At 72.3% G+C, this 56,004-nt stretch carries 52 protein-coding genes and 2 pseudogenes (1 of these 54 only partly in view); 21 read left to right on the top strand and 33 right to left on the bottom strand.

What is annotated here, in order from left to right:
- The 8 genes and pseudogenes from ABZ464_RS42835 to ABZ464_RS42800 form a co-directional block, all read right to left on the bottom strand.
- Positions 1 to 91 carry the start of an ABC transporter permease gene (locus ABZ464_RS42835; protein WP_359287330.1) on the bottom strand. 857 nt of this gene lie to the left of the window's left edge, so only the first 91 of its 948 coding nucleotides appear in the window; the start codon lies at positions 89 to 91; its stop codon lies off the left edge, out of view.
- Positions 88 to 1,041, bottom strand: a complete 954-nt coding sequence (locus ABZ464_RS42830; protein ID WP_359287329.1) for an ABC transporter permease — start codon at positions 1,039 to 1,041, stop codon at positions 88 to 90. The genes ABZ464_RS42835 and ABZ464_RS42830 overlap by 4 nt, the downstream gene beginning before the upstream one ends.
- A complete protein-coding gene (locus ABZ464_RS42825) occupies positions 1,034 to 2,557 on the bottom strand; it encodes a sugar ABC transporter ATP-binding protein (protein WP_359287328.1) in 1,524 nt (507 codons plus the stop codon). Before ABZ464_RS42825 ends, ABZ464_RS42830 begins: the two co-directional genes overlap by 8 nt.
- 4 nt (positions 2,558 to 2,561) lie before the next feature.
- Positions 2,562 to 3,641 (bottom strand): ABC transporter substrate-binding protein, encoded by a 1,080-nt coding sequence (locus ABZ464_RS42820; RefSeq protein ID WP_359287327.1) that lies wholly within the window; start codon positions 3,639 to 3,641, stop codon positions 2,562 to 2,564.
- 520 nt (positions 3,642 to 4,161) lie between these two features.
- The gene (locus tag ABZ464_RS42815) at positions 4,162 to 5,001 is read right to left on the bottom strand and encodes an HD domain-containing protein (protein ID WP_359287326.1); all 840 of its coding nucleotides are present in this window, start codon (positions 4,999 to 5,001) and stop codon (positions 4,162 to 4,164) included.
- A complete protein-coding gene (locus ABZ464_RS42810; RefSeq protein ID WP_359287325.1) occupies positions 4,982 to 5,326 on the bottom strand; it encodes a PadR family transcriptional regulator in 345 nt (114 codons plus the stop codon). Before ABZ464_RS42810 ends, ABZ464_RS42815 begins: the two co-directional genes overlap by 20 nt.
- Before the next feature lie 295 nt (positions 5,327 to 5,621).
- Positions 5,622 to 5,840 (bottom strand): annotated as a pseudogene (locus tag ABZ464_RS42805) (TraR/DksA C4-type zinc finger protein); the annotation flags it as partial.
- A 5-nt stretch (positions 5,841 to 5,845) separates the two neighbouring features.
- A complete protein-coding gene (locus tag ABZ464_RS42800; protein ID WP_359287324.1) occupies positions 5,846 to 6,175 on the bottom strand; it encodes a TraR/DksA C4-type zinc finger protein in 330 nt (109 codons plus the stop codon).
- Between the two features lie 378 nt (positions 6,176 to 6,553).
- Between ABZ464_RS42800 and ABZ464_RS42795 the strand changes: the two genes are divergently transcribed.
- The 3 genes from ABZ464_RS42795 to secD all read left to right on the top strand — a co-directional run bounded on the left by ABZ464_RS42795 (position 6,554) and on the right by secD (position 10,963).
- Positions 6,554 to 7,561: a histidine kinase gene (locus tag ABZ464_RS42795; protein ID WP_359287323.1), complete on the top strand. Its 1,008-nt coding sequence runs from the start codon at positions 6,554 to 6,556 to the stop codon at positions 7,559 to 7,561.
- Between the two features lie 2 nt (positions 7,562 to 7,563).
- Complete coding sequence (locus tag ABZ464_RS42790) at positions 7,564 to 8,259, top strand: response regulator transcription factor (protein WP_359287322.1); 696 nt, start codon at positions 7,564 to 7,566, stop codon at positions 8,257 to 8,259.
- Between the two features lie 445 nt (positions 8,260 to 8,704).
- Complete coding sequence (secD, locus tag ABZ464_RS42785) at positions 8,705 to 10,963, top strand: protein translocase subunit SecD (protein ID WP_359287321.1); 2,259 nt, start codon at positions 8,705 to 8,707, stop codon at positions 10,961 to 10,963.
- 122 nt (positions 10,964 to 11,085) lie between these two features.
- Here the strand turns inward: secD and ABZ464_RS42780 are convergent, their stop codons facing one another.
- The 3 genes from ABZ464_RS42780 to ABZ464_RS42770 all read right to left on the bottom strand — a co-directional run bounded on the left by ABZ464_RS42780 (position 11,086) and on the right by ABZ464_RS42770 (position 13,303).
- Positions 11,086 to 11,499 (bottom strand): PPOX class F420-dependent oxidoreductase, encoded by a 414-nt coding sequence (locus tag ABZ464_RS42780; RefSeq protein ID WP_359287320.1) that lies wholly within the window; start codon positions 11,497 to 11,499, stop codon positions 11,086 to 11,088.
- A 72-nt stretch (positions 11,500 to 11,571) separates the two neighbouring features.
- Positions 11,572 to 12,606, bottom strand: a complete 1,035-nt coding sequence (locus ABZ464_RS42775) for a helix-turn-helix domain-containing protein (RefSeq protein ID WP_359287319.1) — start codon at positions 12,604 to 12,606, stop codon at positions 11,572 to 11,574.
- Positions 12,607 to 12,844: 238 nt separating this feature from the next.
- Positions 12,845 to 13,303, bottom strand: coding sequence for an amidase family protein (locus ABZ464_RS42770; protein WP_359287318.1), 459 nt, complete (start codon positions 13,301 to 13,303; stop codon positions 12,845 to 12,847).
- On the opposite strand from ABZ464_RS42770, the gene ABZ464_RS42765 reads away from it, so the two are divergent.
- Positions 13,263 to 14,375 (top strand): substrate-binding protein, encoded by a 1,113-nt coding sequence (locus ABZ464_RS42765; protein WP_359287317.1) that lies wholly within the window; start codon positions 13,263 to 13,265, stop codon positions 14,373 to 14,375. The two genes, ABZ464_RS42770 and ABZ464_RS42765, sit on opposite strands and share 41 nt — an antisense overlap.
- 44 nt (positions 14,376 to 14,419) lie before the next feature.
- On the opposite strand, the gene ABZ464_RS42760 is transcribed toward ABZ464_RS42765, so the two are convergent.
- Entirely contained in the window at positions 14,420 to 15,298 is an 879-nt protein-coding gene (locus ABZ464_RS42760) for an alpha/beta hydrolase (protein WP_359287316.1), read from the bottom strand.
- A gap of 113 nt (positions 15,299 to 15,411) precedes the next feature.
- Between ABZ464_RS42760 and ABZ464_RS42755 the strand changes: the two genes are divergently transcribed.
- Positions 15,412 to 17,349 (top strand): BTAD domain-containing putative transcriptional regulator, encoded by a 1,938-nt coding sequence (locus ABZ464_RS42755; protein ID WP_359287315.1) that lies wholly within the window; start codon positions 15,412 to 15,414, stop codon positions 17,347 to 17,349.
- 239 nt (positions 17,350 to 17,588) lie between these two features.
- On the opposite strand, the gene ABZ464_RS42750 is transcribed toward ABZ464_RS42755, so the two are convergent.
- Positions 17,589 to 18,227 carry a TetR/AcrR family transcriptional regulator gene (locus tag ABZ464_RS42750; RefSeq protein ID WP_359287314.1) on the bottom strand — a complete coding sequence of 213 codons (639 nt, stop codon included), beginning with the start codon at positions 18,225 to 18,227 and terminating at the stop codon, positions 17,589 to 17,591.
- 25 nt (positions 18,228 to 18,252) lie between these two features.
- The gene (paaK, locus tag ABZ464_RS42745; RefSeq protein WP_359287313.1) at positions 18,253 to 19,599 is read right to left on the bottom strand and encodes a phenylacetate--CoA ligase PaaK; all 1,347 of its coding nucleotides are present in this window, start codon (positions 19,597 to 19,599) and stop codon (positions 18,253 to 18,255) included.
- A gap of 266 nt (positions 19,600 to 19,865) precedes the next feature.
- On the opposite strand from paaK, the gene paaN reads away from it, so the two are divergent.
- The 13 genes and pseudogenes from paaN to ABZ464_RS42680 all read left to right on the top strand — a co-directional run bounded on the left by paaN (position 19,866) and on the right by ABZ464_RS42680 (position 32,697).
- Complete coding sequence (gene paaN / locus ABZ464_RS42740) at positions 19,866 to 21,578, top strand: phenylacetic acid degradation protein PaaN (protein ID WP_359287312.1); 1,713 nt, start codon at positions 19,866 to 19,868, stop codon at positions 21,576 to 21,578.
- The gene (locus ABZ464_RS42735) at positions 21,571 to 22,794 is read left to right on the top strand and encodes a thiolase family protein (protein ID WP_359287311.1); all 1,224 of its coding nucleotides are present in this window, start codon (positions 21,571 to 21,573) and stop codon (positions 22,792 to 22,794) included. The genes paaN and ABZ464_RS42735 overlap by 8 nt, the downstream gene beginning before the upstream one ends.
- Positions 22,791 to 23,543: an enoyl-CoA hydratase/isomerase family protein gene (locus ABZ464_RS42730; RefSeq protein WP_359287310.1), complete on the top strand. Its 753-nt coding sequence runs from the start codon at positions 22,791 to 22,793 to the stop codon at positions 23,541 to 23,543. Before ABZ464_RS42735 ends, ABZ464_RS42730 begins: the two co-directional genes overlap by 4 nt.
- The gene (locus tag ABZ464_RS42725; RefSeq protein ID WP_359287309.1) at positions 23,540 to 24,394 is read left to right on the top strand and encodes a 3-hydroxyacyl-CoA dehydrogenase family protein; all 855 of its coding nucleotides are present in this window, start codon (positions 23,540 to 23,542) and stop codon (positions 24,392 to 24,394) included. The genes ABZ464_RS42730 and ABZ464_RS42725 overlap by 4 nt, the downstream gene beginning before the upstream one ends.
- Entirely contained in the window at positions 24,385 to 25,281 is an 897-nt protein-coding gene (locus tag ABZ464_RS42720; protein WP_359287308.1) for an enoyl-CoA hydratase-related protein, read from the top strand. The genes ABZ464_RS42725 and ABZ464_RS42720 overlap by 10 nt, the downstream gene beginning before the upstream one ends.
- A 109-nt stretch (positions 25,282 to 25,390) precedes the next feature.
- Positions 25,391 to 26,377, top strand: coding sequence for a 1,2-phenylacetyl-CoA epoxidase subunit PaaA (gene paaA, locus ABZ464_RS42715; RefSeq protein WP_359287307.1), 987 nt, complete (start codon positions 25,391 to 25,393; stop codon positions 26,375 to 26,377).
- Positions 26,374 to 26,667, top strand: coding sequence for a 1,2-phenylacetyl-CoA epoxidase subunit PaaB (gene paaB / locus ABZ464_RS42710; RefSeq protein WP_359287306.1), 294 nt, complete (start codon positions 26,374 to 26,376; stop codon positions 26,665 to 26,667). Before paaA ends, paaB begins: the two co-directional genes overlap by 4 nt.
- 25 nt (positions 26,668 to 26,692) lie before the next feature.
- The gene (paaC, locus tag ABZ464_RS42705) at positions 26,693 to 27,520 is read left to right on the top strand and encodes a 1,2-phenylacetyl-CoA epoxidase subunit PaaC (protein WP_359287305.1); all 828 of its coding nucleotides are present in this window, start codon (positions 26,693 to 26,695) and stop codon (positions 27,518 to 27,520) included.
- A pseudogene (locus ABZ464_RS42700) lies at positions 27,514 to 27,612 on the top strand (phenylacetate-CoA oxygenase subunit PaaJ); the annotation flags it as partial. The gene paaC and the pseudogene ABZ464_RS42700, both read left to right, overlap by 7 nt.
- 56 nt (positions 27,613 to 27,668) lie before the next feature.
- Positions 27,669 to 28,781, top strand: a complete 1,113-nt coding sequence (gene paaE / locus ABZ464_RS42695; RefSeq protein ID WP_359287304.1) for a 1,2-phenylacetyl-CoA epoxidase subunit PaaE — start codon at positions 27,669 to 27,671, stop codon at positions 28,779 to 28,781.
- 82 nt (positions 28,782 to 28,863) lie between these two features.
- Positions 28,864 to 30,216 carry an FAD-binding protein gene (locus ABZ464_RS42690; protein ID WP_359287303.1) on the top strand — a complete coding sequence of 451 codons (1,353 nt, stop codon included), beginning with the start codon at positions 28,864 to 28,866 and terminating at the stop codon, positions 30,214 to 30,216.
- A gap of 342 nt (positions 30,217 to 30,558) precedes the next feature.
- Positions 30,559 to 32,253: an acyl-CoA dehydrogenase family protein gene (locus ABZ464_RS42685; RefSeq protein WP_359287302.1), complete on the top strand. Its 1,695-nt coding sequence runs from the start codon at positions 30,559 to 30,561 to the stop codon at positions 32,251 to 32,253.
- Positions 32,254 to 32,274: 21 nt separating this feature from the next.
- Entirely contained in the window at positions 32,275 to 32,697 is a 423-nt protein-coding gene (locus ABZ464_RS42680; RefSeq protein WP_359287301.1) for a cytidine deaminase, read from the top strand.
- Between the two features lie 40 nt (positions 32,698 to 32,737).
- On the opposite strand, the gene ABZ464_RS42675 is transcribed toward ABZ464_RS42680, so the two are convergent.
- From ABZ464_RS42675 to ABZ464_RS42630, 10 genes are all read right to left on the bottom strand, one after another.
- Positions 32,738 to 33,523, bottom strand: a complete 786-nt coding sequence (locus tag ABZ464_RS42675) for a DUF5995 family protein (protein WP_359287300.1) — start codon at positions 33,521 to 33,523, stop codon at positions 32,738 to 32,740.
- A 74-nt stretch (positions 33,524 to 33,597) separates the two neighbouring features.
- Positions 33,598 to 34,869, bottom strand: coding sequence for a cytochrome P450 (locus ABZ464_RS42670; RefSeq protein WP_359287299.1), 1,272 nt, complete (start codon positions 34,867 to 34,869; stop codon positions 33,598 to 33,600).
- A 33-nt stretch (positions 34,870 to 34,902) separates the two neighbouring features.
- A complete protein-coding gene (locus ABZ464_RS42665; protein ID WP_359287298.1) occupies positions 34,903 to 36,003 on the bottom strand; it encodes a fatty acid desaturase in 1,101 nt (366 codons plus the stop codon).
- A 13-nt stretch (positions 36,004 to 36,016) separates the two neighbouring features.
- The gene (locus tag ABZ464_RS42660) at positions 36,017 to 36,313 is read right to left on the bottom strand and encodes an acyl carrier protein (protein ID WP_359287297.1); all 297 of its coding nucleotides are present in this window, start codon (positions 36,311 to 36,313) and stop codon (positions 36,017 to 36,019) included.
- Positions 36,300 to 37,244, bottom strand: a complete 945-nt coding sequence (locus tag ABZ464_RS42655; protein ID WP_359287296.1) for an acyl-CoA desaturase — start codon at positions 37,242 to 37,244, stop codon at positions 36,300 to 36,302. The genes ABZ464_RS42660 and ABZ464_RS42655 overlap by 14 nt, the downstream gene beginning before the upstream one ends.
- 26 nt (positions 37,245 to 37,270) lie before the next feature.
- Positions 37,271 to 38,212, bottom strand: a complete 942-nt coding sequence (locus tag ABZ464_RS42650; RefSeq protein ID WP_359287295.1) for an acyl-CoA desaturase — start codon at positions 38,210 to 38,212, stop codon at positions 37,271 to 37,273.
- Entirely contained in the window at positions 38,202 to 40,019 is a 1,818-nt protein-coding gene (locus ABZ464_RS42645; RefSeq protein ID WP_359287294.1) for a fatty acyl-AMP ligase, read from the bottom strand. The genes ABZ464_RS42650 and ABZ464_RS42645 overlap by 11 nt, the downstream gene beginning before the upstream one ends.
- 421 nt (positions 40,020 to 40,440) lie before the next feature.
- Entirely contained in the window at positions 40,441 to 41,571 is a 1,131-nt protein-coding gene (locus tag ABZ464_RS42640; protein WP_359287293.1) for a hypothetical protein, read from the bottom strand.
- 92 nt (positions 41,572 to 41,663) lie between these two features.
- The gene (locus ABZ464_RS42635) at positions 41,664 to 42,161 is read right to left on the bottom strand and encodes a hypothetical protein (protein WP_359287292.1); all 498 of its coding nucleotides are present in this window, start codon (positions 42,159 to 42,161) and stop codon (positions 41,664 to 41,666) included.
- Positions 42,162 to 42,187: 26 nt separating this feature from the next.
- A complete protein-coding gene (locus ABZ464_RS42630; RefSeq protein WP_359287291.1) occupies positions 42,188 to 42,838 on the bottom strand; it encodes a hypothetical protein in 651 nt (216 codons plus the stop codon).
- A gap of 365 nt (positions 42,839 to 43,203) precedes the next feature.
- Here ABZ464_RS42630 and ABZ464_RS42625 point away from each other — a divergent pair, with 365 nt between their 5' ends.
- On the top strand, positions 43,204 to 44,400 hold the full coding sequence (locus ABZ464_RS42625) for an AAA family ATPase (protein WP_359287290.1): 1,197 nt from the start codon (positions 43,204 to 43,206) through the stop codon (positions 44,398 to 44,400).
- A 19-nt stretch (positions 44,401 to 44,419) separates the two neighbouring features.
- On the top strand, positions 44,420 to 45,919 hold the full coding sequence (locus ABZ464_RS42620) for a VWA domain-containing protein (protein ID WP_359287289.1): 1,500 nt from the start codon (positions 44,420 to 44,422) through the stop codon (positions 45,917 to 45,919).
- A gap of 30 nt (positions 45,920 to 45,949) precedes the next feature.
- Here the strand turns inward: ABZ464_RS42620 and ABZ464_RS42615 are convergent, their stop codons facing one another.
- From ABZ464_RS42615 to ABZ464_RS42605, 3 genes are read right to left on the bottom strand one after another with little or no spacing between them, the layout of a single operon-like run.
- On the bottom strand, positions 45,950 to 46,966 hold the full coding sequence (locus ABZ464_RS42615) for an NADPH:quinone reductase (protein WP_359287288.1): 1,017 nt from the start codon (positions 46,964 to 46,966) through the stop codon (positions 45,950 to 45,952).
- A gap of 58 nt (positions 46,967 to 47,024) precedes the next feature.
- A complete protein-coding gene (locus ABZ464_RS42610; RefSeq protein ID WP_359287287.1) occupies positions 47,025 to 47,918 on the bottom strand; it encodes an aldo/keto reductase in 894 nt (297 codons plus the stop codon).
- Positions 47,915 to 48,472 carry a TetR/AcrR family transcriptional regulator gene (locus tag ABZ464_RS42605; RefSeq protein ID WP_359287286.1) on the bottom strand — a complete coding sequence of 186 codons (558 nt, stop codon included), beginning with the start codon at positions 48,470 to 48,472 and terminating at the stop codon, positions 47,915 to 47,917. The genes ABZ464_RS42610 and ABZ464_RS42605 overlap by 4 nt, the downstream gene beginning before the upstream one ends.
- Positions 48,473 to 48,679: 207 nt before the next feature.
- Between ABZ464_RS42605 and ABZ464_RS42600 the strand changes: the two genes are divergently transcribed.
- Positions 48,680 to 49,783, top strand: a complete 1,104-nt coding sequence (locus ABZ464_RS42600) for a hypothetical protein (protein ID WP_359287285.1) — start codon at positions 48,680 to 48,682, stop codon at positions 49,781 to 49,783.
- Positions 49,784 to 49,791: 8 nt separating this feature from the next.
- Here the strand turns inward: ABZ464_RS42600 and ABZ464_RS42595 are convergent, their stop codons facing one another.
- From ABZ464_RS42595 to glnT, 6 genes are read right to left on the bottom strand one after another with little or no spacing between them, the layout of a single operon-like run.
- Positions 49,792 to 50,415, bottom strand: a complete 624-nt coding sequence (locus ABZ464_RS42595; protein ID WP_359287284.1) for an XRE family transcriptional regulator — start codon at positions 50,413 to 50,415, stop codon at positions 49,792 to 49,794.
- 9 nt (positions 50,416 to 50,424) lie between these two features.
- Complete coding sequence (locus ABZ464_RS42590; protein ID WP_359287283.1) at positions 50,425 to 51,516, bottom strand: FAD-dependent oxidoreductase; 1,092 nt, start codon at positions 51,514 to 51,516, stop codon at positions 50,425 to 50,427.
- Positions 51,513 to 52,832 carry an FMN-binding glutamate synthase family protein gene (locus ABZ464_RS42585; RefSeq protein WP_359287282.1) on the bottom strand — a complete coding sequence of 440 codons (1,320 nt, stop codon included), beginning with the start codon at positions 52,830 to 52,832 and terminating at the stop codon, positions 51,513 to 51,515. Before ABZ464_RS42585 ends, ABZ464_RS42590 begins: the two co-directional genes overlap by 4 nt.
- Before the next feature lie 15 nt (positions 52,833 to 52,847).
- Positions 52,848 to 53,522 carry a glutamate synthase gene (locus ABZ464_RS42580; protein ID WP_359287281.1) on the bottom strand — a complete coding sequence of 225 codons (675 nt, stop codon included), beginning with the start codon at positions 53,520 to 53,522 and terminating at the stop codon, positions 52,848 to 52,850.
- Entirely contained in the window at positions 53,510 to 54,367 is an 858-nt protein-coding gene (locus tag ABZ464_RS42575) for a glutamine amidotransferase (RefSeq protein ID WP_359287280.1), read from the bottom strand. The genes ABZ464_RS42580 and ABZ464_RS42575 overlap by 13 nt, the downstream gene beginning before the upstream one ends.
- 11 nt (positions 54,368 to 54,378) lie before the next feature.
- Positions 54,379 to 55,695 carry a type III glutamate--ammonia ligase gene (gene glnT, locus ABZ464_RS42570; protein ID WP_359287279.1) on the bottom strand — a complete coding sequence of 439 codons (1,317 nt, stop codon included), beginning with the start codon at positions 55,693 to 55,695 and terminating at the stop codon, positions 54,379 to 54,381.
- Positions 55,696 to 56,004 lie beyond the last annotated feature (309 nt).

The raw sequence follows: 56,004 nt of genomic DNA, 5'->3' as shown, positions 1-56,004 counted from the left end.
GGATCGCCGCGAGCCAGGTGACCGCGAGCACGCCGAACGCCCAGGCGGCGCGGCTGCCGCGCAGCGCGGCGACGGTGACGAGGCTGCTCATGCGTCGGCCTCCCTCGTGAGGTACGTCTTCAGGGTGAGGGCGACGACGAGGATCACGCCCTGGAGGATCAGCTGGTAGAACGGCGAGATCCCGGTGAACAGCAGCAGGTTGGTGAGCAGTCCGATGACCAGCGCGCCCAGTACCGTGCCGCGCATCCGGCCGACTCCGCCGAAGAAGCTGATGCCGCCGAGCACGGAGGCGGCGATGGAGTTGAGGGTGTAGGGGGCGCCGATGGTCGGGTCCGCCGAGCCGGTCTGGACCGCCAGACCGATCCCGGCGAGTCCCGTGAACACCCCGGCCAGGGCGTAGCCCGAGATCTTCACGCGGCGGGTGTGCAGCCCGCCGGCGTAGGCGCCGTGCTCGTTGCCGCCGACGGCGTAGTGCGCGAGCCCGTGCCGGGTGGTGCGCAGCAGCTTCCACCCGGCGAGGACGACGCCGAGGGCGACGGCGGGCAGGGCGATCCCGTACCAGCCGTTGTTGTAGGCGTTCACCAGGCCGCCCGGTACCTCGCCGCCCGGCTGGGGCAGCACCACCAGGGTCACCCCGCCCCACAGGAAGGAGGCGGCGAGGGTCACCACGATCGGGGGCAGTCCGGCGTACGCGACGAGGGTGCCGTTGACGGCTCCGGCGGCGACGGCCGCGGCCAGCGCGAGCACCGCCGCCGTGACGACACCAGCGGCGCCCTGCGCGTCGTAGGTCGCGAACACGGCCATGGCGAGCCCGAGCACGGCGCCCAGCGACAGATCGATCCCGCCGAGGAGCATCACGGTCGTCTGCCCGGCGGCCGCCAGGATCAGCGGCAGGAACTGCGCGGAGAGGATGGTGATCGAGGCGGGGGTGAACAGGGCGGAGTCGTAGTGCTGGTAGGCGGCCAGCAGCACCAGCAGGAGGACGGCGAGGGCGAGGAGGTCGGTGTTGCCGCGCGCGGCGGCCAGGGCGCGGTCACGCACGGACCACGCTCCCGGTGCCCATGACCGACGATCTGACCAGGCGTTCCTCGGTCAGCTCGGGGCCGCTCAGCCGGTCCACGACCGTCCCCTCGTACAGGACGGCCACCTCGTCGCACAGGCCGACCAGTTCCATGGTGTCTCCGGAGGTGACGAGCACCGCGAGACCGTCGTCGGCCAGGCGGCGCAGCAGATGGTAGATCTCGCGCTTCGTCCCGATGTCGATGCCCCGGGTCGGCTCGGCCAGCAGCAGGACCCGCGGCCCGGTGCGCAGCCACTTGGCGAGCGCGACCTTCTGCTGGTTGCCGCCGGAGAGCCGGCGGGCCTCCTGGGCGGGGGAGGCGGCCTTGATGCGCAGCCGCCCGATCAGCTCCTCGACGAGCGCGGTCTCGGCGCCGCGCGAGACGGTGGTGAGCCGGTGCGCCGGGGCGAGCGCGCGCATGCTGGGCAGCGCGAGGTTGTCGCGGACACTGCGCACGGTGTGCACGCCCTCGATCTTGCGGTCCTCGGGCACGTACGCGATCCGGTGCCGGATCGCGTCGCGCGGTGAGGACAGCCGGACCGGACGGCCGTCCAGGGTGAGTTCACCGGAGTGCCGGGCGAGCCCGAACAGGGCGCGCAGGACCTCCCGTTGGCCCTGCCCCTGGAGTCCGCCGAGGCCGGTGATGCGACCGGGCGCCAGATCGAGGTCGATGCCGGAGCAGGCCCGCGGCACGGTGAGCCCGCGCACCCGGAGCAGGGGGTCCGTGTCGTGCGCCGCCGGGGCCTTCCCGGGGAACAGGTCGGACAGCTCCCGGCCCACCATCAGCCGTACGATGTCGTCGTGATCGGTGTCGGTCCGCTCCCGGGTCGCCGTCACGGCCCCGTCCTTCAGGACGGTCAACCGGTCGGCGACGGCGAAGAGTTCCGCCATGCGATGGCTCACGAAGATCACCGACCCGTCCCGCTCGCGCAGTTCGCGGATCACCCGGAAGACGGCGGCCACCTGGTCCTCGTCCAGCGCGGAGGTGGCCTCGTCCAGGATGAGCAACCGGGGTTCGCCGGCCAACGCCTTGGCCAGTTCGACGAGTTGCTGCCGGCCGAGCGGAAGCCGCCCGACCGGGGTGCGCGGGTCGACGTCGAGGCCGACCCGAGCGAGCAGCGGCTCGGCCCGCGCCGCGAGGTCCCGGCGCCGGACCAGTCCCCACCGGGAGGGCCAGGCCCCGAGGAAGACGTTCTCCGCGACGCTCTGATGCGGGTTCAGGCTCAGCTCCTGGTGCACGGAGCCGATCCCGGCGGCCCGGGCGCGGTGGGGAGACCACGCCCGGGCGACGGGTGCGCCGTCGAAGGCGACACGGCCTGTGTCGGGTGCCAGCAGCCCGGTGATCAGGGAGAGCACCGTGGACTTGCCGGCCCCGTTCTCCCCGACGAGGGCCAGCACCTCCCCGGGCCGCACCTCGAGACTGACGTCCGTGAGCACCCGGTTGCCCGCGAACGACTTCGACACCTTCTCCACGCTCAGCAGCGCCACGGTCGTCACCCGCTCACTTGCCGATGAGCTTGTCGATCTCGGCCTGGGAGATGTCGTTGATCGGGTAGGAGTCGTCCGGCTGGTCGGGCTTGGCGTACTGGGCGAGGTTGGTGTCGGTGATCTCGGGCAGCGGGACGGTGATGTCCTGGGGCACGGCCACCCCCTCGCGCTGGGCGACGGCGGCCTCCAGGGCGATCACGGAGAGGTAGTTGGGCTGGGCGGTGGCGACGGAGGAGAAACCTTCCTTCTGCTTGCTCTGCCACAGCTTCAGGAAGCCGTTGTAGTTCTCGCCGGTGATCGGGACGAGCTTCTTGTCCTGCTTGACCAGGGTCTGGAGCGCCGCCGCGGACAGCGCGCCGCCCTGCGAGAAGACGCCGTCGATGTCCGGGTGCGCGGAGTAGGCGGAGGCGAAGGCCTGCGCGGCGGGGGCGAGGTTGTACTCGCTGTGCACATTGGTGACGATCTTGATGTCCGGGTACTTCTTGAACACCGCCTCGGCCCCGGACCAGCGGTCCTCGCTGACGGCCACCCCGGCCGGCCCGTTCATGGCGATGACACTGCCCTTGCCGCCCAGTTTCTCGGCCAGCCAGGTGGCCATCATCGAGCCCCAGGCCTTCTGGTCGGTCCCGACCCGGATCACCTTCGTGCTGGTGGGCAGCGAGTCGAACGCGACGACGGTGATCCCGGCGGCGACGGCCTGCTCGAGGGCCGGGTTGAGCGCGGTGGACGATCCGGCGTCGACCAGGATCACGTCGTACTTCTGCTGGATCATGGCGCGGATCTGCGCGATCTGCTGCGAGGTGTCGCCGTTGGCGTTGAAGGTCTTGAACGCCGACACCTTGCCGCTCGCCTTCAGCTTGTCGACGTCCGTCTGGAGCATCTTCAGCGTCTGCTGCATCCAGGACGGGGTGAGATAGATCGTCGACCAGCCGACCTTGAGGTTCTTGGCCTGCGCGGAGGCGGCCGAGGCGGAGTCGCTGCCGCCGGGGCTGCCGCTGCCGCCGGCTGACTGGACGTTGCACGCGGTGACCCCGGTCAGCGCACAGAGCGAGGCGGCGACCGCCACCGCACCACGGACGGAACGTGCGTTCATCGAAGTTCCTCGAATCCCTCGGAGATGGGTTTGGGGAGGGGAGCTGGGGAGGAGCGGGCACCGGGTCGCGCGCACGGAACATCGCTGTTCCGGCCGTGGGAGGGCGGTTGGCCCGGTGAGGACCGGTCTGTTGAGAGGGGAACGTAGGAGCTTCGCGCGGCTGCACACCACGTCTGCAACACAAAATTTCGCATTGCACAACATGCGTGTTCGGGGGTCTGCCGAGACGCACCCCGGGGTATCGCCTCCCCGTTGCCGGGACGAGCGCCGCCCCGGGCCGACGGAGGGTCGACGGCACGGGGCGGCGGCAGTGTCGGGCAGGTCGGCGTGCGGTGAAGCTGAAGAGGTACGGGCACGCACGGGCCCGGTGGCACGTGACGGCTTCGCCGAGCTCGGTTACGCCACGGCCTCCCGGCGCGACTTCGCGGAACGCGCCGGCGTCACCGAGGCCGGGCAGCCGGCGATGACGCCGGCACACCTCCGATGCGGGCCGCCCGTCATCGTCATCGCATCACCATCGTCATCGCTGTTCCCGGCGGGAGGAGTGGCGTAGCGCCAGGGACAGCCTGAGGGTGCCGAGCAGGATGCGGAGGGTGAAGCGGGTGCGGGTACGGCGGGTGGGGAGGGTGGCCAGTTCGGCGTGCCATTCCTCACGCCAGCGTGCTCGTGCCGGGGCGGGCAGCGTCAGGGTGAGCGCGGTCAGCAGGCGTGCGGTGACGGCGTACGTGGAGGAGGGTGGCTGAAGGACGGCCGCGGAGAGGTCGTGCAGTTCACGGCTCACGTCGGTCAGGCCTGCCGCGCGGGCCGACGGGGCGAGCACGTCGAGGGTTTCCCGGGCGGCACGGTATCGCCTGGCCGGAGCGACGAACGCGATGGTGCGCAGGTTGTGCAGCCGGTCGGCGCAGCGAATGGCCGGCACGGCCTCCTCGCGCGTCGGCGGACCGGCCTGCCGTGGGATGCCGGAGGTGGGGCCGCTCGGCAGGACGGCGTGGACCTCGGCGACGCGGACGGCCGCGACGAGCTCGGCGATCTCCGGCCCGAAGTGCTCGGCCATGTGGCCCGGCGGGCAGGGTGTGTCGTCGATGTCGTGCAGCAGGGCTGCGCAGATCACCGCGGGTGGCATACCGATGTCGGCGACGATGGCGGCGACGGCGAGACAGTGGGTGAGGTACGGGTCTCCGCTGCGGCGGGTCTGGCCCGCGTGCCAGACGGCGGCTTCGTCGTGGGCGTGCCGGATGAGTGAGGTGTCGGCGCACGGACGGTGGCCACGATGCCGCCCAGGGACGGGGTGGTGGCGGAGCGGCGCTTGACCGGTCGGGGCACCGACCGGCGCCGGGCATTCATGACACTCCCCCGTCACCGATCGGGCGAGCGGCCCACCCGGGCACCGGCTGCTTGCGGGCGCGGTAGACGCGAGCGAGGGTGTCCCTGGCCTGCTCGGCGCCGTCCTCGGTGATCCGGTAGAAGCGGCGGCGCGGACGGCCGGCCTTCTCGTGAACGGCGGGGTCCTCCCAGGTGCTGTCCACCCAGCCGACTTGTTCCAGGCGGGCGAGGATCGGATAGATCGTGCCCGACGGCAGTCCTGCCAGCTCGCACAGCTCGAGGCCGTAGCGCTCTCTGGCGGGGTCTTCCAGCAAGGCCCGCAGCACCAGTTGGGTCTGCAGGGTCATACGCGGCGTACCCATACTCGTACTCTACATAGGCTATATACATACCGTCCAGAAGGGTGTCGGTGAGACGGCCGGCGACGTCGGGGCGCGGGGCGACGGGGAAGGTGACGGTGGGTACGTCGAGGAACGTGGTGCGGCCGGCGGTCCAGGCGCAGGTCCGGTCGCTTCCTAGGTCGAGGGCGAGGCCGCAGCACTGCCGGCACCGGGGCCAGGGCCGGTGCCCGGCCCGGCCCGGCCCGGGAGCCGGTGCGGGGGCTACGAGCTACGGGCTACGGGCTACGGGCTACGGGCTACGGGCTACGGGCTACGGTCATCCTGCGGCCTCCCGCACATGCTGGCAGCGTGCGCAGTAGCGGGCCTGCGGAACGATCATCAGGCGTTCACGGTCGACGGGCTGTCGGCAGAGGTGGCAGGTGCCGTAGCGGCCCTCGTCCATGCGCCGCAGCGCCGCCTCGGCGTCGTTGAGGACCATGCGCGCGGAGGCGGCGAGTCTGAGCTGCACTTCGGCCTGTGCGGCGGAGCGGTGCCGGGCCCTCAGACAGTGGCGCGGCGCTGGCAGGCGACGCAGTACCGGGTGTAGGGGAGGATCTCCAGGCGTTCGGCGGGGACGGGCTTGGAGCATCCTCGGCAGGTGCCATAGGAGTTGTCGTCGATACGGGCGAAGGCGTCGTCGATCTCCTTGAGGACCTGTTGGATCGCCTCCGCTTGGGCGGACATCACATGGTCCTTCGCGATCCGGCCGGCCTCGTCGAGGGCCCGCAGTTGGGCCATCCGGCTGCTGCGGGCGTGTTCGAGGCGCCGGCGGGCGTCTTGCGCGGCCGACCGTCCGGGACGGGGATCGGTCTGGGAGGTGTCGAGCGGCACGGCGGGTCCTTTCTCCGGGCGCGGCAGGCGCAGCGATGGCCGACCGGTTCGCCCGGGCCCGCGGTTCCGTAGGACGTGGGGCACCGGCCGTGCCGGGCGGCTCGGTCACGGTCGACTCTGCTCGGTGCCGCGTGGGAAACCCATCGGGCGCGGGCCCCATTCGTGCGGTGCGCGGTAACCACACGGTGATCGCCCGGGGCAGCGGATGGGTGGTGCGCGACTCGGGAAATGGGTGCTGGGCCCCATCGACCGCAGCCCCCGGGGCGAAGGAGGCTGGGGGCAGGATCGGACACGCCCGTGTCCCGTGGCCTGCACCCGTGTGACGGCGGGGGTGAGAAGGGCCGATCCAGGCCGGGTCCCTGAAGGAGGAGCCTTCCCGTGTCGTTGTTCTGGCGGATCTTCGGGCTGAACGCCCTGGTCCTTGGCACCGCCACGGCGCTGCTGCTGTGGGCGCCGGTGACCGTCTCGGTGCCGGTGTTGCTGACCGAGGCGGTCATCCTGGTCGGCGGTCTGGCCGTGATGCTGGTCGCCAACGGCGCCCTGCTGCGCTGGGGCCTGGCCCCGCTGGGCCGGCTGACCCGGCTGATGACCACCGTCGACCTGCTGCGGCCCGGGCAGCGGCTGCCCGTTCCCGGCGCCGACGGTGGCGGTGGCGGTGGCAGCGAGGTGTCCGAGCTGATCCGGACCTTCAACGCCATGCTCGACCGGCTGGAGCACGAACGCGCCACCTCCAGCGCGCGGGCGCTCCTGGCCCAGGAGGCGGAACGGCGTCGTATCGCCCAGGAGTTGCACGACGAGGTCGGGCAGAGCATGACCGCGATCCTGCTGGTGCTCAAGCGCGCTGCGGACGACGCTCCGGGGCCGCTGCGCGAGGACCTTCGGCAGGCTCAGGAGATCACCCGGGAGAGTCTGGACGAGGTACGGCGCCTGGTACGCCGCCTACGGCCCGGCGTCCTGGACGACCTGGGCCTGGTCAGCGCCCTGACCTCGCTCACGCAGGACTTCGCCACCCACACCGGGCTGCGTGTCGTACGCCGCTTCGACGCCGATCTGCCCGCCCTGGGCGAGGAGAGCGAGCTCGTCCTGTACCGGGTGGCTCAGGAGAGCCTGACCAACGCGGCGCGCCACGCGGACGCGCGTCGGGTGGAGGTGAGCCTGCGGCGCGCCGGAGAGGCGGTGGTGCTGGAGATCGCCGACGACGGCCGCGGCATCGAGGCCGCCTGCGAGGGCGCCGGGATCCGGGGCATGCGGGAACGGGCCCTGCTCGCCGGGGCCACCCTGGACATCGCCGCCTCGACGCCCGCCACCACCCTTGGCACCGGCATCGGCACCGGCGTCGGCACCCGGATCCGCCTGATCACCCCCGTCCCCAGGAAGCAGCTCTGACCATGTCCGACGACATCCCTCCCGAACGCACCACGGCTTCGGCCGCGTCGAAGCCGATCAGGATCCTGCTCGCCGACGACCACGCCCTCGTGCGCCGCGGCGTACGCCTGATCCTCGACCGTGAGCCCGACCTGCGGGTCGTCGCCGAGGCCGGGGACGGTGCCGAGGCCGTCGAACAGGCCCGGAGGACGGAGGTCGACCTGGCCGTCCTCGACATCGCCATGCCGCGGCTGACAGGCCTGCAGGCCACCCGTGAACTGGCGGCGCTCACACCGGGGCTGCGGATCCTGATGCTGACCATGCACGACAACGAGCAGTACCTGTTCCAGGCGCTCAAGGCCGGAGCCTGCGGCTATGTACTGAAGTCGGTGGCCGACCGCGACCTGGTCGCCGCCTGCCGGGCCGCGATGCGCAACGAGCCGTTCCTCCACCCCGGCGCGGTCACCGCGCTCATCCGCACCTGTCTGGACCGCGTGCGGCACGGCGAGGAGAACCCCGACCACCTGCTCACTCCTCGCGAGGAGGAGGTTCTCAAGCTCGTCGCCGAGGGGCACTCCTCCAAGGAGATCGCCGAGATCCTCTTCATCAGCGTCAAGACCGTGCACCGCCACCGGGCCAACCTCCTGCGCAAACTCGGTCTGCACGACCGGCTGCAACTGACCCGTTACGCGATCCGCGCCGGACTCATCGAACCCTGACGCACTCATGGCGCTCACCACGCTTCTCGCCGTCCTGTTGACCCTGCTCCCCGTCGCCACCGCGCCCGCGCACTCACCTTCGCCTTCACCCCCTCCGGCCTCAATAGCCAGGGCCGTCGACCGGCCGGACACCGGTCCCCGTGCGGACGACCCGTGCGCTGCCGGATGCACCGCTCAGGCCAGGTCCCCGTACGCCCATCCCGGCGAGCGCCCGCACCCAGCGGACCACCGCGCCACCCACCCCCGCCGTATCACCGCATCCGCCCCGGCCGCCGGCCCAGGCACGTCCACGCCGCACGGGTGCGCCCCCGTCGTCCGCGACCGATCCGCACACGACGGCGGCCGAGCTCCTCCCCCACCTCCCGGCACTTGAGACATCCCCATCCCCCTTCTCCTGTCGCGGCCACGCGTGCCGTCGCTGCGACATGCCTGCCGGAGGCTCGTGTTGAAACGCCGGAAGAACTCCTCGCGCACGCGTGCGCTGCTCGCCCTCGCCGTGACCGCCGGAGCGCTGGCCATCGCCCTGACCACGCCGGTCCGCCTCGGGCTCGATCTGCGCGGCGGCACCCAGATCCTGCTGGAAACCCGCTCCTCCGACGCCGCCGACGCCGACCCGGACGCCACCGACCGCACCGTGGAGGTGCTGCGGGGCCGCATCGACGCGCTCGGCGTCTCCGAACCGACCCTCGTCCGCTCCGGTGACCATCGCATCCTCGTCGAACTGCCCGGCGTACAGGACCCGGAGAAGGCCGCCGACGTCCTGGGCCGCACCGCACAGCTCACCGTGCACGCCGTCCTCGGCACAGCCGGGGCGGCCGAGACGGCCGGCGCCCCCGCACAGCCCGCCGATCCGGCCGGGGAGCGCGTCCTGCCGGACGGGGCCGGACAACCCCTGCGGCTGGAGGCCGCCGCCCTGACCGGGCGGCACATCAAAGGCGCCGACGCCCGCTTCGACCAGCAGAGCGGCACCGGATGGCACGTCACGGTCGACTTCACCGACACCGGCCGCACCCGGTGGACGCAGGTCACGGCGGAGGCCGCCTGCCACCCGCCCGGCGACCCGCAGCGCCGGGTGGCCATCGTGCTCGACGACAAGATCGTCTCCTCGCCGCAGGTCGACCCGTCCGTGGCGTGCGGTGGGGGCATCCCGGGCGGCACCACACAGATCACCGGCTCCTTCGACGACGCCGAGGCCCGCGAACTGGCCCTGCTCATCTCCGGCGGCGCCCTGCCCGTACCGGTCGAGACGGTGGAACAGCGCACCGTCGGCGCCACCCTCGGCGACGCGGCCATCGGGGCCGCGGCCCGGGCCGCGGTGATCGGCACCGCGCTGACCGCACTGTTCATCGTCGCCGTCTACCGGCTCATGGGCCTGATCGCGACCGTGGCGCTGGCCTGCTACGGCCTCATCTCGTACGCCGCCCTGGCCGCCCTCGGCGCCACCTTGACCCTGCCCGGCCTGGCCGGGTTCGTCCTGGCCATCGGTATGGCCGTGGACGCCAACGTCCTGGTGTTCGAACGGGCCCGCGAGGAGCACGCCGCCCGCAGCCGGCCCAGCCCCCGCTCGGCGCTGACGGCCGGGTTCCGGGGTGCGCTGGGCGCGATCGCCGACTCCAACATCACCACGCTGATCGCCGCCGCACTCCTGTTCGTCCTCGCCTCCGGACCGGTCCGCGGCTTCGGCATCACCCTCGGCATCGGCGTCCTGTCCTCGATGATCAGCGCCTTGGTCGTCACCCGCGTACTCGCCGAGTACACGCTCGACCGCCCCGCGGCCTTCCGCCGTCCGCACCTCACCGGCATCGCGGAGACCGGAAGGGTCCGCGACCGACTGCTGCGCCGCGACCCGTTCCTGATGCGCCGTCCGCGCCGCTGGCTGGTCGCCTCCGCCGCGCTCCTCGCCCTCGCCGCCTCGGGCATCCTGGTGCGCGGTCTCGACTTCGGCGTCGACTTCACCGGAGGCCGGCTCATCGAGTACGCCACGACCACTCCCGTCGACCCCGACCGGGCGCGTGAGGCCCTCACCCGGGCCGGCTTCCCGCACGCGGCCGTCCAGTCCTCCGGCGACGGTTCCCTCACGGTGCGCGCGGAGGACCTGACCGCTGCCGAAGAGGCCACGGTGACCGACACCGTGCGCGGTCTCGGGGGCGGGACGGAGAAGGTCCGTGACGAACGGATCGGCCCGAGCCTGGGCGACGAACTGCGCCGTAACGCCCTCATCGCGCTCGGTCTGGCCCTGGGCGCCCAGTTGCTCTACCTGGCGGTGCGCTTCCGGCGGAGGTTCGCCGCCGCGGCCGTCGGTGCGCTCGTCCACGACGTGGTGATCCTCGTCGGTGTCTTCGCCTGGCTGGACAAGCCCGTCGACGGCCTCTTCCTGGCCGCCCTGCTGACCGTCATCGGCTACTCGGTCAACGACTCCGTCGTCCTGTTCGACCGCATCCGCGAACTCCTCGCCCGCGACCGCACGGTGCCACCGGCGCGGCTGACGAACCAGGCGATCCTGCAGACCCTCCCCCGCACCGTCAGCACCGGCACGGGCGCGGCCCTCATCCTCACCGCCCTGGCCGTCCTGGCGGACGGCACCCTCACCGACTTCGCCCTCGCCCTGCTCATCGGCCTGGCGGTCGGCACGTACTCCTCCGTCTTCACCGCAGCCCCTCTCACCCTGACGCGGGCTCGTTGGGCAGCGAAGGAAAGACCATGACCGTCACGCAAGGAGTACGACCGCGGAGCGCGGCGGGGTGGCCCTGGTCGGGCAGCGCGAGGACGATCCCGGTATCGGCTCCTTCTTCGACGTTCTGCAGCAGGTGTCGACCGCGAGGCAGGTCACCAGCCGGGCGGCCGCACGGTGCCCATCACACGGGTCACGGTGATCTCGATGACGACGCGCTCGGGGTTGGGGCGGGGCTGCCGGTAGCGCTCGGCGTAGCGCCGTTCGGCCTCGGCGACGGACGCCGGGTCGTCCTTGACCAGCGCGGTGCCTTCGAGGGTGCTCCAGCGGCGCCCGTCCACCTGACTGACCGCGACCGTCGCGTCGGGTCCGGCCGCCCGGACGTTGCGGACCTTCCTGCTGGCGGCGCTGCTGATGATGCGTGCGATGCCGGTCTCCGGATCGAAGGTGACCCCCACGGGGACGAGATGCGGACTGCCGTCCGGCCGGTGGGTGGCCAGGAAACAGATCCGTCGCTCCTGCCAGAAACGGTCGTCCTCGGCCTCGGGCGGAAATACGTCAGTGGTCATGCTGATCCTTCGTCGAGCCGGTAGCGCGCCCATTTTCCCCCGGCCCGGCATCCTCCGGACCCCGGCAGCGCCTCATTCAGCGCATGCGGAATTCCGCTCCCCCTGCACACCTGTCAGTGCCTGGTGCCGGTATTCCTTGGGTGAGAGCCCGTAGGCGGCGCGGAAGGCACGTGTGAAGTCGGAGGCGCGTGAGATGCCCCAACGGGCGGCGACGGCGTGAATGGGCATGGCGCGCGCCACGGGATTCGCCAAGTCGCGGGCGGCGCCCTCCAGCCTCCGTCTGCGGATCCAGGCCGCGACGGTTTCGCCCTGCGTCTGCTGCTGGAAGATCCGGTGCAGATAGCTGAGGGAGATGTGGTGTGCGGCGGCGATCACCGGTGGCGTGAGTTCCGGGTCGTGCAGGTTCTGCTGGATGAACACCTGGATGCTTCGCGCCAGCACCCGTTGGCGGGACTCCGGCACCAAGGCGGCCTCGGCGTCCAGCACTTGGGCGCACCAGGCCGACAGCAGGTCCAGCACTATCGCGCCCAGACGTGGCGCGTCCGACGGCTGGAGGGTGTCGGCCTGCCGTTCCAGGCTGATGAGGAAATCCGCCAGCAGGGCGCCGAAGCCCTCCCGCCCCGGCAGTCCTCGGCCCAGCAACTCCCGTACCCGGTGCGGTGCGAGAGGAAGCAGCGCCTTGGGGATGTCGACGCCCACCCCCTTGATGACAGGCGGCTCGGGGTCGTCCGCCGCGGCCCGTGTGCCGTACGGGCGGAGGTCGTACGGCAGGGAGCTGTCGGTCAGATGGAGATCACGTGGGCCGAACGAGTCGGTCCGCCCCGCGTGGTCGAGAGCCAGGCCGCCTTCGAGCAGCAGCGTGAGGTGGTACAGCTCGGGGTCGGACTGGCGCACCATTTTCGGGCTCCGCCAGTAGCGCGTCGGCAGGAAGGACGTCGGCCACACGGTCATGGGCCCCAGTTCCATCACCCTGCTCCGAGCCCAGAAGTCGGCGGCGTGCGCGCTGGTGATGTCACTGGGCGACCGCATCCGGCCAACCATTTCCCGCCAGTGGTCGAACCTGTCCCCGGAAGGCACGTCCTCACTCCGGAACACCGTCCCGATCATTCCGTCCCAACTCCGTTTTCCCCGCCGGGCGCTCCCTTCGACATCCTTGCACGGGGACGTTCAGGTGCCCTGCTCTGGTATGCGGCGCTCGGTCGTCATCGTGGTACGGCTAGGCTGACCGGTTCCGGTTCGCGGGCCGTGTGCCGTGATAGGCACCCGGTCGTCGGCGTCCGCCGTGAGCCCTGCCGCCCACCGAGCATGTCGCGGGCGGGGGCACGCCCGGCGGACCCGGGCGATCTCAGCCGCAGATCGCCTCCAACGTCAGTCCGAGGGCGAGCAGTTCGCGGTCGGCCCCGACAGGCCCGTCGATCTCGAGCCCCGCCGGCAGGCCGTTCCGTGCCACGCCCATCGGGATGCTCAGACCGGTGGCGCCGAGGACACTGGCGGGGCCGGTGTTGCGGATGAAGGTGGGGAAGGTGTCGACGGGTTCCCCGCACAGGACCATTCCCTGGTCGCAGGTGGCGAGGTCCAGGGCGGTGGCCGGGGTGGTCGGGAAGATCAGGCCGTGCATGGTGAAGGTCGCGGCGTAGGCGGCACGCAGCTGTTCCCGGTGGGCCAGGCACTCGCGGTACACCTCCTCGGCGACCAGCCCCGGGGCGCCGTCGAGAAGGCAGTTCTCGAAGATGCCCCGTACGTCGGGGCCCTCGATGCGGGCGGTGACCGCGAGTCTGGGCGGCGCGCCCCCGGAAGACGACAACCCGGCCGACGAGATCCGCATCGCCCTGCTGACCAGTCTGTCCGGGAGCGCCGGACTCTTCGGCCGGGCCGCCGCCAACTGCACGGCGCTGGCGGCCGAGGAGATCAACGCCGACGGCGGCATCTGCGGCCGGCCGGTGCGTATCGAGGTGGTGGACGACCGCACCGACGCCGCCACCGGACTGGCCCGGCTGCGAGACCTCGACCGGCGCCGCGGGCTGGCGGCCGTGGTGGGCGTGCACAGTTCGGCGACCTTCGACGCGGTGAGCCGTCACGCGCAGGCATCGGGCCTGCCGTATCTGTACACCGCCGCGAACGAGGGCAGCCCGGTGCAGGACGGAACGCTGTTCCGGCTCGGCGAGTCGGTGACGGACCAACTGGCGCGCGCCATCCCGGCGTTGATGCGCGAGAGCGACGGCCGCGCCTGGTACCTCATCGGGAACGACTACTCCTGGCCGCGGGCCGTGTGCGCGCAGGGCGGCCGCATCGCCGAGCGGCACGGCGGACACGTCGTCGGCCGACGCCTCGTCCCGCTCGGCGAGTCGGCCTTCGACGACGTGCTGGACGACATCGAGGCGTCCGGCGCCGATCTGGTGCTCTCCGGTCTGGTGGGGTGGAGTTCCGTCGACTTCGAGCGACGGTTCCACGCCGCCGGGCTGCGCCGCAGCATCCGTACGCTCGCACCCCTGCTGGAGGAGAACACCCGCGAACACCTGGGCGCGGCGGCCGGCGGGGTGTGGTCCTGCCTGCCGTACTTCTCCGCCCTGAACACGGCGGAGAACACCGACTTCCTACGGCGGTACCGGGCCGCGTTCGGAGTGTGGGCGCCGTCGCCGTCGGCGCTGACGGAGTCGGCGTACGAGGGCGTGAACCTGTTCGCCCGGGCCGCCCGGAAAGCCGGGTCGCCGCAGGGCACCGAGGTCGCCCGCGCCCTGCAAGGTCTCACGCCGGCCGGGCCGCGGGGCACCGTCGCGGTGGGAGCCGACGGACGGCTGCGGCAGAGCATGTACCTCGCCGAGGCCACCACCACCGGATTCGCGGTCCGCGCACAGCTGCCGTCCGGCACAGCCTGACCACCCACCCGGACGCGACTGCCGCCCAGCTCCGCGCAGGGGGCTCAGCGGGCCAGCAGGCCCTGGATCGCCGCCGCGATCTCGTCGGGTGCCTCTTCGGCCATGAAGTGCCCGGCGCGGGTCAGCCGGTGGTCCAGGTCCGGCGCCCACGCCTTCCACACACCGGCAGCGTCGTAGCCCAGCTGCGCGCCCCAGTCCTGCTGGACGACCGTCACCGGCATGGCCAGTTGCGACCCGGCGTCCAGGTCCGCCTGGTCGTGCATGACGTCGATGTCCGCCGAGGCCCGGTAGTCCGCGACGATCGACGTCACCGCCGCGGCGCTCGCGCGCAGGTATGCGGCACGCACATCCTCGGGCATGGCGGTCGGGTCGTTGGCCCAGGCGTCGAGGAACGAGCCGAAGAACGCGTCCGCACTGGCTGCGATCATCGCCTCCGGCAGGCCCGGCGGCTGCGCCATCAGGAAGAGGTGGTAACCGACCGCCGCCGAGGCGCCGTGCAGGACGTTCCACATGTCGAGCGTCGGCACGATGTCGAGGATGCCCAGGTGCGTGATGGTCTCAGGGTGGTCCAACCCCGCACGGAAGGCGACCAGGGCGCCTCGGTCGTGGCCGACGAGGGCAAAGCGCTCGTGGCCGAGCGCCGCCGCCAGGGTCACGACATCGGCGGCCATGGTGCGCTTGGCGTACACATCGGGGTCGGTGGCCGCCGGCTTGTCGCTGGCGCCGTAACCCCGCAGGTCAGGACAGATCACCGTGTGCTCGTCGCCGAGTCGCTCGGCGACGTGTCGCCACATCAGGTGGGTCTGGGGAAAACCGTGCAACAGCACGACCGGGCTGCCACTGCCGCCGACAGCCGCGGCCAGCTCCACACCGTCCGCACCGGGCAGGCGGACGTGATCGAAGCCGGGAATGGTGAGCGTCATGAGGGACCACCCTTTCGGGTCGGGGACTCGACCGGATCAGCTTGGGCGACGGCGATCAGCAGCCGATCAGTACGGTTGGGCGCTGCCGGCCCCCGGCACGGAGGATGGGGGGCATGCGAATCGACGTGCTCGGCGCGGTGCGGGCCCTCCGTGACGACGGCAGCCCGGTCGACCTGGGCGGACCCCGCCATCGTGAGGTACTCGCCCGGCTCGTCGCCGCCGAGGGACGGATGGTCACCACCGACACCCTTGTCGATGACCTGTGGACCGATCCGCCGGCCCGCGCCGTGGGTGCTTTGCGTACGTTCGTCGCCGCGCTGCGCCGCGCCCTCGAACCCGACCGGCCGCCCCGTGATCCGCCCCGCGTAATCGTCACCGAAGGTCCCGGCTACGCGCTGCGCCTGCCGCGCGATGACGTGGACGTCCATCGGTTCCAGGACACCCTGGCCCGAGCCCGCCGCAACCCAGGCGCGGTGACCGACCTCGGCGCGGCACTCGCGACCTGGCGCGGACCCGCCTACGCCGACGTGACCGGCTCCGCCTGGGCGCAGCGCGAGCGGACCCGACTGGAGGAATTGAGGTTGGAGGGGGTGGAACTGCGCGCCCGCATCCTCCTCGATTCCGGGGAAGGGGCCGATCTCGTCGCCGAACTGGGTGCCCATGTCGCCGAACACCCGTGGCGCGAGCCGGCCTGGGAGCTGCTTGCCCGCGCGCTGTACCGCGCGGGCCGCCAGGCCGACGCACTGGCCGTCCTCCGCCGTGCCCGCGCGATGCTCGTTGACCAACTCGGACTCGACCCCGGTGCCGACCTTCGGCGCCTGGAGACGGACATCCTCAACGGGTCCGCGCCCCTGGCAGGAGCACGTACCGTGTGGACCGGCCATGGTGTCCGGCTCGGCCCGCGCACCACCGTGGATCTGGCCCGCACGCTCGCGCTGGCGGGTGGCGACGCCCTCGTCCACTCTCGGCGCGACCGTCTCGCCGCCATCCATGCGGCGGAACGCACGGGAGACCTCTCCCTGACCGCCCGGACCATCGGCGCCTACGACGTGCCCGCCCTCTGGAGCCGGGCCGACGACCCCGAGCAGTCCCGCGCCGTCGTCGCGGCTGCCGAGCGCACGCTCACCGGGCTCGGCCCGGACGGCCCCGCCGACCTGCGCGCCCGCCTCCTGGCCACGGTCGCCGTCGAGAGCCGCAGCGCCGATCTGTCCGGAACCGAGCTGAAGCACGCGCAGCGGGCGGCGCGGCAGGCAGAGGAGTTGGCCCGGCACCTGGCCGATCCCGCCCTGCTGGCCTTCGCCCTCAACGGGGTGTTCCTGCAGTCCTTCACCCGCCCCGGGCTCGCGGCGGCACGGGACAGGACCGGCGCCGAGATCCTCGACCTGGCCACCCGGCACGAGCTGCCGAACTTCGCCGTACTCGGCCGACTCGTCCGCCTGCAATCCGCCTCGGCCCTCGGCGACCTCGACGCCGCGAGCTCACACGCCGATGCGGCCGACCAGCTCGCCGCCACCGCCGAGGCGCCCCTCGTCTCCGTCCTCACCGGGTGGTTCAGGGCCCGGGCCACAGCCGCCCGCAGCGCCGAGCCCGGCGGGCCGACCGCCGCCACGGCAGCGGCGCACTACCGCCATGCCGAGGACGCCCTCCGGACGGCCGGAATGCCGGGGCTGCACCGCGGCCTGTTCCCGCTCGCCCTACTGGGACTGCGCCTGCTGCACGACCGGCCGGCGCCCACCGACCCGCACCTCGACTGGGGCCCGTACAGGCCCTGGACGCGACCCCTCGTGCTGCTCGCCCAGGACCGGGGCGAGGAGGCTCGTACCGCCCTCGCCGCGGTGCCCGAACCACCGCGTGACCACATGCAGGAGGCCATGTGGTGCCTGACCGCCCGCGCCGCCGTACGCCTCGGCGAGCGCGGAATCGCCGCACACTCTGCGGCCGCCCTGCGTGATGCCTACGCAGAACACGCCGGCGCCGCCGGCGGAATGCTGACCCTGGGCCCGGTGGCGCGGTACCTGGCAGAGGCGGAGGGATACGCCGGAGCGGGGTGAGCGACCGCCCCGGCGGAAGGGCATTAAGGCGGACGGCCCAAGGTCATCGGCGATCCCCGACATCGCGAAGCAGCTCACGATCAAGACGGGCAAGAGGCGGGACGCCACCCCTCGGTCGCCTCGCTGTACCTGGCACTCGCTGAGGCCGAGGAAGCCGCCTCACCGGACGACGCGCAGGTCATCGGGCCCCGCCGCCCGGTCCGTGCCCGCATCACCGGCCCCGCCGGCGGCACGGACCCTCAGCGGCCCGGCCGGCCGCGCATCCCGTCGAAGAGGACCGCCGTCACGGCGTCGGCCAGAGCCGTGGCCGGCAGTCCGCCCTCCGGCCGGTACCACTCGATGAGCGAGTTGACGGTGCCGAACAGCAGCCGGGCCGCGAGATGCGGATCGAGGTCGGCGCGGACGCCGCCCTCGGAAGCCGCGCGGGCGACCAGTTCGGCCACGCGGTGGTCGAACTCGCGGCGCCGTTCCAGCGCCCGCCGCTCCACCACGCTGTTGCCCCGCACCCGCAGCAGCAGGGTGACGTACGGCAGCTCGGTGACGAGCACCTCGACGCTGCGGTGCACGACGCGCTCGAGCCGGACGGTCGCCGTGGTGCCCTGGGCCCCGGCCCCGTCGGCGCCGTCGGCTTCGTCGAGTACGGAGAAGAGGGCGTCCAGCGCGCGGCCGACGGCGAGCTCGAGCAGTTCGCCCTTGCCGGAGACATGGTGATAGATGCTGGACTTGCTCAGGCCGAGGCGCCTGGCCAGCTCCTCCATGCCCGTGCCGTCGTAGCCGCGCTCGTTGAAGACGGCGACAGCGACCTCCAGTACGGAGTCACGGTCGTAGACGGGCCGGTCACCACGGCCGCCAGGGCTCTGCACAGACGTTCTGCTCACCCGGCCATTCTCGCAAGGTCGGCTGTCATGTCCGCCGGAGATCCTTGACCCGGCGGAGTTTGCCGAGGGACCGCTCCAGGGTCTCGGGGTCGACGATCGCCACCTCGACGGTGACGCCCACGCCGTCCTTGACGCCCTGGCCGATCGCCCTGGCGGCGGCCTCGCGCTGTTCGGGGCCGGTGCCAGGGCGGGCCTCGACCCGCACGACCATGTGATCCATACGGCCGCGCTCGGTGAGCTGGATCTGGAAGTGCGGCGCGACTCCGGGTGTGCGCAGCACGATCTCCTCGATCTGGCTGGGGAAGACGTTCACCCCGCGCAGGATGATCATGTCGTCGCAGCGGCCGGTGACCTTCTGCATCCGGCGGAAGGCGGGCCGGGCCGTGCCGGGCAGCAGCCGGGTCAGGTCGCGGGTGCGGTAGCGGATGATCGGCAGGGCCTCCTTGGTGAGCGAGGTGAAGACGATCTCGCCCTCCTCGCCCTCGGCCAGCACGGTGTCGGTGAGCGGGTCGACGACCTCGGGGTAGAAGTGGTCCTCCCACACGTGCAGGCCGTCCTTGGTCTCCCCGCACTCCTGCGCGACACCGGGGCCGATCACCTCGGACAGGCCGTATATGTCGACGGCGTGGATGTCCATGCGCTCCTCGATCTCGCGGCGCATCTCCTCCGTCCACGGCTCGGCCCCGAAGATGCCCACCTTCAGGGAGGTGGTGCGCGGGTCGATGCCCTGCTTCTCGAACTCGTCCAACAGGGTGAGCATGTAGGACGGGGTGACCATGATGATCTCGGGCCGGAAGTCCTGGATGATCTGCACCTGACGCGCGGTCATGCCGCCGGAGGCCGGGATCACCGTGCAGCCGGCCCGCTCGGCCCCGTAGTGGGCGCCGAGGCCGCCGGTGAAGAGCCCGTAGCCGTAGGAGATGTGCACCTTGTGGCCGGGGCGGCCGCCTGCGGCGCGGATGGAGCGGGCGACCACGTCCGCCCACATGGAGAGGTCGTTGTCGGTGTAGCCGACGACCGTGGGGCGGCCGGTGGTGCCGCTGGAGGCGTGGATGCGCCGCACGTCCGCCATCGGCACGGCGAACATGCCGAAGGGGTAGGTGTCCCGCAGGTCGGCCTTGGTGGTGAAGGGGAACCGGGCCAGGTCCTCCAGTGACCTGCAGTCGTCGGGCCTCACACCGGCCTCGTCGAACTTGTCCCGGTACAGCTCGACGTTGTCGTAGGCGTGTCGCAGCGTCGATCGGAGCCGGTCGAGCTGGAGTTCTCTCAGCTGTTCCCGGGTCAGCCGCTCGCCGTCGTCCAGCAGGTCGGGGGGAAGCGGTTGCCCCAGGCGGGAGGTGGGGGCCGCCCGGGGCGTCGTCTCGCTGCTCATCGGGGCTCCTTCGTGGTCGTGCCCGGCGTCCTGTGCGCCGTCGTGTCCCTGGTCGGGTCCGGTGGCGGGCCGGTGATGCTGCGGCTGCGACTGCGGCTGCGGAACTCCGCGACACAGCGGCATCCACGACGTGAGGGGCCGGCAGGACTCGGGCGAGTGGCCTGTGTCACGATTTCCGCCATCTTGTCTCCCGACCGAACATTCGGTTAGCGTGCGGCACGGCTTAGTAATCCAGCCGCACCGCTGCATGTCAAGAGGTGGAACGCATGCCCCAGAACGTCCCTGACCGCCCGGACTTCTTCGCCCGCCACCGTCCGTTGCTGGAACAGGCGGTCGCCGCCACCGCCGGCCGGGGCCACTGGTCCCCGTATCCCGAGTCGCCCAGTAAGTCGGTGTACGGCGAGAACGCGGCCAAGAGCGGAGAGGCCGCCTTCCGGGAGTGGCTGGGAGACCACTTCGAGCTTCCCGGCCATCCGGGGCACGGCGTGGTCCCGGCGACCGAGACGTCCCCGTACGGCTTCCCGCTGGGGGTGACCTATCCCCGCGTCGCCCCGGAGGCGGCGCTGGCCGCGGCGAAGACCGCCACCGGCCCGTGGCGCGACGCCGGGGCCGACGCCCGTGCGGGGGTGGCCGCGGAGATCCTCGCCCGGCTGAACGCGGCGAGCTTCGAGATCGCGCACGCCGTCGAACACACCACCGGTCAGGCCTTCGTGATGGCCTTCCAGGCCGGCGGCCCGCACGCCCAGGACCGCGGCCTCGAGGCGGTCGCCTACGCCTGGGCCGAGCAGAAGAGGCACCCGGGTGCGGCGCGCTGGAGCAAGCCGCAGCGCAAGGGCGGCCCGCTGGTGATGGACAAGAAGTTCACGCCCGTCGGACGTGGGACGGCGCTGTTGATCGCCTGCAACACCTTCCCCACCTGGAACGGCTATCCGGGCCTGTTCGCCTCCCTGGTCACCGGTAATCCGGTCGTCGTCAAGCCGCACCCGGGTGCCGTCCTGCCGCTCGCGATCACCGTGCGCATCGCCCGCGAGGTGCTGGCCGAGGCGGGCTTCGACCCGAACGTGGTGATCCTGGCCGCCGAGAGCCCCGAGGACCGTACCGCGTCGGTGTACGCCCTCCACCCGGACGTACGGATCATCGACTTCACCGGCTCCACCGAGTTCGGCGACTGGCTGGAGACACACGCCCGCCAGGCCGTCGTCCACACCGAGAAGGCGGGCCTGAACACCGTCGTCCTGGACTCCACGGCCGACTACCGCGGACTGCTGGGCAACCTGGCCTTCTCACTGTCCCTCTACAGCGGCCAGATGTGCACCACCCCGCAGAACCTGTTGATCCCGCGCGAGGGCTTCGCCACCGACGAGGGCGTGCGGAGCGCCGACGAGTTCGCCGCCGACCTCGGCGCCGCGCTGGACCGGCTGCTCGGCGACCCGGCCCGGGCGGCCGGCACGCTGGGCGCCGTCGTCAACGACGGTGTGCGCGAGCGTCTGGAGCAGGCCGCCGGACTCGGCCGTACGGTGCGGGCGTCGACGCCGGTGAAGCATCCGGAGTACCCGGCCGCGGTCGTCCGTACGCCGCTGGTGGCACGGCTCGACGCGGAGACGGACCGGGAGACCTTCACCCGCGAGTGGTTCGGGCCCGTCTCCTTCGTCATCGGCACCGACTCCACCGAGCACAGCCTCACGGTCTTCCGGGAGACGGTGCGTGAACACGGCGCGCTGACCGCCGCCGTCCACTCGACGAGCGAGGACGTGCTGGCCGCCGCCGAGGCGGCCGCCCTGGACGCCGGTGTGCACCTCTCGGAGAACCTCACCGGCGCGGTCTTCGTCAACCAGTCCGCCGCCTTCAGCGACTTCCACGGCAGCGCCGCCAACCCGGCGGCCTGCGCCACCCTGTCCGACCCCGCCTTCGTCACCGGCCGCTTCGCGACGCTGCAGTCGCGCCGGCCCGTTCCCGCCGAGGAGTCCGCCCATGCCTGACGACGTCTTCCTGATCGACGGCGCGCGCACCCCGCAGGGCCGCTACGGCGGCGCACTGGCCTCCGTACGCCCCGACGACCTGGCCGCCCTGGTGGTGGGTGAGGCCGTCCGCCGTGCGGGGATCCCGGCCGGGGCCGTGGACGAGGTGGTCCTGGGCGCCGCCAACCAGGCGGGTGAGGACAACCGGGACGTGGCACGCATGGCCGTGCTGCTGGCGGGGCTGCCGCACACCGTTCCCGGCTACACGGTCAACCGGCTCTGCGCCTCCGGCCTGACGGCGGTCGCGAGCGCCGCCCAGGCGGTCCGGTCCGGGGAGGCGGACCTGGTGGTCGCGGGCGGGGTGGAGTCCATGACCCGCGCCCCCTGGGTGATGGCCAAGCCCGGCACCCCCTGGGCCAAGCCGGGAGAGGTCCACGACACCTCGCTGGGCTGGCGCTTCACCAACCCGCGCTTCGCCGCCGCCGACCGGGCCGTGCCCGCCGGGGCCGGTCCCGAGACGGTCAGGGTGACCCTCGCGATGGGCGAGACGGCCGAGGAGGTCGCGGCGCTGGACGGCATCACCCGCACCGAGTCCGACGCGTTCGCACTGCGCAGTCACCAGCGGGCCGTGGCGGCACAGGAGGCGGGGCGCTTCGACCGCGAGATCGTGCCGGTGCCGGTGAAGGACGGCGAGGTCACCCGCGACGAAGGGCCGCGCCCCGGCACGACGCTGGAGAAGCTGGGCGCCCTGCGGACCGTCTTCCGCGCGGACGGCATCGTCACCGCCGGCTCCTCCTCGCCCCTGTCGGACGGCGCCGCCGCGCTGGTGGTCGCGAGCGCCGAAGCGGTCCGGCGGTACGGGCTCACCCCGAGGGCCCGGATCGTCGCCTCCGCGTCGGCCGGCGTCCAGCCCCACCTCATGGGCCTCGGCCCGGTCCCCGCCACGGAGAAGGCCCTGGCCCGCGCCGGATGGCAGGCAGGGGACGTGGACGCGGTGGAGTTGAACGAGGCGTTCGCCGCGCAGGCTCTGGCCGTGATCCGACGGCTGAAGCTCGACGAGGAGCAGGTCAACGCCGACGGCGGCGCCATCGCGCTCGGCCACCCCCTCGGCTGCTCCGGCGCCCGTGTCCTGCTGACCCTCCTCGGACGGCTGGAGCGCGAGGACGCCCGACGGGGCCTTGCGACCCTGTGCGTGGGCGTCGGCCAGGGCGTCGCGATGCTCGTGGAGCGGGTATGACGGTGACGCCGACCTACGAGACGCTGCTCGTCGACGAACGCGAGGACCGGGTCGTCGTCACCCTGCACCGGCCCGAGGCCCGCAACGCCATCAGCGGTCGCATGATCGCCGAACTGCACGAGGTGTGCGCTCTGCTGGAGGCCGATCCGAAGCTGTTGCTGCTCACCGGGCACGGCGGTGTCTTCGCGGGCGGCGCCGACATCGCCGAGCTGCTGCGGCGCGGCCGGGACGAAGCCCTGCGGGGCATCAACAGTCGCCTGTTCGAGCGGGTGCGCAGACTCCCCCTACCGACGCTCGCCGCCGTCGACGGCTGGGCGCTGGGCGGGGGCGCCGAACTGTCGTACGCCTGCGACCTGCGCATCGCAGGACCGGACGCCGTCTTCGGCAACCCCGAGCCGGGACTCGGCATCCTCGCCGCGGCAGGTGCCTGCTGGCGGCTGCCCGAGCTGGTCGGCGAGTCGGTCGCCAAGCAGGTGCTGCTCGCCGGGCGGAACCTCGACGCGCCCGCGGCACTGGCGGCGGGCCTGGTCATCGACGTCGTACCGGCCGAGAAGCTGCTGGACGAGGCGCACGCCCTGCTCGACCGCATGGCCCGCTCCTCCCCCACCGCCCTGCGGCTGACGAAGCTCGTCGTCGACTCGCCCGGTGCCCATCCGGTCGCGGACGACCTGGCACAGGCCGTGCTGTTCGAAGGACAGGACAAGAAGGACCGCATGACACGCTTCCTGGAGAAGAGGAGCCGGGCATGACCTCAGCACCCGCAGTCGTCGGGGTGATCGGCGGCGGCCGGATGGGCGCCGGCATCGCACAGTCCTTCGCGACGGCCGGCTCGGCCGTGACCGTCGTGGAGAGCGACGAGCAGGCGGCGGCCGCGGCACTGGGCCGGGTCGCCGACGGGCTGAAGCGGGCGTTCGAACGGGGCGCGCTGACCGAGTCCGCGGAGGACGTGCTGGCCCGGGTGACGACGGTTCCGTCCGTCGACGCCCTGCCCCCGCACGCCGATCTGGTCGTCGAGGCGGTCCCCGAGGACGCCGCGCTCAAGGCCCGGCTGCTGGCCGCCGCCGAGCAGGCGGTGCGCCCGGCGACGGTACTGGCCAGCAACACCAGCTCCCTGTCGGTCACCGACCTCGCCGCCGCCCTCAACCGGCCCGCCCGCTTTGTGGGCATGCACTTCTTCAACCCCGTGCCCGCCTCCGAACTGGTCGAGATCGTCGTCGCGCCCGAGACCGGGGCCGACACCCTCGAGGCGGCCCTCGGCTGGACACACTGCCTCGGCAAGAAGGACGTCGTGGTGCAGGACTCGCCCGGCTTCGCCAGCAGCCGCCTCGGCCTCGCCCTGGGGCTGGAGGCGATCCGCATGGTCGAGGAGGGCGTCGCGGCACCGGACGCGATCGACGACGCCATGCGGCTCGGCTACAAGCACCCCATGGGGCCGCTGCGCCTGACCGACCTGGTCGGGCTCGACGTACGCCTCGCCATCGCGGAGCATCTGCACGCCACGCTCGGTGAGCGCTTCGCCCCTCCCCGGCTGCTGCGGGAGAAGGTCGCCCGCGGGGAGCTGGGACGCAAGACGGGGAAGGGGTTCCACACATGGGAGTGAGCACCCCCGCCTCTCCCGCCTCTCCCGCCTCTCCCGCCTCTCCCGCCTCTCCCGCCTCTCCCGCCTCTCCCGCCTCTCCCGCCTCTCCCGGCGAAGCGGCCCGGCATGGCGTCGGCTACACCCTGGACGGCCAGGTCGCCGTCATCGAGCTGCGCAGGCCTACGGCGGGAAACGCGCTGGATGCGTCGCTGCGCGCCCAACTGCTCGCCGCCGTACGGCGGGTACGCGACGACGGCCCCCTCGTGCGGGTGGTGCTGCTCACCGCCGCGGGCCGGCACTTCTGTGTCGGCCAGGACCTCAAGGAGCACGCGCGGGCCTTGGAGACGGCGCCCGTATCCGCCTTCGCCGTCGTGCGGGACGAGTACAACCCGCTCGTCGAGGAACTGTGCGCGCTGCCGCAGCCCGTGGTCGCGGCCGTCGAGGGCGCCTGCGTCGGCGCGGGCCTCGGGCTCGCCCTCTGCGCCGACCTGCGGGTCGCGGGAACCGGCGCCCGGTTCTCGACCGCCTTCACCGGGATCGGCCTCGCCGCCGACAGCGGTCTGAGCGGGGCTCTGACACAGGCGGTCGGCCGCTCGCGTGCCGCCGCCCTGATGCTCCTCGGCGACCGTTTCGACGCCGAGGCGGCGCAGCGGTGGGGCCTCGTCCACAGCGTCGTGCCGGACGGGGAGGCCGCCGCGGCGGGCCTGGCTCTCGCCCGGCGCCTCGCCGCCGGCCCCAACGCCGCGTATGCCGAGGTCAAGGCGCTGCTGCGGGCCGAAGAGGCGGCCTTGCCCGTGGTGCTGGAGCGCGAGGCCGCGGCCCAGGAGCGGCTGGGCGGGACCGAGGACCACCGGTCCGCCGTGCGGGCCTTCCTCGAGGGCCGGCAGCCGTCCTTCACCGGACGCTGACCCGGTCGACGTCACTTGCAGACGTCACTTGCCGGCGTCACTTGTCAGAACACGAAGAACTCAGTCACGATATCGACCGAACGAACGGTCGGTAGGGAAGGTGGGGCAGATGGCCGCGACACACGCCGACGCATCGGCGGCGGGCTGCGCAGAGCCGGAGCTGCAGGAGCGCTTCGAGGCGACGATCGCCCGTGACCAGCGGATCGAGCCGCGCGACTGGATGCCGGAGGGCTACCGCAGGACGCTGATCCGACAGATCGCGCAGCACGCCCACTCCGAGATCATCGGCATGCAGCCCGAGGGCGACTGGATCACCCGCGCGCCCTCGCTGCGCCGCAAGGCGATCCTGTTCGCCAAGGTGCAGGACGAGGCCGGCCACGGGCTTTATCTGTACTCGGCCGCGGAGACCCTGGGCGCCGACCGCGCGGATCTGACGAACCGGCTGATCGAGGGCCGCCAGAAGTACTCGTCGATCTTCAACTATCCGACGCCGAGCTTCGCCGACGTCGGGGTGATCGGCTGGTTCGTGGACGGCGCCGCGATCTGCAACCAGGTGCCGCTGTGCCGGTCGTCCTACGGGCCGTACGCCCGCGCGATGGTGCGGATCTGCAAGGAGGAGTCGTTCCACCAACGGCAGGGCTACGAGCTGCTGATGACGATGATGCGCGGCACCGACGAGCAGCGGGCGATGGTCCAGGACGCCGTGAACCGCTGGTGGTGGCCGTCGCTGATGATGTTCGGACCGCCGGACGACCACTCGCCCAACTCCGCGCAGTCGATGGCCTGGAAGATCAAGCGGCACAGCAACGACGCGCTGCGCCGGCGCTTCGTCGACATGACCGTCCCGCAGGCCGAGAAGCTCGGCGTCACCCTGCCCGACCCGGAGCTGCGTTGGAACGAGGAGCGCGGCCACCACGACTTCGGCACCCCCGACTGGGACGAGCTGACGAGGGTGATCTCCGGTGACGGGCCCCGCAACGCCGAGCGGGTCGCCCGTCGCCGGGCCGCCCACGAGGAGGGCGCCTGGGTGCGGGAGGCCGCCACCGCCCACGCCGCCAAGCAGGCGACCCGTACGCAGAAGGGAGCGGTGGCATGACCGCCGAGAAGCAGGAGTGGCCGCTGTACGAGGTGTTCGTGCGCGGCAAGCGCGGGCTCAACCACGTCCACGTCGGCTCGCTGCACGCGGCCGACGACCGGATGGCGCTCACTCACGCCCGAGACCTGTACACCCGGCGCAACGAGGGCGTATCCGTCTGGGCGGTGCGCAGCGACCACATCGCGGCCTCCACGCGCGACGAGAAGGACCCCTTCTTCGCCCCCAGCGCCGACAAGGTGTACCGCCACCCGACCTTCTACGACATCCCCGACGATGTCCCGCACATCTGAGGAGCAGGGCATGGAGGAGCAGGGCATGAGTGACGACCACGCGTATCCGGCCCTGGCCGAGGGACACGAGGACGACGCGCGCTGGGCGTACGGCACCGGCTTCGAGGACCCGCTGCACGGCGTGGACAGCGCGCTGTCCGACGGCGTCGACGCCGGTGAACTGGCCGCCGACTGTGTCGCGTTGGCCGACGACGCCCTCGTCCTGGCACAACGGCTGGCCGAGTGGACGACCCGCGCCCCGGAGCTGGAGGAGGAGGTGGCCCTGGCGAACATCGGCCTCGACCTGCTCGGCCAGGCCCGTCTGCTGTACTCCCGCGCCGGTCAGGCCGACGGCACCGGCCGCGACGAGGACGCCTACGCCTACTTCCGCGACGCCGACGACTTCCGCAACGTACGCCTCGCCGAACTCCCGGGCGGCGACTTCGCGTTCTCCGTCGCCCGGCTGCTGGTGCTCTCCGCGTGGCGGCTCGCGCACTTCGAGCGGCTCACCGCCTCCGGCGATCCGGTGCTCGCCGCGATCGCCGCCAAGGGCGTCAAGGAGCTGACGTATCACCGGCAGTACGCCGCCGAATGGGTCGTCCGCCTGGGCGACGGCACCGCCGAGTCCCGTCGCCGGATGCGGGACGCGTGGGAGCAGGTCGCACCGTACGTGGACGAGCTGTTCACCGTGTACGACGTCCGGGACGCGGTCGGAGGGGTGCTGAGGCAGGTCACAGAGGCGGCCGGCATACCCCTGCCGGTGTGCCGGCCGCTGCCCGGAACCGGCCGCGACGGCGAGCACACCAAGCATCTCGCTCCCCTGCTGACCGAGTTGCAGAGCGTGGCCCGCGCCCACCCGGAGGCGGCATGGTGACCGTACCGACGGACGTGCGCCGCGCCCGGCACATCGCCGGGCGGGTTCCGGACCCCGAACTGCCCACGCTCGCCCTCGCCGACCTCGGGGTGGCGCCGTGACGCCGCCCCGCCTGCCGCGAACCGTTCGAGTACGTCAAGGAGATCTGATGGAGGACCTGCAGCCGTCCGGCGCCGTCCGCCCCACGCGCGTGCGACGCCGCCGCCCGGCCTTCCACCACCTGCGCGTCGCGACCGTGCAGCGGCTGTGCGAGGACGCGGCCGCCGTCGGCTTCGACATCCCCGCCGACCTGGCCGAGGAGTTCGCCTTCACCCCGGGCCAGTCGCTCACTCTGCGCCGCGAGGTCGACGGGCGGGACGAGCGGCGCTCCTACTCGATCTGCTCCCCGGTGGGCGCACGGCCGCGGATCGGGGTGCGCGCAGTGCCCGGCGGCCTGTTCTCCTCCTGGCTGGTCCACGAGGTGCGGCCTGGCGACACCCTGGAGGTGATGGCTCCGACGGGCGCCTTCACCCCCGACCTCGCCACACCCGGGCACCACGTCCTCATCGCGGCGGGGTCCGGCATCACGCCCATGCTGTCCATCGCCGAGTCGGTCCTCGCCGCCGACGACCGCTCGCGGGTCACGCTGTTCTACGGCAACCGGCGCACCGGCTCGGTCATGTTCGCCGACGAACTCGCCGACCTGAAGGACCTCCACCCGGCCCGCTTCCAGCTCGCCCACGTCCTCTCCCGTGAGCCCCGCGAGGCCGAAGTGCTCTCCGGCCGCCTGGACGCCGACCGCCTCGGCGCGCTCATCGGCGGGCTGGTCGACGTCACCGGCGCGGACCACTGGTGGCTGTGCGGCCCCCACGGCATGGTCCGCGACGCCCAGCAGGTACTGGCCGGCCTGGGAGTGCCCGACGACCGGGTCCACCGGGAGCTGTTCTTCGCCGACGACGCGCCGATGCCCGAGGCGCGGCACGAGGAAGCCCTCGCGCAGGGCCCGGTCAGTCAGGTCACCGTCACACTCGACGGCCGGTCCACCACCGCCGCACTGCCGCGGGCGGCCACGGTGCTGGACGGCGCCCAGAAGACGCGCCCCGACCTGCCCTTCGCCTGCAAGGGCGGTGTGTGCGGCACCTGCCGCGCCCTGGTCACCGAGGGCGAGGCCGACATGCGCCGCAACTTCGCCCTCGACGCCGCGGAGGTCGACGCCGGCTATGTGCTGACCTGCCAGACATTCCCCGTCTCCGAGACACTGAGCGTCGACTTCGACAGCTGAGGAGGTACGGCGTCACCGGGCCGGCACGTCACCCGGTTCCAGATCCACCGCGAAGAAGCCCCCGGCCGCGGCCAGTTCCGCTATGCCCACACACGCGACCTGCTGGACAACAGCGGCCGCCCTCCGGACGGCAGGCCGGACGGTGACCCTCCTCGAACAGGATCCCGGGCATCGCTTCGGGCAGGACTCCCCGTCACCCACCCCCCGCAACGGTGTCCCCCAGGGCCGGCAGCCCCATGTGCTGCTGCACCGCGGGCTGTGCGCCATCGAGGAGTTGCTGCCCGGGTCGCGTGAGCAGTTGGTCGCCGCCGGTGGCGTCCCCCTGGACACGGGCAGTGTGGCCTGGCTCGGCGAGCGGGGCTGGGCTCCGTTCGGTACGCCCGCCTACGAACTGGTGTCGGCCACCCACCCGTTGGTGGAACACCTCGTCGGGCAACGTGTGACGGCTCTGCCCGGAGTGAGCCTGCTGACCGGATTCAGGGTCGGCGGGCTGAACCGCACACCTTCCGGGGACGGCTGGCTCGTCCAGCGTCCCGACGGCCCGCCGCTGCGCGCGGACCTGGTCGTGGACGCGTCCGGACGCGGTTCCCGGCTGCCGCAGTGGCTGCCGCCGCACGGCTGCGGTCACCTGCCCACCTCGACGGTCGACGCCCGCTTCGGCTATGCGTCCCGCGTCTACTCCGCGCCTGCCGATGTCCTCGGAAGCGCCGCGGGCATCATCGTGCTGCCGACGCGTCGGGTCCCCGCCGGAGGCGTGGCCCTGCCGGTCGAGGGCGACCGCTGGCTGGTGGCCGCCGTGGGCGCCGGTGAACACCGGCCGCCGCGGGATCCGGAAGGCTTCGAGGGCTTTCTGAGACGGCTGCGCGACCCCGCCCTGGCCGACCTAGCCGCCCGCGCCCGCCCCTTGACCGAGGTGGCGGTGCACCGGCGGACCGGCAACCTGCGCCGCCACTACGAGCGACTCCCCCACTGGCCCGACGGGTTGCTGGTGACCGGCGACAGCATGTGCGCGCTCAACCCGGTCTACGGTCAGGGCATCACGGTGGCCGCTCTGCAGGCGCTGCTGCTGCGGCAGGCGCTCACCCGTGACACCACGCCCGGCTGGGAGCGCCGGCTGCTCCGCGGCTTCGCCCGCGCCGCCGACCTGCCCTGGGCGATGGCGACGGGCGAGGACCTGGGCCACCTCGGGCCCGGCCGGCCCGCGGGTGTGGTGGCCACCCTGTTCGGCCACTGGTCCGGTGAGGTCGACCGGCTCGCCGCCCACGGCAACACCCGGGCCCAACGAAGGCTCGACCGTGTCTACCACCTCATGGGCTCACCCGCCTGTCTCTTCGACCCCAGGCTGGTCGCCTCCGTGATCCGCGGCCGCCTGCTGGGCCTGCCGGCCCCCACGCCCCGTCCGCCGTTCGAACTCGAGGGGATCCCAACGCCATGACCACCCGGGACCCGGTCGCCCCTGAGCCTCTTCCGTACCGCAGACCGGTCGCGTACGAACAGCCGCACACCGCCGATGAGATCGAAGTCCGTTTCTTGGGAACCGACGACATCGAGCAGCTCATGGCGCTGGAGCACCGGAGATGGACAGCGAAGCAGTCCGCGCGGCCGGAGGACGTCGAACAGCGCATCGCGGCATATCCGACGTTGTGTTTCGGCGCGTTCTCCCGTCGGACGGGCGAGGTTTTGCTTGAGCGGCGACCGTCAACGCCCTGGCCCGCCACTTGGAAGGGTTGCTCGCCGACCGGGACCCGTCGGCGTCCGAGCGGGCCGGAGAGACGTCATGAACCTCACGAACGGCCGTTACCCGGCGGTCGCCGATCTCGAGCGCTTCCTCGGCGACCCCCGGCAGCCCGGGACGCCGTTCTCCTACCGCGACATCGTCGAAAGCGAGGAGACGGGCCGCTTCCCGGAGGGCACGGTCCCCATGCTGCGAACGTGGGGTTTCCAGGACTTCCTCGTCCCCGGGGAACACGGGGGCCGGCTCCGCTCGCTCGAAGAACTCTTCCTGTTGACCCGTGTCGTCTCTCAGCGCAACGTGGCCGTCTCCGTCAGGCTCGGATCGACCTTCCTCGGCGGCCTCCCCGCCTGGCTGTGGGGCAGCGGCGCGCAGCGGGAAACCCTCGCGCGGGAGATCCTCGGGGGCCGTCCCACCTCCATGGCCATCTCCGAAGCCGCTCACGGCAGCGACTTCAACAGCAACGAGGCGGTCGCAATGGCCCGCCGGCAACGCCACGAAAGCCCGCTTCCTCACGGCGTACGTGCGTACGGGGAAGAACTTCTCGCTGGTTCTGGTCGACAAGGAGGGGTTGGATCCGGAGCGCTGGGTCAACCTCCCGCCCGCCAAGACGGTCGGGTTCCGGGGCCACGAGAGGGGACCGGGCTGGGGCAGTCGCTCAAGATGATGCAGATCACCCGCGCCCTCGTCCCCGCCCTGTCGATCGGCACCATGGACGCCACCGTGCGCATCGCCCTCGCCTACGCCCACGAACGGCACCTGTACGGCGGGCCGATCTACGCGCTCCCGGTCATCCGCGAGCAGGTGCTCAAGGCTCATCTCGATGTGCTGATCAGCGAGTGCGTCATGACTGCGGTGACCAGATCGCTCAGCATCGCCCCCGGACGGCTGAGCCTGCGGTGCGCGATCGTGAAGTATTTCGTCCCGGTCGTCGCCGAGGAGGTGGTCGCCGGCATGGCCGGCGTGCTAGGGGCCCGCAGCTGGCTGCGGGAGGGAGCCGCCGACGGTGTCTTCCAGAAGCTCCAGCGCGACCACGCCATCGCGAGCATCTTCGAAGGCACCACCCACGTGAACCTGAACTCGGTCTCCCATCAGCTCCCGTTCATCCTGGCGGACGACGTACGGCGCCCCGGCGAGCCGGAGCGGACCGAGGTGCTGTCGGCCTTGTTCTCCCTCACCGAGGAAGCCCCCGCCTGGACACCGGATGCGACCCGCCTGCAGCTCTCGAACGAGGGGCAGGACGAGATCACCCACGCGTGGGAGTGGATCAAGCGGCAGGTGGCAGACCTCTGCACCGGCCCCGTACAGCGCGACCTGCGGGAAGTGGTGGCCGAGCTCGACTCGACGCGCCGGCGCTGTTACGCCCGGCTCGACGACGCACAGGGCAGCCGGTCCACCCGCGCCATGGCCGTGGCCAAGGATCACTGTGTCCTTCACGCGGCGGCCTCGTGCCTGCTCAGCTGGCTCTGCAACCGTGAGGCGCTCGGCGGCGCGTTCGCCGCGGGGCACTGGCTCGTCCTGTGCCTCCACCGGCTGCTCCAGCGGTTCGCCCCCGGCCGGGAACTCCCGGAGACCCATCTCGCCGTGCTCGAGGAGACGATCCTGCGCAGCCTGCACGAGGACACCCCGTTCTCGCTCGCGGGGCTCGCCGAGGGGCGAGAAACCCCGCACATCGAGTGCGCAAGGGGCGCGCTCGATATTCACTTGCGCCCCATCGTCGCGCGGGACACGGTCGGCTGACACCTGACGAAGGCGGAGAAGATGACCACACCGACCACGCAGACCCACCCCGTCGACCACGAACTCATCGAGGCCGCGGCACACATCGCCCGCACGCGCTGCCGGGGCGACAACCACACCATGGCGGCCGCGGCCCGCGCCCGGGACGGACGGATCATCACCGCGGTGAACGCGTACCACTTCACCGGAGGACCCTGCGCCGAGCTGGTCCTCATCGGCGCGGCAGCCGCCCAGGGCGCCTACGAGCTGGACACCGTGGTCGCCGTGGGCGACCGCGACCGAGGGGTCGTTCCGCCGTGCGGCCGGTGCCGGCAGGTCCTTCTCGACTACTTCCCCGCCCTCGAGGTCATCGTCGGCAAGGACGACGGCATCCGCACCGTGCGGATCAGCGACCTGCTGCCCGAAACATATGTCTGGGCCGACCACCAACTCGAGGCCGAGTGAACGCGCCCCTCAGCCGTCGTTCACCGTGAGGGGGTCTCCCTCACGCCGTCGTCTGCCGGGCGGAGGGCCGCCGCATGGCCTGGTCCAGATGCTTGATGACGGCCGGTACGTCATCGCTCTCCGTTCGCCGGATCAGCTCCAGGGCCGGCCGGACGAGGCCGCCCGGCCGCGCGATCAGCCGTGCGAGCACGGCGGCCCGGACGTCGAGCCGCTCGACGGTGGCCACGCGCTCCGCCTCGTTCTGGCCGGCCAGCAACACCGCGTTGTGCCACGCCTCCTCACGGGACTGGCGGACGCTGAAGTCGAGGATCCGCTCGTCGGTGCGGGCGCCGACCTGATCCAGCAGCGACAGGAACGGCGACAGATCGCCGACCGAGTCCTGCACGGCCAGCACCACCCGCCCCAGGATGTCGTTGATCAGCAGGAAGTCGTGGCGCAGCTCGTGGATGGCCTCGCCCGGGCTGGTCCGTGCGGCCGCGACGGCCAGATCGAGGTTGATGTGCGCGTTCACGCCGAGGAGCAGGTGCTGGACGATGACGGTGTCGGCGTCGGTGAGCAGCCCGAACGTCTCGCGCCAGCAGCGCGGCCCGCTCCGGTCGCGACGCCAGGCGTCGTACGCGTCGAAGTAGCGGTTGCCGAAGTGCGTGTCGAAACGGTCCATCCGGGCGCCGTCCTCGAACAGCCCCTCGTGAATGGCCGTACGGACCTCGACGGTCACCTGTCGGTACAGCGCCGCGAAGTACCCGACCCGGTCACCCGCACGGCGGGCCTCCCGCACGATCCCGGCAAGGCCGTCCACGACCCCGTCGATGTTCTCCACCGTCATGCCCAACTCCCCCTCGTTGTCCGCTTGTTCGGGCGCTGCGCCGGCTTCTGCCCGCACAGCCGATCACAGGATGTCTATGAGCCGAGCGCCACGTCCATACGGGCGAAGCCGCGTGTCACCAACTGGTCCCGGTAGGTGGGCGGGGCCGCGAGGGTCATGCGGGGGAAGCGCCGCAGGAGGACGGGTACGGCGGCTTCGACCTGCATTCTGGCGAAGGCCGCGCCCAGGCAGTAGTGCGGGCCCAGTCCGAAGGACAGGGGCCGGCTGTCCTTCCGGGCGGTGTCGAAGGTCGCCGGGTCGGTGAACTGGCGGGGGTCGCGGTTGGCGGCGGCCAGGACCAGCAGGGCCCGGGTGCCCGCGGCGACGCGATGGCCGTAGAAGTCGATGTCGGTCGCGGCGGCGCGCGTCAGGACGTGGTTCGGCGGGTCGATCCGCAGGGCCTCCGTGATGAAGGCGGAGGCGAAGTCGTCATCGGTGGTCAGCCGCAGGCCCTCGGCCGGGTGGTCCAGTGCGAGCCGTACCGTGTTGCCGATCAGGTCGCTGGGGCTCTGCACACCGGCGATCACGAACATCACCAGACTGGCGACGAGTTCCTCCTCGCTCAACGCTCCGGCGGTATCGCGGTCTCGTACCATCGCGCTGACCAGGTCGTCGCCCGGGCGGCGCCGGCGCTCCCGCACGAGGTCGGCGATGTAGTCGACCAGTACGTCCATCCCCGCGTCGGCGGGCAGCAGTTCGTCGCGGTCGAAGACGGGCTCGAAGGCCGTCGTGGTCGCGGTGATGGCGGTGCGCAGCGGCATACGGTCCGCGTCGGGGATGCCGAGCAGTTCTCCGGTGACGGTGATCGGGACGCGGGTGGCGAACGCCTCGACCAGATCGACCGGGCCGCCGTCGCCACCCTCGTCGCCGCCGTCGCCGCCTCCGGCGAGGGTGGCGAGGTGGGACGTCCAGCGCTCCGCCGCCCTGATCGCGAGCAGGCGGCGCTCGGCGACCTGGCGCGGTGCGTAGGCCCAGCCCGCGAAGCGTCGCATGCGCTCGTGGTCGGGTGAGTTGCTGAACATCATGATCTTCGTGAAGCACTGCCACGAGGAGTGCTCGTTCATGCCGGTCGTCCGGTGCACGGCGGCGTCGGTGACCAGGAAGCGGGAGTCGCGCAGGGCGGTGCAGATCTCGTCGTAGCCGAGTACGAGCATTCCGGCGGGGCCGAGGGGGATCACCGGGCCGAGTTCCCACAGGGCGTCGTACAGGGGGTAGGGGTGGTGCTTTCCGGCCGGGGTGAACAGCTCGGAGAGTGCCTCGGCCGGGCCCATGACCGGCTCGGTCATCCGCTGATCGGTCACTGGCATGGCCATGCCTCCATTGAAGTCACTCCATCAAGGTCACGCGGAGGGGGACACCGTCTCCGGCCGGTTTCCCGGCGGTTCCTTCGCCGCCTCGAAGTCGGTGTAGAAGCCCGCTTCGGGGTCGTACAGGTGAAGGCCGCGCAGGATGCGCCACAGCCGGCCGAGCCTGAGCCGCTCCTCGCGGACCATGCCCGGGTGGGCTGACTTCAGGGCGAGCTGGGCCTTCGGGAGGTTGTAGAAGGGGATCGCCGGGGCCACGTGGTGCGCGGTGTGGACGGAGATGTTGTGGGTCAGGAACGACAGCACCTTCGGATACGCGTAGTCCGTGGTGAGGAGCAGCCTCGCGGCGTTGCGGGTCCAGTACTGCGAGGTCAGGAAGGGGACGTCGGCGGCGCTGTGGTGCATGAGGGTCGTGGCGCTGAACCACAGGTGGGTCATCAGCCAGGGCAGGACGAAGTAGAACAGGAGGCCTCGTAGGCCGGTGAACGCCATGAGCGAGGACAGGCCGACGACGGCGACGGGGGCGGTGAAGGCGATGGACCGCCACACCTCGCGACGCATCGACCGCTTGGGGAAGTAGCCGGGCCGGAAGCCGGACACGAACCAGTACCGGACCGTTCCTCCCCAGAAGGCCCAGGTGCGGGTGCCCGCGTACACCGCTTTGGCGAAGGGGGAAAGGCGCTGGTAGGCGTCCGGCGGCAACGGCCGCCAGTCGGTGTCGAGTTCGAGGTTGTTGGTGTACGAGTGATGCAGATTGTGCACATGGCGCCAGGAGTGGTACGGGTACAGCAGTGGGAGCAGCGCGACGCTCCCCACGGCGGTGTTGAGGCGCCGGGACCGGGAGAAGGAGCCGTGGCCGCAGTCGTGGGCGATGCAGTGCATGCCCCAGCCGCCGAGGCCGGCCACGAACCACAGCGGGATGTCGAGCAGCCAGGAGGGGGAGAGCACGACTCCGGTGATCGCCCCCGCGTAGAGGGCGAGGCTCACGGCCAGCCCGAGCAGCCCCCGGGCGGTGCGCGGGGTGAAGTACTCGCGCGGGATCGACTCCGTCAGGTGCCGTCCCTCCAACGCCCGTGACTTGTCCAGGAATTCCTCGAACCGCCGGTCGGGGCTGGTCGGTATGCCGCTCAGGGCCATGATGTCCTCGCTCTCAGTGGCTGTGCTCCTCGACGAGCCGTCGGCCGAGGTGGGCGGCCACGGCGTCGATGGAGGAGTGCTCGTACAACAGGGCGGGCGACAGGCGGAGTTCGACGAACTTCTCCAGCTTTCCGCACATCTGGATGCCGGCCCGGGAGTCGAGTCCGTAGTCCTCGAAGGCCCGGCTCGTGTCCACGGTGGAGGGGTCCACGGACAGTTTGTCCACCAGGTAGTCGACCATCCAGGCGCGGATGGCCTCCTCGGTGACCGGGCCGTCGGAGGTGCGTTCGTTCTTGTCACGGCGAAACACGGTGGGGCTCCTGTCGTTTCCGGGCTATGCGTGCGGGTGACGGCTCATGCAGATTCCATACGATGTGCAGCCGGCCGAGGACGGTCAGCACCCAGCCGCTGAGGTCGGGCTCCCACCACCGGGTGGCGTGGCGGTAGGAGCCGGGGAAGGCGTGGTGGTTGTTCTGGAGGCCCTCGCCGAAGGTGAGGACGGCGACCCACCAGTTGTTGGTACTCCTGTCCCCGTTGTCGAACGGCCTGCTGCCGAAGGCGTGGCAGAGGGATCCGACGCACCACGCGGCCTGGTTGGCGACGAAGATCCGGGCGAGGCCGCCGAAGACGAGCCCGGAGAAGGCGGACAGGGCCGTGTGCCCGACGGCGAAGCCGATCGCGGCCGGGAGGAGGAGTCCCGCCATCACCCAGGTCGGGTAGAGCCGGTGGTGCAGGATCAGGCGTCGCTCCCGCAGTATGTCCGGCGCGTAGACGGACCACTTCGAGGACTCCTCGCTGAGCATCCACGGCATGTGCGCGTACCACAGGCCGCGCATCCGGGCCGTGAAGCCGGTGCCGTGCAGGTTGGGCGAGTGCGGGTCGCCCTCGCGGTCGGCGTACTTGTGGTGTCGCCGGTGGGTCGCCACCCAGAACAGCAGCGGGCCCTGCGCGGCCATGGATCCGGTGACCATCAGGACGTCCTGGAACCAGGGCGAGGTCTTGAACGCCTTGTGGGCGAGGTACCGGTGCAGCCCGATGGTGACCCCGCCGAGGTGCACGCAGTAGAACACGCCGAACAGGACCAGGTCGGTCACCGTGAACCGCCCGGCGGCCAGGAGGTATCCGGCGGCGGCGGTGCCGAGGAGCGGGAGGACCATGGTGGTCAGGGCGGAGAATCTCTTGATCCGCAGGCTTCTCGGGTCGAGCCGGACGATGCCCGCCTGGGCGCTGACAGCCGACATGGTTCGCTCTCCCTCTTCCACCGGTGCTACCGGACTTCCCGAGCCGCGGTGGTGCGCGCGGGATAGCGGACGTCCGACACCAGTCCCGCTCGGTCCAGGAGGCCGATGACCCCGCCGGTGATGTCGAGCTGCCAGAAGCGGTGCCGGTTGTGTGCCAGCGACGGCTGGGAGTGGTGGTTGTTGTGCCAGGACCCGCCCACCGAGACCGGCGCGAGCACGGCGATGTTCTGGCTGGAGTCGCGCGTGTCGTACGGGCGGCGGCCCAGCGTGTGTCCCAGCGAGTTGACCGTCCAGGTCACATGGTCGAGGACGAACATGCGGGCGAATCCGCCCCACAGGAGTCCGCCGAGCGCGTCCACCGGCCGGCCGGTCACCGCCCACCCCACCCCGGCCGGCAGGGCCAGCCCCAGGGCGATCCACCAGACGTAGTAGCGGTCGACCGTGTGGACATGACGGTTGCGCAGCAGGTCGGGGACGAACTTGGCCCAGCCCTCCCGCCGCACGGTGAACAGCCATCCGACATGGCCGTGCCACAGGCCGCGCAGCACCGCCAGCCGTCCCTCGCCCCGCGGGCGCGGCGAGTGCGGATCGCCGTCCCGGTCGGCGAAGGCGTGGTGCTTGCGGTGCACCGACACCCAGAACAGGATCGGGCCCTGGGCCGCCATGCTGCCCGCGATGCCCCACAGGAACGTCAGCACGGGGCCGGCGGAGAACGAGCGGTGCGAGAAGAACCGGTGCAGCCCGCCCTCGACCCCCAGTGAGGTGACGAGGTACATGCCGGCGAACAGCGAGAAGTGCAGCCAGGACCAGCCGTGGTGGACGGTGAAGACGATCGCGGCCGCGCAACCGGCCGTGGATCCGCCGACCGTGGCGCAGGCGAGCGCGAGCGCGCGGCGATCCCTCGGTGGCGCGGCCGGGGCCTGGGCCGACGGCTCGGCGTCGGCTTCAGTGTGGGCTTCAGTGTTCATGGCACGGCTCCCCGTCTCCGGAGGCGTCGGACGGTACGAGGGTCCTGCCCAGGGTGCGCTCCGCATACGCCGCCTGTGCGGCTCCCCGGCGGATCTTGCCGCTGGTGGTCAGGGGGATGGTGCCGACCCGCACGAGGTGCACACCGGCCGGTCGAACCCCGTGCTCGGCGGCGACCGCCGCCAGCAACCTGCCCTGCAGGGCGTCGAGTTCGGCCCGGGTCCGGCGGCTGTCGCGGACCTCGGCGACCACCATGACGTGCTCCTCGGACGTGCCCGGCACCGCGAAGGCGACCGAGCGGTGGACGGTCGGGTCGGCGCGGTCGACCGTGCGCTCGATGTCCTGGGGGTAGAGGTTGCGGCCGGCCACCACGAGCAGACCGCTGATCCGGCCGGTGACGAAGAGTTCGCCGGCGCGCAGATAGCCGAGGTCCCCGGTCCGCAGATACGTTTTCTCCGGTTCGTCCGGCCGACCGGCGCGGTCGGCGGGTGTCGCGCCGAACACCGAGGCGGTCGGCCCGGGTTTGCCGTGGTAGCCGACGGCGACATGGGGCCCGTGGACCCAGATCTCGCCGACCTCGGCATCGGCCAGCACCCGGCCGGAGTCCGGATCGACGACGAGCAGCTCGTGCCCCTGCGCCGGGACGCCGCACCCGACGACGGGCACGGCGTCGCCCACCGGGTTCTTCGCCGTCTCCGCCTCACCGCGCGGGAGTTCGTCCCGGGCCACCACCCGGCCTCGCGACAACGCCTCGCGGTCCGCCCACTCGACGCTGAGGGCCGTACCGGCCGGCTTGGCCGTCACGAGGAGCGTGGCCTCGGCGAGCCCGTAGCACGGGATCAGCGTCTCCTCCCGGTAGCCCAGGGGCGCGAACCGCTTCCGGAAGGCGTCGAGCGTGTCGAGCGCGACCGGCTCGGACCCGCAGAAGACCTGACGGAGTGACGAGAGGTCGACGCCGGCCAGGTCCTCCTCTTCCACGGTGTCGGCGCAGAGCTGGAAGGCGAAGTTCGGCGCGACGGTGATGGTCACCCGGTGGTCGGTGATCGCCCGGAGCCAGCGGGCCGGCTGCTGGACGAAGTGCTCCGGCGTCATCATCAGCAGCGGCCAGCCGCCGTGCAGCGCCAGCATGATGGTTCCGATGAGCCCCATGTCGTGATACGGCGGCAACCAGGTCAGGCCGACGCGATCGTCCTCCGCGCCGATGTGCCGGCCGAGAGCCCGGCAGTTGCTCATCAGGTGGGCGTGCGTCAGCTCGACGCCCTTCGGGTCGCCCGTCGATCCGGACGAGTACTGGATCAGCGCCGTGTCCGTCGGCCGGACCGGCGGTGCGGGCGCCGTCGGGACCTGCCCGTCGGCCGTCTGCGCAAGGGGTTCGGCTGTCCGGTCCAGCGGGATCAACCGCGGTGCCGTGCCCCCGCTGTCCGTCAGCCCGGCGAACCGCCCCTCGTGCCGGGAGTCGGCCAGGATCGCACCGGGCGCGCAGTCGGCCAGGATCGAACGCAGCCGGGTGACGGCCCGCCGGTTGGTCGGGGGAAAGGCCGGGACGACCGTCGCACCGGCCTGCAGTACGCCCATCAGCCCCGCCACGAACGGCAGTCCGGGCCGACCGGCCAGGACCACGCGGTCGCCGGAGTGCCCTCCGGCTCTCAACCGCGCCGCCACGGCGTCGGAGTGCCGCTTCAGATCCCCGTACGTCCACGTCTCCACATGGTCACTCGTCCCGTCGGCCAGGAAGCGGAACGCCGGGCGGTGGGGCGTTAATCGGGCCCGAAGACCGAGGACGTCGGTGAGCGTCCGATGGTGGGGCACGGCCTCCCGTTCCACCGAACCCCTTCCCGGAGCCGCCGGGTTGGGGCGCTCCCCCTGCAGAAGTCAGCCGTCGATCAAGTAAGGCCGACACTGTATCTTCTTCAACTTCCGCTTGACTACAGGTCTCGGGCTGGGGCGGCCGACGGCTGCGTCGCCGCCTTCGACGGGCCCGTCGAGGGGAGAGCGGACGGGGGGGAGGCGAGGGGTGGAGCCGAGGGAGGAGCCGAGGGAGAAGCCTGGGGAAGAGGAGTCAGGACGGCGAGTTCCGTGCCGTACCGGACGACCAGTCGCCCGTCCGGCGTCACCACGCCGCGCGCACCTTCGCAGGGAACACCACCCTCTCCCCGATCGGCTCACCCGTCACCGCGTCCCACACCCGCCCGATGACAAGCAGCACATGGCGTGCCGTGGTCGGGGAGCTTCAGCTCTGGTCGTAGCGGCGCCAGGTGCTGCCGCCGTCGCGGGAGCTCCACAACCCCTCGCCCTTGACCAGGTCGTACGTCGACGTCGTCGCGTCCGCGATGCCGTAGAGCGTCGTGTCGGCGACGGTGAGCGAGGTGAACGCCGCCGGTGTCCTCAGCTCGTGGAAGGCGCTGTTGGTGCGGTCGGCGGCGAGCCAGTAGGGGCCCCCTTCCTCGCCGACGAGCAGCCGTCCGTCCGCGAGCGCCTTCAGGACCAGCGATTCCGGGCCGCCCTGCAGGTCCTTCCAGGGGATGTCACCGTCGAGGACCGTCCGCCAGTGCCCGCCGTCGTCCGTCGTGAGCAGCAGGCCGCGCACCCGTTCGCCCTGGACGAGGGAGAGCGCCGCGGTGCCGCCCCCTGCCGCGAGGATGCCGCCGGTGTACGCCTTCGGGACGGCCGTGGTGCCGAGAGTGCGGCCCTCGCGCTGTCGTACGACGCGTCCTGCGGTGTCGGTCAGGGGCTGGTCCAGACTCCAGAGCGTGCCCCGCTCGTCGACGGCGAGGCCGACGGCGTCGTGCGGCACCCCGGCCGGGGGCGCCACGGTGCGCGTGGTGGGGCGGTAGACGAGGATCGGCTCCACGTCCTGGAGCAGGATGTCGCCGGGGCGGGTGCCCACGGAGGTCTCGACGACGACCTTGTGCCGTTTGCCGTCCGTGCCGAGGGCGTACGCTCCCTCCGTCCCCTCCCCCGGCGGCACCCGCACGAAGCCGCCGCTCGCCCCCTCGAACGCGGCCGGTGTCTCCTCCGCGTCCGTGTGTTCGGCGTGCTCGGCGACGGTCCGGCCGTCGGGGCCCACGATCCGCCAGGCGAAGGCGGCCGGCCCCTCGTCGTCCTCGACGTTGCCGGCGTCGTACGTCAGGAGCAACGAACCGTCGTCCGCGCGCACCACGCGGGCGGGTGCGCCGGCCGCCTCGATCACGTCGGAGGGTCGCGGGTCGCGCTCTTCGATGACGCGCTTGTACATCGTCTCGCGGTCCGCTGAGCGCCCGTCGGCGGAACCGACCATGCCGCAGGCGGTCAGCGCCAGGGCCGCGCCGCCCGCGGCCATCAGCCCGACCGGCCGTCTCCCGTGTTCCCTCAGCCACCCCATTGACACATCCTCACATGAGACGGCGACCACCTGGACACGAGGTGAACGTCCCGCGCCGGTGGGCCACTTGGCGCTCCGGCCGGACTCCGGGGTCACTCGATGCGGAATCCGCCCGACGCGCGCAGGAAGGCGCCGAAGTCCGCGACGTTCTGCGTGTCGAACCCATACTCGCGCTCGAGTGGTTCGACGGTCCCGGTGCCCTCGCACTTGTTGCAGCCGCCCTTGCCCGTGACCGGGTCCCTGGGCTTGTCGAGTCCGTAGAAGACGCCCAGCTTGTCGGTGCGGTACCCGCGCCCTTCGCACAGGTCGCACTCCGGTCGGGGCAGCGCGGACAGGCGTTCCGCACGCTGCGCCTCGTACGCCGCGACCCGGCCGGAGGCCACGGCGCGCCCGACGGCCTCGCCCAGCAGGATCGCGGCCCCGCCGTCGAGGCCGGCACCGGCGTTGGTGTCCCAGTCGGCGCAGCCGGCGGTCAGGTCCGGGAACTCGCTCTGCAGGAACTCCGCCAGCGGACGCCACCAGTACACGTTGTTCACGAACAGCCTGCCCTGCTCGCCCGTAGGCGCCAGGCCGACGACCTCCATCCCCATCGCGGACTCCCTTCCGGCCGGTCCCGTCAGTACGAGACGTCGATGTAGTCGATGCCGCTGATCTCGACCTCCAGGTCCGCGGCGCGGCGCCCGGTGACCCCGAGCTCCTCGGCGACGGCCTTCGTGGTCCTGAGCTGCTTCACCAGGTAGTTGATCCGCCCGTTGAGGGTCTTGGGCGGCTCCCTGGTGAACGCCTCCTGGCCTCCCTCGTCCAGGACGGCGTCGCCGCCCTCGATGTGGCGGGTGGGGTTGTGGCCCTGTTCCATCAGGTCGACCTCCCAGGCCGTCTCCGCGACGCCCTCCGCCAGCGGGCACCGGCCGGTCAGAGCGGCGAGCGCGGCGCGCAGTTCTTCGAGGTGGGCCCCGTCCGCGGCCGCGTAGGTCCTGTGCAGCGCCATGGCGTGAAGATAGCGGGCCGGTTCGGCGTCCTCGTCGACGGGGATGCCCCTGTCGGCGCTGGTGGTGAGGTAGGCGTCCCGGAGCCGGTCGTGCCACGGGTCCAGGCAGGCGCCCGTCACGTCGCGCAGACAGGCCTCGGCCGGGCGGACCTCGACGCCGAGTCCCTCGGCGTACGCCAGAGTGGGGTGGTGTACCAGCCGGGGCCTTCGGGGGGGCAGGCCGGTGGGGGTGAAGGGGTTGGGCAGGAGTGGGTCCAGAGCAATGCCGCTCAGGTCCACCAGCCAGCAGGCTCCGGCGGTCCTCCAGTCGCTCCGGCAACCCGAACCGGGCGGCGGCCGAGGCGGTCAGCACGATCAGCGGGTCGGAGTCCTTGCCGTTCCGGTGCAGCCGTGCCGCACCGAGTGCGGGGGTCGGCCGCGGCACCTGGGCCGGCCGCGCCGGTGTGACCGGCCGCCTCACGAAGCCGAGCCGCTCCGCCGGCGACGGCAACTCCGGCTCGCCTGGGAGCAGTTCATCGACTGCCGCGAACAGTTCATCCTGGCCGGTCTTCCGCTGCACGCTCCGATGTCCGCCGCCGCGTCAAGGTAGCTTCGGGACGGACAGGACCCTGCCGTCGGTCCAACAGGGCGACACAAGCGAGGAGTTGTGCGTGGACGTACAGGACACCGCCAAGCGGCTGCGGGCGATCGGCGACGAGTTGTCGGACCGCTTCTACGAGCGGGCGGACGTCGTACGGACGCTGGTGGTGGCCCTCCTGGCCGGCCGGCACTCGCTGGTGCTCGGCCCGCCCGGAACGGCGAAGTCCGAGCTGGCGCGGGAGCTCACGGGCAGGATCGAAGGGGCGGCCTACTGGGAGATCCTCCTGTCGAAGTTCACCGCGCCGACGCGGATGTTCGGCCCCATCGACGTCGCCGCCCTCGCCCGGGGTGAGTACCGCCAGGTCTACGAGGGCCGCGCCACGACCGCGCACGTCGCGTTCATCGACGAGATCTTCAAGTGCTCCACCGCCGCGCTGAACGAGACCCTGGGCTACCTCAACGAGCGGATCTACCACCCCGAGAACGGCGGCGAACCGATCCGCTGCCCCCTGATCGGCGCCATCACCGCGAGCAACGAACTACCCGGCGAACAGGACGCGGCCGCCATCTACGACCGCCTGCTGGTGCGGGTCGAGGTCGGCTACCTCGAGGACCCCTCGAACTTCGCCGCACTGGTCCGCTCCGCCGTCACCCGCCCGGCGGCGCCGACCCGCACCACCGTCGACCTGGCCGCGCTCCAGCACGCCGTGACCGAAGGCGTCCCGGCCGTCGACGTCCCCGACACCATCGTGGACGCGGTGTGCACCCTGCGGGCCGCCCTGCGCCGCAGGGAACTCATCGCCTCCGACCGCCGCTGGCGCCAGGCGGTCGGCCTGCTCCAGGCGTCCGCCTACCTCGACGCTCGCCCCGCGGTCACCGAGACCGATCTCTCGGTGCTCACCCACGTGCTGTGGGACACCCCCGCCCAACGCCCCACCGTCGAACGCGAAGTGCTGCACCTGGTCAACCCCGACGCCAAGGAGGCACTCGACCTGGCCGACGTCATCGAGGAACTGGAAGCCCAACTCGACGCCATGGCAGGCCAGTCCCGTGAGGCACTGAGCGAATGGGTCATCAAAAAGGCCCACAACAAGCTCGCCACGGCGGGGAAACGGCTGGAGACCCTGCGTCGGGAGGCTGCCACGGCGGGCCGTTCCACCGCCGCCATCGACCGCGTCACCGGTCGTCAGCGGGCCGTCCGTGCCCGCGTCCTGACCGAGGCGCTCGGCGTGGACGCGAGCACGGTCCAGGCCCAGCTCTGAACGCCGCCGGAACACGACCATGACCAGCACTCCGAGCCGGCACACCACTGCGGTGATCACGGACCGGTTCGACCGGATGACGTTTCGCGACACCTACGAACAGTCGGCCGCACTGCGCGACTTGGCCCAGGAACTGCAGGCGCGTCACGAACACGCCCTCGATCTCCTCACCGACATGTTCCTGGCCGCGTACAAGACCGCGCCGCGCTTGCGCGAGCTCGCCGAGATGGCCCCCACCCGGCTGGTCAACCACCGGATCATCACCGCGCTGACCGAGGCGCCGCACTTCACCGAGTTGCACCGGGAAACGGCCGGCGACCCCTACGCCGCCGCCATGGCCGTACTCGCCCAGGCCACCGCGCTGCGCCGCATGCTGGAGGACACGCGCCCGGCGCAGGAACAGGCCGCGCGGACGCGTCAGGCCGGCATCGACGGCGCGGCGACCGCCGTGGGCGACGCCATGACGGACACCGCGGACCAGGCCGCACAGGCACCCCGGGCCGCCGAAGCCGCGGCACAGCAGGCCGCCCGGGCTGCTCAGGCGGCGCTCGCCGCAGCGGCCCCCGGGATCCGTACCGCCGCCCGCGCCGCGACAGCGCAGGCCGCCGAGGCCGTACGCGGGGAGGCCGCCCTGATGCAGGTCTGGGGCGTCGCCCCTGCCGCACTGCAGCGGATCCCCTTCGAGCGGCGGGCCCGGCTCGCCGAGCGGCTGCGCGGCGGCCGCCTCGCCCGGTGGGCCGAACTGATCGGCCGGTTCCGCCGGATGGCCGACGGCGAACGGGCCCGCAAGGTGGAGAACACCACCGGGGAACTCGTCGGCGTCACCCTCGGCGACGACCTCTCCCGCGTCATCCCCTCCGAGCTGGCCGGCCTCGGACTGCCCGAGCTGCGCGCGGTGTTCGCCGCACGCTACGCCGCCGGAGAGCTGATGCTCTACGACAGCCGGGGCGAGCGGTCCACCGGGCGGGGCGCCGTCATCGCGTGCGTGGACACCTCGCACTCCATGTACGAGGCGGGGCCCGGCGGCGTCACCCGGGAGGCGTGGGCCAAGGCGTGCGCCCTGGCGCTGCTGGACCAGGCCCGCCACGCGCGGCGCGACTTCGCCGGCATCCTGTTCTCCGCCCCCGGCAGGATCCAGGTCTTCCGCTTCCCGGCCGACGAGCCCGCCGCGACCGACCGGATCCTCGACTTCGCGGAGACCTTCCTCGGCGGTGGAACCAGCTACCAGACCCCGCTGTCGGCCGCCGTCGACCTGCTGGAGGCGGAGTTCGACGACGCCGCCCGCACCCGGGGCGACATCGTGATGATCACCGACGACGACTGCGGCGTCACCGAGGAGTGGACCCGGACCTGGAACGACGCCAGGCACCGGCTCGGCTTCCGGCTCTTCGGCGTGGCCGTCGGCACTGCGCGCACGGCCGAGGCCGACTCGGTCCTCCATGCCCTGTGCGACAACCTCCGCTCCGTCGAGGACTTCACCGACGTCCACGAGGCCGCCGATCTCTTCCGCGCGATCTAGCGGAGCTCACCCGGCCTGTCGGTGGCGGCGTCAGGACGTGACGTCCACCAGGACCTTGCCGACGGTGCCGCCCTCCACGGCCCGGTGCGCGTCGGCGGTGCGGTCGAGCGGGAAGCGGACCAGGGGCAGGCCGTGGGCCTCGCCGACCGGCAGGGCGCCGTCGCGGACCGCCGCGGCGACGTCCTCGGCGGCCGCGGCGCGCGCCTCGGGACCGGCGGTGTAGAGCACCACGAACTGGAAGCGCGCGTTCAGCACCATGTTCTGGACCACGTCCAGTTCGACCGGCCTGCCACCGTCGTTGGCGTACGTCGATATCGTGCCGCGGGTCCGCAGCACCGCCAGGTCCAGGGCGAGGTTCGCGCCCAGCGCCACCTCGGCGACGATGTCGACGCCGTCCGGGGCGATCGCGCGGATCTCGGCCGCCGGGTCGCCCGTGCGGTAGTCGACCACGTGGTGGGCGCCGCCGGCGGTGGCCAGCCGGGCCTTCTCCGGGCCGCTGACCGTGCTGATCACGGTGGCACCGGCCCAGCGGGCGAGCTGGATCACCGCGTGCCCGACCGCCCCGGCCCCTCCCGCGGCGAGCACCACCCTGCCGTCGAGCGCCCCGGGCCGCAGCCGACTCGGCCCGTCCTCGGCGACGGTGAGCGCGCGGTGCGCGGTGAGCGCGGGGACGCCGAGTGAGGCGCCGACGTCGAACCCGGCCTCGTCGGGCAGCGGTACGGCGCGCTCGGCGGGCACGACGGTGAACTCGGCGGCGGTACCGGTGGGCCGCCCGGCGGCGGCCATGAACAGCCAGACCCGCTGACCGACCCGATCGCGGTCCACCCCCTCACCGACGGCGTCGATCGTGCCGGCGCCGTCGAGGTGCGGGGTGACCTCCGGGAATCCCTTGGGGGTGGGCCGGTGACGGGCCTGCCAGTCGGTGGGGTTGACCCCGGACACGGCAACCCGGACCCGTACCTCGCCGGGACCGGGCTCGGGCAGGTCACGGTCGACGAGCCGGAGTACGTCGGGGCCGCCGTGGTCGCGGTAGACGATCGCTTTCATGATCCGTTCTCATTCCTGTGCGGAAACGTGGGGCCTGGTGAGGCGGGGGTGGGTGCGGTCAGCCGAGGGGGACGTCGTGGGAGCGGGACTCGACGGCATCGAGGGCGGCCAGGGTCGCGGTGTCGAGGGTGATCCGGCCGGCCGCCATGTTGGCCTCGAGGTGGGCGGCGTCGGCGGTGCCGGGGATGAGCAGGACGTTCGGGGCGTGGTGGAGCAGCCAGGCGAGGCCGATCTGGGCGGGCGTGACGCCCAGGGACTCGGCCGCGGCGTGGACGGCGGGTTCCTCGGTCGCCTTGGGCAGGCCGGGGAAGGCGCCGCCGAGCGGGAAGAACGGCACCCAGGCGATGCCCTCGGCCGCGCACAGGCGCAGCAGCTCCTCGTCGTCGCGGGAGACGAGGCTGTAGGCGTTCTGGACGCAGACGATGCCGGCCGGCAGGGCGCGGCGGAGGACGTCGAGGGTGACGCTGCTCAGGCCGATCGCGCCGATCTTGCCCTCGTCGCGCAGGGCGGTCATCACCGCGAGCTGGTCATCGAGGCCGACCACCTGGTCGCCCTCGGGGCGCAGGCCGGGACCGGAGTCGAGGCGGCGGAGGTTGACCACCGGGAGCCGGTCGAGGCCGAGGCTGCGCAGGTTGTCCTCGACGCTGGCGCGCAGTTGTTCGGGGCGCTGCGCCAGCCGCAACGGCAGGGGGCCGCCCGGGTCGGGGTCGGCGCCGACCTTCGTGACGACCAGGACGTCGTCCTCGGGGCGCAGCGCCTCGCGGATCACGTCGTTGGCGAAACCGAAGCCGTAGAACTCGGCGGTGTCCACATGGTCGACGCCCAGCTCGACGGCGTGGCGCAGGAGCGCGAGGGCCTCGTCGCGGCGGTCGTGCAGGCGCTCGAGCTGGAGGGCGCCGTAGCCGACGCGTAAGACGGTGCGGTCGGCGAACGCGGCGGTCGGGCTGGTCATGACGGTGTCTCCTCGGTCGGGGTGCGCAGGGCGGTGTACAGCAGTTCGGCCTGGTAGCGCGCCATGACGCGGTGGGCGATCGGGGCGGCGCGCTCCCGGGCCCCGGCGGGCTCGTCGTGCTCGACCTTGACCAGCCAGGCCGTGACGCAGTCGTGCAGCATCGCGCGCATCCGGTCGGTCATGTCGACGACGATGTCGCGGATGGCGGGGTTGGTGGTCGCCTCGCCCCAGGTCTGCACGCCGACCCGGGCGGCCGCGGGGTCGATCGCGGCGATCAGGCGGGCGAGCAGGTCTTCGGGGTCCGGCGGTGTGTCGCTCGCGGCGTACTCGCCGAGGACCCTGGCGCGCTCGGCGAGCACCTCGCGGGCGGTGGCCTGGACCAGGTCGGCCTTGTTGCGGTAGTGGGCGTAGATGGAGCCGGCCGAGAGTCCGGACTCGGCGGTGATGTCGGCGATCGAGGTCCGCTCCAGGCCGTTGCGACCGAAGCAGCGCACGGCGGCCTCGGTGATCTGGGCGCGCCGGAGTTCCTTGCGCGCGTCGGTGAGTCGGGGCATGGCGGGTCCTCCCCCAAAAAGAACGGCGGTTCTGCTTACGAGACCCTACAAGAAGAACTGCCGTTCTGTTTACGGGGGTTGGCCGTGCGGGCACGCCGTCGGCGCGGGGCTGCCGGCCGGCTGCGCGGCTACCGGCCGACGGTGATTCCGGTGAGGATGAGGTCGATACCGGCATTGACGGATACGGGTTCACACGGGGGAAGACATATGACCTATCGGCGTGCGGTGATACCGGCACTGGTCGGCAGCCTGCTGATCACGCTGCTGATGTGGTGGGCGGGGGCGAGCGCGGCGGCGTCGCACCTGCGCGGCGCCACCGATGTGTTCGGCGTCGAGGCCGCGGGCGAGCTCCGGCGGTGGCTCGCGCCCTGGTCGTACGACGCCTCGTCGGCGGCTCCGTCCGGCGGACTCGGGGGCGGAGGCAGGCAGTACGCCGATCTGTACAGCACCGGGATGCAGATCAGATTCGTCGCGGTCTTCGTGTTCTTCCTGGCCGGCGCCCTGCTCCTGCTCCGCAGGATTCCGCCGGCGCAGGGTCGTACACCGGCCACGCTGCTCGCGCTGTGGGCCTGGGGACCGGTGGCCGGAACCCTGGCCGTGACCGTGTCCGCGCCGTGGCTGATCGCGTCCAGGGGACACGGCAGTTACCGGGTGCTGCCCCAGTGGGCGGGGATGATCGCGTCGAGCGGGCCGGTCGTGGTGGCCGCGGCGCTGGTGGCGGCCCCGGTCACGGTGCTCGTCGCCCGCATGACCCTGAACGGAGCAGACCCGGTGCCCCGGCAGAGCGTGCCGCCGCGCGCCGCCCGCCTCGCCGCGAGCGCCGGGACGGCGGTCGTCGCGCTGTCGCTGGTGGTCCTGTCGTACTCGTCGGTCGCGGCCTGGATCCAGACCTCGTTCGGCGGCGGAGGGCTGCTGTCCGAGCCGGGCGATCTGCTGCGCCAGTGGCTGCTGCTCGGCGCCTGGACGGGCCCGGCGGACACGCCGCTCGGCGACTGGCTGCTGTACCGGGCCGCCGATGTGGTCCTGCTGGCCGTCGTGTGGTGGGCGCTCCGGCTGCTGCCCGGCCTGCTCACCCGGACCACGGTGCCCGCGATGGCGGTGGGTGCGGTCTGCGCCACCGTGCTGGGACTGCTGGCGAGTCAGGTCCTGCACCTGGCCATGGACGACACGGTCGACAGCACGTGGGGGCCTCTGTACCGGTTCTCGCGGCTCGGCGAAGGCGCCCCGGCCGCAGTCACCTTCGGCAGCGCGGCGGGGCTGGCGGCCCTGGTGACGCTGCGGCTGGCCGGGGGCCGGCCGCCCGGCCGGTGACTCCGGGGTCAGTGCGGCGGGTGGTCGCCGAAGGCGGTCACGGTCAGGAAGCGGATCGGGAGCTCGACGAGGTGCTCGGGGCCGTGGGGGGCCTCGCCGTCGAACTGGAGGGCGTCGCCGGGGTGGAGGGTGTAGCGGGACTTGCCGTGGCCGTAGACCATGACGCCCTCCAGCATGTAGAGGATCTCGGTGCCCGCGTGCTGGAAGAGCGGGAAGACCTCGCTCCGCTCGGTCAGGGTGACCAGGAGGGCGTCCATCCGTTTGTGGGCGCCTCGCAGCGAGCCGAGTTGGGTGTACTCATGGCCGACGCGGGTGCCGCGCCGTACGATCCGGGCCCCGTGTCCGGCGGGGACGAAGACCGCCTCGCGTTCGTCGTCCAGACCCCGGAACAGGGCGGTGACCGGGACGTCGAGGCCGCGGGCGAGGCGGGAGAGCGTGGTGAGGCTGCACGCCGTCTGGGCGTTCTCGATCTTCGACAGCATGGCCTTGGAGATACCGATGCGCTGCGCCATCTCCCCGACCGAGAGCCCGGTGGCCTGCCGGTATGCGCGGGTCCTGGCCGCGATGACCCGCTCCAGCGCCTTGTCGTCGAAGTCGGCCGGCCCCGCGGGCTGCTCGTCGTGCTCGGTCACCGGCGCATCCTAGCCCCCGCGTGCCAGGCGGAAGCGCGGGTGGGGCTCGGCGCGGCCGGTGGCCAGGTCGGCCGCCATCGCCCCGATGAGCGGGGCGAACTTCGCTCCGTGTCCCGAGCAGGGGGACACGATCACCAGCGGGCCGTGGCGGTCCAGGACGAAGTCCTCGTCGGGGGTGGTGGTGTAGAGGCAGGTCGACTCGGCGTGCGGGTGCGGGGCGAGGCCCGGGAGACGGTCGCGGACGAAGCCGCTCACCCGGGTGCGCGAGCCGGGGTCGACCAGCCCGCTGCGGGTGCGGGCCGTGGTGGGGGTGCCGCGGTCGTGCTCGGCGACCTTCAGCGCGGGCGCCGGACCGCCGTCGCGTCCGGAGGGCAGGGCGAAGACCTGCAGACCGTCCGCCTTGGTGACCAGGATCGGCCAGGCCGTGGCAGGGTCGCGCAGCGGGAAGTGGAAGACCTGCTGCTGGGTCACGCGCAACGGGGGCAGCGCCACGGGGAGTCCGAGTTCGGGCAGCCAGGCGCCGGCCGCGACCACCACGGTGTCGGCGGGGATCTCCCGGCCGTCGTCCGTGCGCAGCAGCACGCTCCGGTCGTCGCGGCGCTCGATGCCCTCGACGCGGACGCCGGTGACGACGTGCACGCCGTGCCCGGCCGCCGTGCGCACACACGCGGCGACCGTCCCGTCGGCGTCCAGGACGCCCGCGCCGGGGTGGTACAGCGCCGGTCCGTCGAAGCGGATCTGCGGCCAGCGTTCGGCGGCGGCGTCAGCGGCGAGGAGTTCGTACGGCACTCCGCTCGCCGCGAGGACGGCGGCCAGCCCCTCCGGGTCGCGCCCCTCCCCCAGGTCCAGCCCACCGGTCGTCCGCAGCAAGGGGGTCGAGCTGTCGTGCTCCAGCTCGCGCCACTCCTCGTACGCCCGTCCCGCGAGGCCGACGTAGAAGGGGTCGGCGTAGGCGTGCCGGAAGATGCGGGAGCTGCCGTGCGAGCTGCCCCTCCTGTGGCCGATGTCGTACGCCTCGATCAGGGTGACCTCGTGGCCGCGCCGGGCGAGTTGCCACGCGGTGGCGGCTCCCATGAGTCCGGCCCCGACGACGGCGATCACCGGCCCGCCCCGGGGATCCAGTCGGTACCGGCGAGCGGGACGCGGGCCATGGCAGCGGACTCGACGGTGAGCGCGACCAGGTCCTCGGGTTCGAGGTGGAGGAGGTGGGCCTTGCCGCAGGCGCGGGCCAGGGTCTGGGCTTCCATGGTCATCACCCGCAGGAAGTTGGCGAGGCGTCGGCCGCCCTCGACGGGATCGAGCCGGGCGGCGAGTCCGGGGTCCTGGGTGGAGATGCCCGCGGGGTCGCGGCCGTCCTGGTAGTCGTCGAAGTAGCCTGCGGCGGAGCCCAGTTCGCGGTACTCGGCGTCATACCGGGGGTGGTTGTCGCCGAGCGCGATCAGTGCCGCCGTGCCGATGGCCACCGCGTCCGCCCCGAGGGCGAGGGCCTTGGCCATGTCGGCGCCGGAGCGGATGCCGCCGGAGACGATCAGCTGTACCTCGCGGTGGACGCCCAGCTCCTGGAGCGCCCGCACCGCCTGGGGCAGCGCCGCGAGGGTGGGGATGCCGACGTGCTCGATGAAGACGTCCTGGGTGGCAGCCGTGCCGCCCTGCATGCCGTCGACCACGACGACGTCGGCGCCCGCGTGGACGGCGAGCTTGACGTCGTAGTACGTCCGTGTCGCACCGACCTTCACCTGGACCGGCTTCTCCCAGTCGGTGATCTCGCGCAGTTCGAGGATCTTGATGGCGAGGTCGTCGGGGCCGGTCCAGTCGGGGTGCCGGCAGGCGCTGCGCTGGTCGATGCCGACGGGCAGGGTCCGCATGCCGGCGACCCGTTCGGTGACCTTCTGTCCGAGCAGCATGCCTCCGCCGCCGGGCTTGGCGCCCTGGCCGAGGACGACCTCGATGGCGTCGGCGGCGCGCAGGTCGTCGGGGTTCATGCCGTAGCGGGACGGCAGGTACTGGTGGACGAGGTGCTTGGAGTGGCCGCGCTCCTCGGGGGTCATCCCGCCGTCGCCGGTGGTCGTGGAGGTGCCGACCTCGCTGGCGCCCCGGCCGAGCGCCTCCTTGGCCTGGGCGGAGAGGGCGCCGAAGCTCATGCCGGCGATGGTGACGGGGGTGGCGAGGTGCAGGGGGTGCTTGGCGTGCCGGGTGCCGAGGACGACGTCCGTGTCGCAGCGCTCGCGGTAACCCTCCAACGGGTAACGGGACATGGAGGCGCCGAGCAGCAACAGATCGTCGAAGTGCGGGAGTCGCCGCTTGGCGCCCCAGCCGCGGATGTCGTAGATGCCGGTCTCGGCGGCGCGCTGGATGGCGTGGATGGTGGCGCGGTCGAAGGTGGCCGACTCGCGCAGGCCGTGGGATGCGGGTTCCATGTGCTTCGAACTCCCTCAGTACGCGGCGGTGTTCTCGACGTTGAAGTGGTACAGCTCGCGGGCCGAGCCGTAGCGGCGGAAGTCCGCCGGGTCCTCGTCCCGTTCCGCCGCCTTCAGCAGCTCGGCCAGTTCGGCGAGGTGTTCGGGGCGCATCTCCTTCTCCACGCAGTCCGCGCCGAGGGACTTCACCGTGCCGCGGACGTAGATGCGGGCCTCGTAGAGCGAGTCGCCCAGCGCGTCACCCGCGTCCCCGCACACGACCAGCCGACCGGCCTGCCCCATGAACGCGCTCATGTGGCCGACGTTTCCGCCGACGACGATGTCCACGCCCTTCATGGAGATCCCGCAGCGCGCCGACGCGTCCCCGTCGATCACCAGCAGGCCCCCGTGGGCGGTGGCGCCCGCCGACTGGGAGGCGTTGCCGCGCACCCGGACCGTGCCGGACATCATGTTCTCGGCGACCCCGGTGCCCGCGTTGCCGTGGACCGTCACTGTGGCGCGCTGGTTCATGCCGGCGCAGTAGTAGCCGACGTGGCCTTCGATGTCGACGGCGAGGTCCTCGCGGATGCCGCAGGCCACGGCGTGCGCGCCGCGCGGGTTGAGCACGCGCCAGGACGTGGCCTCGGGCACGTGCAGGGCCTGGTTGAGCTCCCGCACGGGCGTGGCGGCCAGGTCGATCAGCGTCGCCATACGTACACCTCTTCCGGCTCGGGTTCGAAGATGCGGGCGTGCTCGATGCCCGGCAGGACGTCCAGCGCCCGGTACTCGGAGGCCATCGCCACCCAGGCGTCGGTCTCCGCGACCAGTGCGGGCTTGCACGCGATGGCGTCCCGGACGACCGCGAAGGAGTCGCCGGTGGACACCAGGAGCGTGTAGAAGCCGTCGAAGCGCTCGCAGAGCAGCTTCAGCGCCTTCTCCAGGTCGGCGCCCCGCTCCAGGTGGTGGGCGATGAAGCGGGCGCCGACCTCGGAGTCGTTCTCGCTGTCGAACCGCACGCCCTGGGCGCGCAGTTCGCGGCGGATGGTGGCGTGGTTGGCGAAGGAGCCGTTGTGTACGAGGCACTGGCCGGGCCCCACGGAGAAGGGGTGGGCGCCCTCGGGCGTGACCGCCGACTCGGTGGCCATCCGGGTGTGCCCGACGCCCTGCCGGCCGGTCACGCCGGCGAGGGCGAAGGACTCGGCCAACTCCACCGGGTTCCCGGTGCCCTTGAGTACGGCGCAGCCCTCACCGGAGCCGATCACCCTGGCGTGCGGAAGCACGGCGGCGAGGTGGGCCGCCTCCGCGTGCACGACGGTCGTGGCATCGGCTTCGTAGGCCACCGCGCCCGGCAGCGCCGCCTCGACCTCGGCCTTCGAGGTGCCCAGCAGCGAGACGACGTGCGTGCCCGGCGGGGTCAGGCGTGGGTCGCCGTAGACGGCGACGCCGGCCGAGTCCGGGCCCCGCTCGACGACTTGTCCCAGCATCGCGGCGAGCAGTTCGCCCAGCCGGGGTTCCAAGGAGGGCTCCCGCAGATGGAGCCCGACGATTCCGCACATCCCGAGTCCCTTCAGAAGGCGGTCAGATAGCGGTCCAGCTCCCAGGCGCCGACCGTGGAGTGCCAGTCGAAGAACTCCTCGCGCTTGAGGTCGGCGAAGTACCGGCTCACCCCCGGCCCGGCCGTGTCCAGGGTGCCGCTGATGACGTCGTCGGCCTGGAGTGCCTCCACGGCGTGCAGCAGGGTGGGCGGGAGTTCCGGGCCCTTGCCGACGGCGCCGGGTTCCCCCGGGTCGAGGCCGCGGTCGATGCCGTCGAGTCCCGCGGCCAGGGCGGCCGCGGCGGCGAGGTAGGGGTTGGCGGCGCCGTCGCCGCCGCGCAGTTCGACGCGGTTGCCGTCCGGGACGCGGACGAAGTGGGTGCGGTCGTTGCCGCCGTAGCCCGCCACGCGCGGCGACCAGGTGGCGCCCGAGCGGGTGGAGACCGCTCCGGTGCGCTTGTAGGAGTTGACGGTGGGTGCGATGACGGCCTGGAGGCCCCGCGCGTGCTCGACGATCCCGGCGACGAAGGAGTAGGCGAGCGGGGAGAGACCGAGGCCCCGGGTGTCGGTCGCGTCCGGGAAGGCGGGTTCGTCGCCCCGCCACAGCGACAGGTGCAGATGCATACCGGTGCCGGTGCGGTCGGTGAACGGCTTCGGCATGAACGTGGCGGTCATACCGCGCTGTTCGGCCAGCACCGACACCAGATAGCGCATGGTGATGACGCGGTCGGCGGTGGTGAGGGCATCGGCGTGCCGGAAGTTCTGCTCGAACTGTCCGTTGCCGTCCTCGTGGTCGTTGGCGTAGTTGCCCCAGCCGAGGCCGTTCAGCGCGCCGGAGACGGCGGTGAGGTGGTCGTACATCCGGGTCAGTCCGCGGGCGTCGTAACAGGGCCGGGTGGCGGTGTCCCGGGGGTCGGCGACGCTGAGCGTGCCGTGCTCGTCCCGGTTGACCAGGAAGTACTCGACCTCGGCGCCGACGGCCAGCGAGAGGCCCCGCGCGGCGGCCCGCTCCAGCAGCGAACGCAGGATCACGCGCGGGGCGTACGGCCAGGGCGCGCCCTCCACGTACGGGTCGCAGTGGACCAGGGCGAGGCCGGGCTTGACGAAGGGGAGCGGGGTGTAGGAGGAGACGTCGGGCCGGGCGACGACGTCCGGGTCGCTGGGCTGCTGGCCGAGCGCTCCGGCCGCGTATCCGGCGAAGCCGACGCCCTCGTCGCGCAGTTCCTCGACGGCCTGGGCGGGGACGAGCTTGGCGCACGGTTTGCCGGTCAGGTCGACGAAGACGGCGAGCACGAACGCGATGCCGTCGTGCCGGACCAGTTCGGCGAGGTCGGCCTGGTCTGTCGTCATGGGGGCCTCCCGAGAGATGTCCACTGACATGAATCATCGTTGCACACGAGTAGACCCGTGGTGCGTTACGGCGCGATGTCCGCGCGGAAAGCTCCGGGTAAGCCGAAGGGCCGGTCGCCGCGTCCCGAAGGACGTGACGACCGGCCTCGAGGTGCCGTCAGGAGACGTCGGCGGAGGCCTTGTCCACCGGGCTCACCGGTGCCTGGCCCTCGCGGGTCCAGAGGGGCTTGAGGCGGTAGGTGAGGAGGTAGAGGATCACGCCGGCGCCGGCGGCGACGAACATGCTGAGGTCGCCCGCGCCGGGGAAGG

Origin of the sequence: Streptomyces sp. NPDC005820 (assembly GCF_040630255.1) — a bacterium.
Taxonomy (GTDB): Bacteria; Actinomycetota; Actinomycetes; order Streptomycetales; family Streptomycetaceae; genus Streptomyces.
The sequence above is the reverse complement of the archived record's forward strand: the minus strand, read 5'-3'. Positions and strand labels throughout refer to the sequence as shown.

What these genes read in the sequence shown, in the direction of transcription:
- ABZ464_RS42610 (WP_359287287.1), bottom strand. Translation starts at nt 47,918, where the DNA reads ATGACCAGCCCGACCGCCGCGTTCGCCGACCGCACCGTCTTACGCGTC.
- ABZ464_RS42730 (WP_359287310.1), top strand. Translation starts at nt 22,791, where the DNA reads ATGACGGTGACGCCGACCTACGAGACGCTGCTCGTCGACGAACGCGAG.
- glnT (WP_359287279.1), bottom strand. Translation starts at nt 55,695, where the DNA reads ATGACGACAGACCAGGCCGACCTCGCCGAACTGGTCCGGCACGACGGC.
- ABZ464_RS42675 (WP_359287300.1), bottom strand. Translation starts at nt 33,523, where the DNA reads ATGACGGTGGAGAACATCGACGGGGTCGTGGACGGCCTTGCCGGGATC.
- ABZ464_RS42665 (WP_359287298.1), bottom strand. Translation starts at nt 36,003, where the DNA reads ATGGCCCTGAGCGGCATACCGACCAGCCCCGACCGGCGGTTCGAGGAA.
- ABZ464_RS42620 (WP_359287289.1), top strand. Translation starts at nt 44,420, where the DNA reads ATGACCAGCACTCCGAGCCGGCACACCACTGCGGTGATCACGGACCGG.
- ABZ464_RS42575 (WP_359287280.1), bottom strand. Translation starts at nt 54,367, where the DNA reads ATGTGCGGAATCGTCGGGCTCCATCTGCGGGAGCCCTCCTTGGAACCC.
- ABZ464_RS42725 (WP_359287309.1), top strand. Translation starts at nt 23,540, where the DNA reads ATGACCTCAGCACCCGCAGTCGTCGGGGTGATCGGCGGCGGCCGGATG.
- paaE (WP_359287304.1), top strand. Translation starts at nt 27,669, where the DNA reads ATGGAGGACCTGCAGCCGTCCGGCGCCGTCCGCCCCACGCGCGTGCGA.
- ABZ464_RS42755 (WP_359287315.1), top strand. Translation starts at nt 15,412, where the DNA reads ATGCGAATCGACGTGCTCGGCGCGGTGCGGGCCCTCCGTGACGACGGC.
- ABZ464_RS42655 (WP_359287296.1), bottom strand. Translation starts at nt 37,244, where the DNA reads ATGTCGGCTGTCAGCGCCCAGGCGGGCATCGTCCGGCTCGACCCGAGA.
- ABZ464_RS42650 (WP_359287295.1), bottom strand. Translation starts at nt 38,212, where the DNA reads ATGAACACTGAAGCCCACACTGAAGCCGACGCCGAGCCGTCGGCCCAG.
- paaB (WP_359287306.1), top strand. Translation starts at nt 26,374, where the DNA reads ATGACCGCCGAGAAGCAGGAGTGGCCGCTGTACGAGGTGTTCGTGCGC.
- ABZ464_RS42790 (WP_359287322.1), top strand. Translation starts at nt 7,564, where the DNA reads ATGTCCGACGACATCCCTCCCGAACGCACCACGGCTTCGGCCGCGTCG.
- ABZ464_RS42605 (WP_359287286.1), bottom strand. Translation starts at nt 48,472, where the DNA reads ATGCCCCGACTCACCGACGCGCGCAAGGAACTCCGGCGCGCCCAGATC.
- ABZ464_RS42585 (WP_359287282.1), bottom strand. Translation starts at nt 52,832, where the DNA reads ATGGAACCCGCATCCCACGGCCTGCGCGAGTCGGCCACCTTCGACCGC.
- paaK (WP_359287313.1), bottom strand. Translation starts at nt 19,599, where the DNA reads ATGAGCAGCGAGACGACGCCCCGGGCGGCCCCCACCTCCCGCCTGGGG.
- ABZ464_RS42685 (WP_359287302.1), top strand. Translation starts at nt 30,559, where the DNA reads ATGAACCTCACGAACGGCCGTTACCCGGCGGTCGCCGATCTCGAGCGC.
- ABZ464_RS42635 (WP_359287292.1), bottom strand. Translation starts at nt 42,161, where the DNA reads ATGGGGATGGAGGTCGTCGGCCTGGCGCCTACGGGCGAGCAGGGCAGG.
- paaN (WP_359287312.1), top strand. Translation starts at nt 19,866, where the DNA reads ATGCCCCAGAACGTCCCTGACCGCCCGGACTTCTTCGCCCGCCACCGT.
- ABZ464_RS42735 (WP_359287311.1), top strand. Translation starts at nt 21,571, where the DNA reads ATGCCTGACGACGTCTTCCTGATCGACGGCGCGCGCACCCCGCAGGGC.
- paaA (WP_359287307.1), top strand. Translation starts at nt 25,391, where the DNA reads ATGGCCGCGACACACGCCGACGCATCGGCGGCGGGCTGCGCAGAGCCG.
- ABZ464_RS42690 (WP_359287303.1), top strand. Translation starts at nt 28,864, where the DNA reads ATGCCCACACACGCGACCTGCTGGACAACAGCGGCCGCCCTCCGGACG.
- paaC (WP_359287305.1), top strand. Translation starts at nt 26,693, where the DNA reads ATGAGTGACGACCACGCGTATCCGGCCCTGGCCGAGGGACACGAGGAC.
- ABZ464_RS42580 (WP_359287281.1), bottom strand. Translation starts at nt 53,522, where the DNA reads ATGGCGACGCTGATCGACCTGGCCGCCACGCCCGTGCGGGAGCTCAAC.
- ABZ464_RS42780 (WP_359287320.1), bottom strand. Translation starts at nt 11,499, where the DNA reads ATGACCACTGACGTATTTCCGCCCGAGGCCGAGGACGACCGTTTCTGG.
- ABZ464_RS42760 (WP_359287316.1), bottom strand. Translation starts at nt 15,298, where the DNA reads ATGACGCTCACCATTCCCGGCTTCGATCACGTCCGCCTGCCCGGTGCG.
- ABZ464_RS42670 (WP_359287299.1), bottom strand. Translation starts at nt 34,869, where the DNA reads ATGCCAGTGACCGATCAGCGGATGACCGAGCCGGTCATGGGCCCGGCC.
- ABZ464_RS42680 (WP_359287301.1), top strand. Translation starts at nt 32,275, where the DNA reads ATGACCACACCGACCACGCAGACCCACCCCGTCGACCACGAACTCATC.
- ABZ464_RS42775 (WP_359287319.1), bottom strand. Translation starts at nt 12,606, where the DNA reads ATGATCGGGACGGTGTTCCGGAGTGAGGACGTGCCTTCCGGGGACAGG.
- ABZ464_RS42820 (WP_359287327.1), bottom strand. Translation starts at nt 3,641, where the DNA reads ATGAACGCACGTTCCGTCCGTGGTGCGGTGGCGGTCGCCGCCTCGCTC.
- ABZ464_RS42615 (WP_359287288.1), bottom strand. Translation starts at nt 46,966, where the DNA reads ATGAAAGCGATCGTCTACCGCGACCACGGCGGCCCCGACGTACTCCGG.
- ABZ464_RS42810 (WP_359287325.1), bottom strand. Translation starts at nt 5,326, where the DNA reads ATGGGTACGCCGCGTATGACCCTGCAGACCCAACTGGTGCTGCGGGCC.
- ABZ464_RS42600 (WP_359287285.1), top strand. Translation starts at nt 48,680, where the DNA reads ATGACCTATCGGCGTGCGGTGATACCGGCACTGGTCGGCAGCCTGCTG.
- ABZ464_RS42720 (WP_359287308.1), top strand. Translation starts at nt 24,385, where the DNA reads ATGGGAGTGAGCACCCCCGCCTCTCCCGCCTCTCCCGCCTCTCCCGCC.
- ABZ464_RS42640 (WP_359287293.1), bottom strand. Translation starts at nt 41,571, where the DNA reads ATGGGGTGGCTGAGGGAACACGGGAGACGGCCGGTCGGGCTGATGGCC.